Source organism: Streptococcus oralis (assembly GCF_023109315.1).
GTDB lineage: Bacteria > Bacillota > Bacilli > Lactobacillales > Streptococcaceae > Streptococcus > Streptococcus oralis_BS.
In genome coordinates, this window is sequence record NZ_JALDUF010000001.1 from 115,344 (window position 1) to 171,859 (window position 56,516).

Below are 56,516 nucleotides of genomic sequence, written 5' to 3' on the forward strand. Positions count from 1 at the left end.
GGTGCTGGACCTTTTCTTTAAGGATAGGGGCAATCTGACGAATCTTTTGGTCTGTCAGAGTCTTGGAATCCCCCACACCGAGTTTTCGCAAGAAGTCATGCTGATCTGGTGTCACGAAGGAAGCCACGACAGCAAGCCCACCAAAGTAGGAACCATTACCCACCTCATCGGTACCGATCATAGGAAAATCTTGTCCACTGTTTTCTTGTTGAACTTGATAGCCAAAGAAACTAGCGTACTGTTCAGCAGCTTCGCCCTGCAGGAGGACTTTTCCAGAAGTATAGATGGAAACTGTTGCCTGAGGCAGTCTCAAAAAATAGCGAATATAAGGATTTTTACTAGGACTGAGAGCCTTTTGATACTGACTTAAAAAGCTCTGAATTTCTTGTTCACTTGGTATGAGTGTGATACTTGCCATAGTCTCTATTGTACCACAAAAGCAGGAGAATTGGTAAAAACTGACAAAGTTAGTGAAATTTGGTATAATATCGTGAGGTGAATTTTTATGGCAAATCTAAATCGATATAAGTTTACATTCGGAAAAAAGACATTAACCTTAACAACCGAGCATGACAATCTCTTTATGGAGGAAATTGCCAAGGTTGCGACTGAAAAATACCAAGCAATTAAAGAACAAATGCCTGGGGCGGATGATGAAACCATTGCGCTTCTTTTGGCGGTCAATTGTCTGTCTACACAGCTCAATCGTGAAATTGAATTTGATGACAAGGAGCAAGAGTTGTTAGAACTCCGCCACAAGTTGATTGCTGTCAAACAAGAACAGAGCAAGATTGAGGACTCCCTATGATTTCAATCCTACTCTTATTGCTTCTGGCTTGGGGCTTTTACATCGGCTACCGTAGAGGCTTGGTCCTGCAAGTTTATTATTTCCTCGTGGCAGTGATTTCAGCCTTCGTTGCGGGACAGTTTTATAAATCACTGGGCGATCATTTCCACTTGCTTGTCCCTTATGCCAATCCTCAGGAAGGACAGGGCACCTTTTTCTTCCCTTCAGACCAGCTGTTTCACCTAGACAAGGTCTTTTATGCAGGCCTAGCCTACCTTTTAGTTTTCGGAATTTGTTACAGTATCGGACGTTTTATCGGTTTGTTCCTACACTTGATTCCAACTAAAAAGCTCGATGTCAAATGGTTTCGTATGGGAGCAGGCCTATTGTCGCTATTGGTAACCTTATTTGTCTTGCAAATGGCTCTGACCATTCTTGCAACGGTGCCTCTGGCAGTCATTCAAAATTCACTCGAAAAAAGTATAGTAGCCAAACACATCATCCAAAGTGTCCCTTTTACGACAAACCTTATCAAACAACTCTGGGTGACAAATTTAATCGGATAAAAAGGGCGGGATTTTTCCTAGCCCTTTGTTTACAGATTGGACGACTAGGGTTAGGTAAAGTCCAAAAATTTCTAGGCGCTACGGTCTTGTAAACAAGCATACAAGGAAAGAATATGAATACAAAAATACTAGAAACATTAGAATTTAATAAAATCAAGGCCTTGTTTGAACCGCATCTCCTGACAGAACAAGGCCTAGAGGAGCTAAAAGGCTTGGCTCCAACTACAAAGGCGGATAAGATTAAACAAGCCTTTACAGAGATGGAGGAAATGCAAGCTCTTTTTGTGGAGCAACCTCACTTTACCATCCTAGCGACACGTGAGATTTCAGCTGTCTGCAAGCGTCTGGAGATGGGGGCGGACCTCAATATTGAGGAGTTCCTGCTCCTCAAACGAGTCTTGCTTGCTAGCAGAGAGTTGCAAGGTTTTTATGCCAATCTTGAAAACGTACGCTTGGAACAGTTGGCGAGATGGTTTGAAAAACTGCATGAGTTTCCACACTTGCAAGGAAGTCTCCAAGCTCTAAATGATGCAGGATTTATCGAAAATTTTGCCAGTGAAGAGCTAGCACGCATTCGCCGGAAAATCCATGATAGCGAGAGTCAAGTCCGAGATGTCTTGCAAGACTTACTTAAACAAAAATCTCAGATGTTGACGGAAGGCATTATCGCTAGCAGAAATGGCCGTCAAGTTTTACCAGTAAAGAACACCTATCGCAATAAGATTGCAGGTGTTGTCCATGACATCTCTGCTAGTGGGAATACGGTCTATATCGAGCCACGTGAGGTGGTCAAGCTGAGCGAAGAAATCGCTAGTCTGCGAGCAGACGAACGCTATGAGATGATTCGTATCCTGCAGGAGCTCTCAGAACGGGTCCGCCCTCATGCTGCAGAGATTGCTAATGACGCTTGGATTATCGGCCATTTAGACTTGATTCGTTCCAAGGTGCGTTTCATCCAAGAAAGACAAGCAGTGGTTCCTCAACTTTCAGAGAACCAAGAGATTCAACTCCTTCATGTTCGCCATCCTTTGGTCAAAAATGCTGTTGCAAACGATGTACACTTTGGTAAGGAATTAACGGCTATTGTCATTACAGGTCCCAATACTGGTGGGAAGACCATCATGCTCAAAACCCTGGGTTTGACTCAACTCATGGCCCAGTCAGGCTTGCCCATTTTAGCTGACAAGGGGAGCCGTGTCGGTGTTTTTGAGGAAATCTTCGCAGATATTGGGGATGAGCAGTCTATTGAGCAAAGCTTATCTACCTTCTCTAGCCACATGACCAATATCGTAGATATTCTTGGCAAAGTCAATCAGCACTCGCTCTTGTTGCTAGATGAGCTCGGGGCTGGTACCGATCCGCAGGAAGGAGCAGCGCTTGCTATGGCTATTCTGGAGGATCTTCGTCTACGTCAGGTCAAGACCATGGCGACGACCCACTATCCAGAACTTAAGGCTTATGGTATCGAGACATCCTTTGTGCAAAATGCCAGCATGGAGTTTGATACTGCGACTCTACGCCCGACCTATCGCTTTATGCAGGGAGTTCCTGGCCGAAGCAATGCCTTTGAAATTGCCAAACGCCTGGGCTTGTCAGATGTCATCGTGGGAGATGCCAGCCAGCAGGTCAATCAAGATAATGATGTCAACCGTATCATTGAACAATTGGAAGAGCAAACGCTTGAAAGTCGCAAACGCTTGGACAATATCCGTGAGGTGGAGCAAGAAAACCTCAAGATGAACCGAGCGCTCAAAAAACTCTACAACGAACTCAACCGTGAAAAAGAAACTGAGCTCAACAAGGCGCGTGAACAGGCTGCCGAGATTGTGGAACTCGCTCTAAGTGAGAGTGACCAGATTCTTAAGAACCTTCATAGCAAGTCTCAACTCAAACCCCATGAAATCATTGAAGCTAAGGCTGAGCTGAAAAAACTAGCTCCTGAAAAAGTCGACTTATCTAAAAACAAGGTCCTTCAAAAGGCTAAGAAAAAACGAGCTCCAAAGGTTGGAGATGATATCGTGGTTCTCAGTTATGGACAACGTGGAACCTTGACCAAGCAGCTCAAGGATGGCCGCTGGGAAGCCCAAGTTGGTTTGATCAAGATGACCTTGGAAGAGAAAGAATTTGACCTTGTTCAGGCTCAGCAAGAAGCCCCAGTCAAGAAAAAACAAGTCAATGTCGTCAAACGTGCTTCTGGACGTGGTCCGCAAGCCAGACTGGATCTCCGAGGCAAACGGTACGAAGAGGCCATGAATGAGCTAGATGCCTTTATCGACCAAGCCCTGCTCAATAACATGGCGCAAGTCGACATCATCCATGGTATCGGAACGGGAGTCATCCGTGAGGGCGTCACCAAATACCTACAAAGAAACAAGCATGTTAAGACTTTCGGCTATGCTCCACAAAATGCTGGAGGCAGTGGTGCCACCATTGTAACCTTTAAAGGATAGAGAGAAGAAGGATTCGCTCTTTCTGAAAAAAGAAATGGAAAGTCAAAAATTTTCATAGAATATATTGACAAAGGCTAACTTTTCTTGTAAAATAATAAAAAATTAAATACCAACACCGAATGAAGTTTAATAGAAGTGGAGAAAGGTTTGTTTTCCATGACTGTAAATGGACGGAACTCTGGAGAGACCGTAAAGGCACCGAAGGGGCAAGGCAGGCAACTGCTCAAACTCTCAGGTAAAAGGACAGAGCTAGGATAGACCGCTTTTAGGCATTTATCTAAGCATTCCAGAGTACATGTATCTTGCATGTGCTCTTTCTTTTGGGGTTGAAAGATAGGAGAAGGACATGTTAGAATTGCTAAAAGCGCTTGATGCTTTCGTTTGGGGACCTCCCCTCTTACTGTTATTGGTCGGAACGGGTATCTATTTGACCATCCGACTAGGACTTTTACAGTTAGCTCGTCTCCCCAAGGCCTTTCAGTTGATCTTTACCAAGGACAAGGGACATGGCGATGTGTCGAGCTTTGCAGCTCTTTGTACAGCTCTAGCTGCCACCGTTGGTACGGGAAATATCATCGGAGTCGCGACAGCCATTAAGGTTGGGGGACCAGGGGCCCTCTTTTGGATGTGGATGGCGGCCTTCTTTGGGATGGCGACCAAATATGCCGAAGGCTTGCTGGCAATCAAATACCGTAGCAAGGATGCAAATGGAGCTGTAGCTGGAGGCCCCATGCACTACATCCTTTTGGGAATGGGAGAAAAGTGGCGTCCACTTGCTATCTTCTTTGCCCTAGCTGGTGTATTGGTGGCGCTTCTAGGGATTGGTACCTTTACCCAAGTCAATTCAATTACAGAATCTATCCAAAATACAGCTCAAATTGATCCAGCTATCACAGCTCTCGTTTTGTCTGTTTTTGTAGCGATTGCAGTCTTTGGTGGACTCAAATCTATTTCTAAGGTTTCGACAGCAGTTGTTCCTTTTATGGCTATTGTCTATATTTTGGGAACTCTTACAGTTATTCTCTTTAATATCGAGAAAATCCCAGCTACACTTGCCCTCATCTTTACTTCAGCCTTTAGTCCAGCTGCTGCGGTAGGTGGTTTTGCAGGTGCCAGCATTCGGATGGCTATCCAAAATGGTGTGGCGCGAGGAGTCTTTTCTAACGAATCTGGCCTAGGATCAGCTCCAATTGCAGCTGCTGCGGCTAAGACAAATGAGCCTGTCGAGCAAGGCTTGATTTTCATGACAGGAACCTTTATTGATACCCTCATTATCTGTACATTGACTGGTTTAACAATCTTGGTAACTGGGGTTTGGAGTGGTGATTTGAATGGAGTTGCCTTGACCCAGTCAGCCTTTTCAACAGTTTTTTCACACTTTGGACCTGCCCTCTTGACCATCTTCCTTGTACTCTTTGCCTTTACGACGATTCTCGGATGGAACTACTACGGAGAGCGCTGTTTTGAGTTTCTCTTTGGTGTTCGTTTTATCTGGCTTTACCGTGTAGTCTTTGTAGTCATGGTCTTGTTGGGAGGATTTATCGAGTTGGATATGGTTTGGATTATCGCAGACATTGTCAATGCCTTGATGGCTCTACCAAACTTGATTGCCCTCTTAGTCTTGTCGCCAGTCGTCATTGCTGAGACTAAACAGTATTTTAAACACTAACCCAATCACACTTTTCGTGTGATTTTTTTCATTTCATAGACATTTCCTATCAAGGCGATTGAAAATATATATTATCCAAGGGGAAAATTCTATGATAGACTAAATGACAATAAAATGAAAAGAGGTTTCTTATGACAACATTTACCATCCACACAGTAGAATCAGCACCAGCAGAAGTAAAAGAAGTTCTTGAAACAGTACAAAAAGACAACAATGGCTATATTCCCAACCTAATCGGTCTCTTGGCTAATGCTCCTACCGCGCTTGAAGCCTACCGAACTGTCGGAGCCATCAACCGTCGCAATAGCCTGACACCAGTGGAGCGTGAAGTAGTGCAAATCACAGCTGCCGTAACCAATGGTTGTGCTTTCTGCGTCGCAGGTCACACAGCCTTTTCAATCAAACAAATCCAAATGAATGATGATCTTCTTCAAGCCCTCCGCAACCGCACTCCGATTGAAACAGATCCTAAATTGGACACCCTAGCTAAGTTTACCTTGGCGGTCATCAATACCAAAGGGCGTGTAGGAGATGAAGCCCTTACTGAATTTTTGGAAGCTGGCTACACAAAACAAAATGCCTTGGATGTGGTTCTCGGTGTTAGTCTTGCCAGTCTTTGTAACTATGCCAACAACCTAGCCAATACGCCTATTAACCCAGAATTGCAACCTTATGCTTAATTCATATCTGAGAAAAAATGAAGTCTGAAATAATCGGACTTCGTTTTTTAAGTCCTCATTTAAGCGCTTTTATGCTATACTAATAATAACATGATTATTGGAGGCTCGGATGAAAAAGCTCCCCTTGGTATTTTCTGGTTGTTTGTTAGGTTTGGCAGGAGCTGGAAATCTTATGTTAGATACGTTACCGGTTCTGTCCCATCTATTGAGTCTGACTGGTTTGATTTTGTGGATTTACTTTCTGATTTTTCATCTGTTTAATTGGGAAGAAACCAAGCAAGAGTTGACCAAGCCCCCTCTTTTGTCAGGAATGGCGACCTTTCCCATGGCTGGGATGATTTTATCAACTTATGTCTTTCGAGTCTTCCCTCATTTGCCTATAGTAGCGCAAGGACTCTGGTGGTTTTCTTTTCTATTGGATTTGGCCTTGATTGCTGTTTTTACTATCAAATTTGCCTGTCTAGGTAGGAGGGTCAATGCGACTCCTAGCTGGACGGTACTCTATGTGGGGATAGCAGTAGCGGCCTTGACCTATCCCCTTGTCGGAATCATTGAAATTGCCTATGCGACCTTGAGTTTTGGGTTTCTCTTGACCTTCTATCTCTATCCCCTTATTTATAGGGATCTAAAGAAAACTCCACTCCCATTAGCCTTGCTTGGACAGGAAGGAATCTACTGTGCTCCCTTTTCTCTACTCTTGGCTTCCCTAGTTCGGGTAGGAGGAGAGAGCCTACCGACTTGGCTCTTGATTGTCATGATTTTGGCATCTCAGTCCTTCTTTTTCTTTGTTTTAACTCGCCTGCCTAATATTTTAAAACAAGGCTTTCAACCAGCCTTCTCAGCCCTCACCTTCCCAACCATTATCACAGCCACTTCGCTCAAGATGGCTCAGGGAATTTTGAAACTTCCATTTCTGGATTATCTGGTATTGGCTGAAACTGTTATATGCCTCACTATTTTATTCTTTGTCTTGGGTGCTTATCTGATTTGGTTACGAAAAAAGGTCTAGCTATTTTCTAGCTAGTCCTTATTTTTTTATGGTTTGATAACTTCAGCGCCACCCATGTATGGACGAAGAGCTTCTGGAATGGTTACAGAACCATCAGCATTTTGGTAGTTCTCAAGAATAGCAGCCACTGTACGTCCAACTGCAAGTCCAGAACCGTTCAAGGTGTGAAGGAGTTTTACCTTGCCATCGACTTCATCACGGTAACGGATTTGGGCACGACGGGCTTGGAAATCTTCTGTATTTGAACAGCTTGAGATTTCACGGTAGGTATTTTGAGCTGGAATCCAAACTTCCAAGTCGTAAGTCTTGGCAGCTGAGAAGCCCATGTCTCCAGTAGAGAGTGCAACGACACGGTACGGAAGGTTGAGTTTTTGAAGGATGTTTTCAGCGTTGGCTGTCATCTTTTCCAATTCTTCGTAAGATTCCTCTGGCTTGGCAAATTTAACCATTTCAACCTTGTGGAATTGGTGCAAACGAATCAAGCCACGTGTATCACGACCAGCTGAACCAGCCTCAGAACGGAAAGATGGACTCATAGCGGTAAAGTAGATTGGCAGGTCTTTACCGTCAAGGATTTCATCACGGTAGTAGTTTGTCAAAGGCACTTCGGCGGTAGGAATAAGGACATAATTAGTGTCTTTCAATTCAAAAGTGTCTTCCTTGAATTTTGGATATTGACCAGTACCAAACATAGAGTCATGGTTAACCATGTAAGGCGTGATGACTTCGGTATAGCCCTCTTTACCATGCTCATCCAACATGAAGTTATAGATAGCACGTTCCAAACGAGCCCCAAGTCCTTTATAGAAAAGGAATCGAGCACCTGTAACTTTTGCTCCACGTTCCCAGTCAAGGATACCGAGGTCTTCACCCAGATCCCAGTGAGCTTTTGGCTCGAAGTCAAACTCGCGTGGAGTACCCCAACGGCGAATTTCCACATTGTCATCTTCATCAGCTCCGATAGGAACACTGTCAGCAGGAATGTTTGGAAGAGTAGTGGTAAATTCCGTCAACTTAGCATCGATTTCTGCCAATTCAGCATCCAAGGCTTTGACTTCAGTAGATAGGGTTTGCATCGCAGCAATCTTGTCATCGGCATTTTCCTTGTTGCGCTTGGCTTGGGCAATCTCAGCTGAAACTGTGTTGCGTTCTGCCTTGAGGTTTTCAACCTTGATCAAGATGTCACGACGTTTAGCATCGATTTCTTTCATCTCGTTTAAGACAGCAGGATCTACACCACGTGTAGCTAATTTTTCTGCGACAGCATCAAAGTCTGTACGAATACGTTTAATATCTAACATAAGAACTCCTTTATGAAAAAAGCACACCTGGCAAAGCGTTGGAGTGGCAGGGCCACGGTTCCATCCAACTTCACAGGTGTGCACTTGATTTTGTATGTAATTGTTACTAACGGTAGAATTTCACTTACCCCTCCTATCTGCTCGCAGCACCCGCAGACTTTCTGGAAGAAGAGGATAACCTACTTATCCGTTGCTATGATTATACTAAAGTTTCTACTTTTTTGCAAATAGATTTTTGAATTTTTGACCAATAGTCTGGAGTAAAGTAGGAAGTTTCACAACCTTGTCATTGCCAAGTTTTTCCCGAGCGATTTTGAGGATAGCCCCAGAGTCTTTGGAAGCAAAGAGGAATTTTCCTTGATCAGTGAAGACTTCAAAGTGACGGCTGATCTTGCGACCAGTTACGTTAGCTCCAATTTGCTGAATACTGGACCAGGGAATTTGGATATATTGTTCGACATTGACATCAGGATAAAACTCTAAGGCTTGATCCCCAACTAGAAATTTTCCGACTTTTCCAGAGAGGGAGAGATAGGATGTTCCAGTGGTTTGTAGGTCAATGACTTTATTGAGTGATTGGGCCATGATTAATCTTCCTTACTTTCATCGAAAAAGGCGTGGTAGAGAGCCTTGATAGCTGCCTTTTCTTGCTCTTTATTGACAACAAACATGATGGAAACTTCACTTGATCCTTGGGACATCATCTGGATGTTAATCTTGTTTTCAGATAGAGCGCGTGTTGCAGTAGCTGTTACACCAATGTGGCTCTTCATCTTTTCTCCGACAATCATAATGATTGAAAGGTCGTGTTCGATTTCAGCATGGTCCACTTCGGCTTTTTGAACTAACTGACGCAGAATTTCTTCCTCCTTGATAGGAGTCAATTCACGGGAACGAAGGATGATTGAAAGATCGTCGATACCTGTTGGCATATGTTCCCAACCAATGTTAAGATCTTCAAGGATTTGAAGAATCTTACGACCGAATCCAACCTCGCGGTTCATGAGGTATTTTGACATATTGATGCTGACGAATCCTGAGTCACCCGCAATCCCTACTACTGGGAATTTATCGCTACTGTGTTTTAGAACGATACGAGTTCCTGGATGGTCAGGATTGTTGGTATTTTTGATGACCAGAGGAATTTTCCCACGGTAGGCAGGTAGAAGGGCTTCATCATGAAGAACAGAAAATCCGGCGTAAGCCAACTCACGCATTTCACGGTAGGTTAATTCAGGAATGGAGTGTGGTTGGTGGATGATACCAGGGTGGGCAGCAAAGATACCGTCTACGTCCGTAAAGTTTTCATAGAGATCAGCCTTAACACCTGCTGCGATAATGGAACCAGTAATATCTGAACCCCCACGTGAGAAAGTACAGATTTGATTTTCCTTAGTCACACCAAAGAAACCAGGGATGACAAGGACTTCGTTGCTATCAGCCAAGCCTTCAATCTTGTCATAACTAGATGGAATAATACGTGCGTTTCCTGGTTCACTTGTGACAACGATTCCAGCTTCTCTTGGATGAACATAACGTGCATCAATGCCGTTTTGGTTAAAGTAGGCTGCAATGAGTTTGGCATTGTTATTTTCTCCAGCTGCTAAGAAAGTATCGTAGAGAAATTCATTGTCTTCTATAGGAAGAGTTGCCAAGGCCCGAATGCTTTTAGAAATCTTTTCTAAAACGGCAGGTTTTAGGCCTAGTTCACTAACCATAGCGGCATAACGGTCAATGATCCAGCTTTGACTAGCGTTGATATCATTTCCCACCACATAGTCGCGATAGTATTTAATCAAGGCATCGGTTACTTTAGTATCTTCAGCATTGCGTTTTCCGGGTGCAGAAACGACTACAAAACGGCGTTCCTTATCACTTTTAACGATGTTTAAAACTTTTTCTAACTGACCAGCAGAGGCAAGCGAACTTCCACCAAATTTTACAACCTTCATAAAGACTCCTCAAGTAAGTATTTTATACGATTATAGCAGAAAGAGGGGCATTTTTCAATGAAGAAAATAGCTCCCTATTACAATAGAAGTAAATGCTAACTTATTCTGAAAAGCGACAACAGTTTAAAAGTAAGAGAGTCAAATTTCACTCACACTCATAAATGATGGGTAAATAATCAGCTGAGACACTTTCCTTTAGTTTTTCCTTGCCTCTTTATCCAAAAAAAGGTATACTTTGAAAATAAAATAATTTCATTGCCTTACAAAAGAAAAGGAGAAGCTATGAATCATATCTTATATCAGATCGTAGATGATCTTGCTATTATTACTTTGAATCGTCCAGAAGTGGCAAATGGTTTCCATATCCCAATGTGTGAGGAGATTTTAGAAGCTTTGACCCTAGCAGAGCAGGATCAAGCTGTTCAGTTCATCTTGATTAATGCTAATGGGAAGGTCTTTTCAGTTGGGGGAGACTTGGTTGAGATGAAGCGTGCAGTGGATGAGGACGACATTCCTTCTTTGAATAAGATTGCAGAATTAGTCAATACAATTTCTTTTAAAATCAAGCAAATTCCTAAGCCTGTTTTGATGGAGGTAGATGGAGCAGTTGCAGGTGCTGCAGCAAATATGGCAGTAGCAGTTGATTTTTGCTTGGCGACTGACAAGGCAAAATTCATCCAAGCCTTTGTTGGAGTTGGGTTGGCGCCGGACGCTGGTGGGATTCATCTCTTGAGTCGTAGTATCGGGGTAACACGAGCAGCCCAGCTTGCTATGACAGGTGAAGCCTTGACCGCAGAAAAAGCACTGGAATGGGGCGTAGTATACCGCGTTTGTGAAGCTGACAAATTAGAAAAAACAAGAGAACAAGTTCTGAAAAAATTAAGACGAGGTTCAGCAAACTCGTACGCAGCGATTAAAAAATTGGTTTGGGAAAGTCAATTTAAGGATTGGCAAGATTATGCCGAATTGGAATTGAAACTGCAGGAATCTTTATCTTTAACTGAAGATTTTAAAGAAGGGGTTCGAGCACATTCTGAAAGAAGAAGACCAAAATTTTCAGGAAAATAAAAAAATACTTGCACAATTCTTTGAAGTTTGTTATACTTTTTCTATCAAATGTTTTGATTGTGAAAGTTTTTTGAGGAGGAGGGAAAAAGTTTGGACTACCAACAAGTAAATGATTATTTAACATCTATTTTCAATAACGTCCTTGTGATTGAGGAGGTTAGCTTACGAGGTAGTCGATTCAAAGACATCTCCATCAAAGAAATGCACACGATTGATGTGATTGGGAAGTTCCCTGAGGCGACGCCTAGTAAGGTTTCCAAAGAACTGATGGTGACCCTGGGAACAGTTACGACCAGCTTGAATAACCTAGAAAGAAAGGGTTACATTGAGCGTATTCGTTCTGACCAAGACCGTCGTGTGGTCTATCTGCATTTGACAAAGAAAGGTCGTTTGCTCCACCGCCTTCACAAACGATTCCACAAGGCCATGGTCGAAAGAATTATTGACGGCATGAGTCCCGAGGAAAAGAAAGTCATGGGCAGAGGCTTGACGAACCTTTATCAATTTTTGGAGGATTTGAAATAATGGCCTTTGCTAAAATAAGCCAAGTTGCTCATTATGTTCCAGAGCAAGTGGTCACTAATCATGACTTGGCTCAAATCATGGATACAAGCGATGAGTGGATTTCAAGTCGGACAGGAATTAAACAGAGACATATCTCAAAAACAGAGTCTACAAGTGACTTGGCGACAGAAGTTGCGAAGAGCTTATTGGATAAAGGAAGCTTAACAGCGGATCAGATTGATTTTATCATTGTAGCGACGATTACTCCTGATTCGATGATGCCTTCTACAGCAGCTCGGGTTCAGGCAAATATCGGAGCTCATAGAGCTTTCGCCTTTGATCTGACGGCAGCTTGCAGTGGCTTTGTATTCGCTCTCTCAACTGCAGAAAAGTTTTTAAGTTCTGGACAGTTCAAAAAAGGGCTTGTTATCGGGGCTGAAACCTTGTCTAAGGCGGTTGACTGGTCAGATCGATCGACTGCGGTGCTCTTTGGGGACGGTGCTGGTGGAGTTCTCTTGGAAACAAGTGAAAACCGCCATTTCCTTGCAGAGAGTATACACAGTGATGGTACTCGAAGCGAGTGCTTAACTTATGGGCAAACGACCTTGACTTCCCCCTTCTCTAATCAAGAAGCAGTTCCTGCATTTTTGAAGATGGATGGGCGAGCAGTTTTTGATTTTGCGATTCGAGATGTTGCTAGGTCAATCAAGCAGACCATTGACGAAGGTCCAGTGGGGGTATCTGATTTGGACTATCTCTTGCTTCATCAGGCCAATATCCGCATATTGGATAAGATGGCTAAGAAAATCGGTGTTGACCGAGACAAGCTTCCTGCCAATATGATGGAGTATGGAAATACCAGTGCAGCAAGTATCCCGATTTTGCTCTCAGAGTGTGTGGAGAATGGCATGATTCGTTTAGATGGTAGCCAGACGATTCTCCTATCAGGCTTCGGTGGAGGTTTGACATGGGGCACACTCATTCTTACAATCTAGGTAATCATGTGGTAAACACATAGTTATAAAATTTTATATTTTAAAGGAGTCCTATCATGGCAGTATTTGAAAAAGTACAAGAAATTATCGTTGAAGAACTTGGAAAAGACGCATCAGAAGTAACACTTGAATCTACTTTTGATGATTTGGATGCAGATTCATTGGACTTGTTCCAAGTAATCTCTGAAATTGAAGATGCTTTTGATATCCAAATTGAAGCAGAAGATAACTTGAAAACAGTTGGTGACTTAGTTGCCTACGTTGAAGAGCAAACAAAATAATTAACATATTACTAGAAGGAGTAGGGGAGACCCGCTCCCTCTTGTTTAGGTAATAGTTTGAAATTCAAATGATAAACTTATCGAACTATTACGTAAGCAAGGAATGATGGAGGCACTATGAAAACACGTATTACAGAATTATTGAACATTGATTATCCTATTTTTCAAGGAGGAATGGCCTGGGTTGCGGATGGCGACTTGGCTGGTGCGGTATCAAAAGCTGGTGGTTTGGGGATCATCGGTGGTGGAAATGCACCTAAAGAGGTCGTAAAGGCTAATATCGATAAAATCAAATCACTTACGGATAAACCTTTTGGTGTCAACATCATGCTCTTGTCACCTTTTGTAGAAGACATCGTTGATCTCGTGATTGAAGAAGGGGTTAAGGTGGTTACAACTGGTGCTGGAAATCCAAGTAAATACATGAACCGTTTCCATGATGCAGGAATTACAGTTATTCCTGTTGTTCCTAGTGTTGCTTTGGCAAAACGCATGGAAAAAATTGGTGCCGATGCAGTTATTGCAGAAGGGATGGAAGCTGGTGGACACATTGGTAAATTAACAACGATGACCTTGGTTCGCCAAGTTGCTGCAGCTGTTTCAATTCCAGTTATTGCTGCCGGTGGTATTGCAGATGGTGAGGGGGCAGCGGCTGGGTTTATGCTTGGCGCAGAAGCTGTTCAAGTAGGAACTCGTTTTGTAGTTGCCAAAGAGTCTAATGCTCATCCAAACTATAAAGCTAAAATTTTAAAAGCTCGTGATATTGATACAACGATTTCAGCACAACATTTTGGACACGCAGTTCGTGCCATTAAAAACCAGTTGACTCGTGATTTTGAGCAGGCTGAAAAAGATGCCTTTAAACAAGAAAATCCAGATTTAGAAATCTTTGAGCAAATGGGAGCTGGTGCTCTTGCTAAAGCCGTTGTTCATGGAGATGTAGAAGGCGGATCTGTCATGGCCGGCCAGATTGCAGGTTTGATTTCTAAAGAAGAAACTGTTGAAGAAATCTTAAAAGATATCTACTACGGTGCAGCTGAAAAAATTCAAGAAGAAGCTGCTCGTTGGGCAGGAGTTACAAGAAATGACTAAAACAGCCTTTCTATTTGCGGGCCAAGGTGCTCAGTATCTAGGGATGGGACGTGATCTCTATGATCACTACCCTATCGTCAAGGAAACAATTGACCAAGCTAGCCAAGTCTTAGGGTATGACCTTCGTGACTTGATTGACAATGATGAAGCAAAGTTAAATCAGACTCGTTACACGCAACCAGCTATTCTAGCTACATCCGTTGCTATTTACCGACTATTGAAAGAAAAAGGCTATCAGCCAGATATGGTGGCAGGACTGTCTCTTGGGGAATATTCTGCTCTTGTAGCAAGTAGTACCTTGGACTTTGAGGATGCAGTTGCCTTGGTTGCTAAGCGTGGTGCTTATATGGAAGAGGCTGCACCAGCAGGCTCTGGAAAGATGGTTGCCGTTCTTAATACTCCAGTTGAAGTGATTGAGGAAGCTTGTGAAACAGCCTCTAAAGTTGGAGTAGTGACTCCAGCCAACTACAACACCCCAAGCCAAATCGTTATCGGTGGCGAGGTGGCTGCGGTTGACCGCGCAGTTGAACTCTTGCAGGAAGCAGGAGCAAAACGATTGATTCCTTTAAATGTATCTGGCCCTTTCCATACAGCACTTTTAGAGCCAGCCAGTCAGAAACTAGCTGAAGCTCTTGAGGAAGTGAGTTTCTCTGATTTTACTTGCCCACTAGTCGGCAATACGGAAGCTACTGTTATGGAAAAAGATCGAATCCAAGAGCTCTTGACGCGTCAGGTAAAAGAACCTGTTCGTTTTTATGAAAGTATTGCTGTGATGCAGGATGCTGGGGTAACCAACTTTATTGAAATCGGCCCTGGAAAAGTCCTATCAGGATTTGTCAAAAAAATCGATAAAACTGCTAAGCTAGCTAACGTTGAAGATCAAACAAGCTTGGATGCTTTGCTAGGAAACTAGTGACCCCTTCTCCCAGAAAATACAACAGGAAATAGGAGAATAGAATGCAACTAAAAAATAAAAATATCTTTGTTACAGGTTCAAGTCGTGGTATCGGACTTGCCATTGCTCACAAATTTGCCAAACTAGGTGCGAATGTAGTCTTAAATAGTCGTGGAGCAATCTCAGAAGAATTGCTGGCTGAGTTTTCAAACTACGGCGTCAAAGTAGTACCGATCTCAGGTGATGTTTCAGACTTTGCAGATGCCAAACGTATGGTAGATCAAGCAATTGCAGAACTCGGTTCTGTCGATGTCTTGGTCAACAATGCTGGGATTACTCAGGATACTCTCATGCTTAAGATGACCGAGGAAGACTTTGAAAAAGTGATTAAGATCAACTTGACAGGTGCCTTTAACATGACGCAAGCTGTCTTGAAACAGATGATTAAGGCGCGTGAAGGTGCGATTATCAATATGTCCAGTGTGGTTGGTCTGATGGGAAATATCGGACAAGCCAACTATGCGGCTTCCAAGGCTGGTTTGATTGGTTTTACCAAGTCAGTAGCGCGTGAGGTTGCCAATCGCAATGTGCGTGTAAATGCTCTTGCACCAGGGATGATCGAGTCAGATATGACTGCTGTTTTATCTGATAAGGTCAAGGAAGCGACATTGGCCCAAATCCCAATGAAACATTTTGGTCAAGCAGAACATATCGCAGATGCTACAGTGTTCCTGGCTGGACAGGATTATTTGACTGGACAAGTTCTCGCTGTTGATGGCGGACTTAGCATGTAAAAAATAAGGAAAGATATAGGTAAGACAGATGAAACTAAATCGAGTTGTAGTAACAGGTTACGGATTGACCTCTCCTATCGGAAATACTCCAGAAGAATTTTGGAACAGTTTGCAAACTGGGAAAATTGGAATTGGAGAAATCACTAAGTTTGATCACAGCGAATTTGCTGTGCACAATGCGGCAGAAGTTAAAGATTTTCCATTTGATAAATACTTTGTCAAAAAAGATACCAACCGTTTTGATAACTATTCTTTGTATGCCTTGTATGCGGCTCAAGAAGCGGTGACAAATGCAAATCTTGATGTAGAAGAAATCGATAAAGATCGCTTTGGTGTCATCGTTGCTTCTGGTATTGGGGGAATTAAAGAAATCGAAGATCAGGTTATCCGTCTTCATGAAAAAGGTCCAAAGCGCGTTAAACCAATGACACTTCCAAAAGCCTTGCCAAATATGGCTTCAGGAAATGTTGCGATGCGCTTCGGAGCAAATGGTATCTGTAAATCTATCAATACAGCCTGTGCCTCATCAAATGATGCCATCGGAGATGCCTTCCGCTCTATCAAGTTTGGTTTCCAAGAAGTCATGTTAGTAGGTGGATCAGAATCATCTATCACTCCTTTTGCCATCGCTGGTTTCCAAGCATTGACTGCCCTATCAACTACAGAAGATCCAACTCGTGCTTCTATTCCGTTTGATAAAGACCGTAATGGTTTTGTGATGGGAGAAGGTTCTGGAATGCTGGTTCTTGAGAGTCTTGAACATGCTGAAAAACGTGGAGCAACTATCTTGGCTGAAGTAGTTGGTTATGGAAATACCTGTGATGCTTATCATATGACTTCACCTCATCCAGAAGGTCAAGGTGCAATCAAGGCAATTAAATTAGCTTTGGAAGAGGCAGAGATTTCTCCAGAGCAAGTGGCTTACGTCAATGCCCACGGAACTTCAACTCCTGCTAATGAAAAAGGAGAAAGTGGTGCGATCGTCGCTGTTCTTGGTAAAGAAGTACCTGTATCTTCAACCAAGTCCTTTACAGGACACTTGCTTGGTGCTGCAGGAGCAGTAGAAGCCATCGCTACCATCGAAGCCATGCGTCATAACTATGTACCAATGACAGCTGGAACAAGTGAGTTGTCGGATTATATCGAAGCGAATGTCGTTTATGGACAAGGCTTGGAGCAAGAAATCCCTTATGCTATTTCAAACACTTTTGGTTTTGGTGGACACAATGCGGTTCTTGCTTTCAAACGTTGGGAGAATAAATAATTATGAATTTAAATGAAATCAAGGACTTGATGGCTCAATTTGACCAATCAAGTTTGAGAGAATTTTCTTATAAAAATGGAACGGACGAATTGCAGTTCAGTAAGAATGAAGCAAGAATGGCTTCTGGAGCACCAACTCAAGTTGCTCCAGTGTCAACTGCAGTAGCTGCAAGTCCAGTAGTTTCTGCCCCTTCAACTCCAGTAGAGAGTGCGGTGGAAGAAGCTCCAGCACCAGCTGAAACGACTGTTGCTCCAGAGGGTGATGTCGTTGAGAGTCCACTTGTAGGGGTGGCTTACTTGGCTGCTGGACCAGATAAACCTGCCTTTGTGACGGTTGGTGACAGTGTCAGAAAAGGTCAGACTTTGGTGATCATTGAAGCTATGAAAGTCATGAATGAAATCCCTGCACCTAAGGATGGTGTGGTGACAGAAATTCTCGTTTCAAATGAAGAAATGGTTGAGTTCGGTAAAGGATTGGTACGTATCAAATGATCGATATTCAAGGAATCAAAGAAGCTCTACCCCATCGTTACCCTATGCTCCTAGTGGATCGTGTCTTGGAAGTGAGCGAGGATACCATTGTTGCCATTAAAAATGTGACCATCAACGAACCTTTCTTCAATGGTCATTTTCCTCAATACCCAGTTATGCCAGGTGTTCTTATCATGGAAGCCTTGGCTCAGACTGCTGGTGTCTTGGAATTGTCCAAACCTGAAAATAAAGGGAAACTGGTCTTCTACGCTGGAATGGACAAGGTTAAGTTCAAGAAGCAAGTTGTACCAGGTGACCAATTAGTCATGACGGCTACTTTTGTTAAACGTCGTGGTACAATTGCTGTGGTTGAAGCAAAGGCTGAAGTAGATGGTAAGCTTGCAGCGAGTGGTACTCTTACCTTTGCAATTGGAAACTAAGGAGGTTCTCCATGTTTCGTAAAATTTTGATTGCCAACCGTGGTGAGATTGCGGTTCGCATTATTCGAGCTGCGCGTGAATTGGGCATTGCGACCGTAGCAGTTTATTCAACTGCTGATAAGGAAGCTCTTCACACACTCCTAGCGGATGAAGCTATCTGTATCGGACCTGGTAAGGCGACAGAGTCTTATCTCAATATCAATGCAATTTTATCGGCTGCAGTCTTGACAGAAGCAGAAGCCATCCACCCAGGTTTTGGTTTTCTTAGCGAAAACTCCAAGTTTGCCACGATGTGTGATGAAGTGGGGATTAAGTTTATCGGCCCTTCTGGCGCTGTAATGGATACCATGGGTGATAAGATAAATGCGCGAGAGCAAATGATCAAGGCTGGGGTTCCAGTTATTCCAGGATCTGATGGTGAAGTTCATACGGCTGAAGAGGCCCTTGCAGTTGCAGAAAAGATTGGCTACCCTGTCATGCTTAAGGCATCGGCAGGTGGTGGTGGAAAGGGAATTCGTAAGGTTGAAAAGGCAGAAGACCTGGTCGCAGCCTTTGAGACAGCATCCAGTGAAGCCAAGGCCAACTTTGGAAACGGCGCTATGTATCTTGAGCGTGTGATTTATCCAGCTCGTCATATCGAAGTTCAGATTCTTGCAGATCAAGAGGGTCATGTTGTCCATCTTGGTGAACGGGACTGTTCACTTCAACGGAATAACCAAAAGGTCTTAGAAGAAAGCCCATCCATTGCGATCGGCAAAACCCTTCGTCATGAAATTGGTGCTGCAGCCGTTCGTGCAGCAGAGTCTGTAGGTTATGAAAATGCAGGGACGATTGAATTTCTTCTTGATGAAGCGAGTGGCAATTTCTACTTCATGGAAATGAATACTCGTGTGCAAGTTGAACATCCAGTCACAGAGTTTGTTTCAGGTGTTGATATCGTGAAGGAACAGATTCGCATTGCGGCCGGGCAACCCTTACCTTTCAAACAAGAAGATATCGTCCTACGAGGTCATGCTATCGAGTGCCGGATCAATGCAGAAAATCCAGCATTTAACTTTGCTCCAAGCCCAGGGAAAATTACCAATCTCTATCTACCAAGTGGTGGAGTTGGCTTGCGCGTGGACTCAGCAGTTTATCCAGGTTATACCATTCCCCCTTACTATGATAGTATGATTGCCAAAATCATTGTTCATGGGGAGAATCGTTTTGATGCCTTAATGAAGATGCAACGGGCACTTTATGAACTTGATATTGAAGGAGTGCAAACTAATGCAGACTTCCAGTTGGATCTGATTTCAGACCACCGAGTTATCGCTGGTGACTACGATACTTCCTTCTTGATGGAAACTTTCTTGCCAAAATACCAAGAAAAAGAATAGACTTTCAAACAGTATGAGAACTAAAAGGGGGAGTTATGGCTCTATTTAGTAAAAAGGATAAGTATATTCGGATCAATCCTAACCGTTCCGTAAGGCAGAAACCACAAGCCAAGCCTGAGGTTCCGGATGAACTCTTCTCCCAGTGTCCTGGTTGTAAACACACCATTTATCAAAAGGACCTTGGGAGTGAGCGCATTTGTCCCCATTGTAGCTATACTTTCCGTATTTCAGCTCAGGAACGCTTGGATTTGACGATTGATTCTGACAGCTTTGTGGAGATGTTTACGGGTATTGAAACTCAAGATCCATTAAACTTTCCTGGCTACCAGAAAAAATTGGCTACTATGCGTGAAAAGACAGGTTTGGATGAAGCAGTACTGACTGGTACAGCTAGTATCAAGGGACAAAAAGTTGCCCTTGGGATCATGGATTCAAATTTTATCATGGCTTCTATGGGAACCGTTGTGGGTGAAAAAATCACGCGCTTGTTTGAGTATGCAACGGTAGAAAACTTGCCAGTCGTTCTCTTCACAGCTTCTGGTGGAGCCCGTATGCAAGAAGGAATCATGAGTTTGATGCAGATGGCTAAAATTTCTGCGGCAGTTCAACGTCATTCCAAGGCAGGACTTTTTTACCTAACTATCTTAACCGATCCGACAACAGGTGGGGTGACTGCTTCTTTTGCTATGGAAGGTGATATTATCCTAGCGGAGCCACAGAGTTTGGTTGGGTTTGCTGGACGTCGTGTTATCGAAAATACAGTTCGTGAGACCTTGCCGGATGACTTCCAAAAGGCAGAATTTCTACTTGAACATGGATTTGTTGATGCAATTGTTAAACGGAGAGAATTGCCTGAAACAATTGCTAAATTAGTGAGATTGCATGGAGGAAGTCGCGGATGAATATTGCAAAAATAGTCAGAGAGGCACGCGAGCAGAGTCGCTTGACCGCACTTGATTTTGCCAATGGAATCTTTGATGAATTTATCGAATTGCATGGAGACCGCTCTTTTCGTGATGATGGTGCGGTCATTGGTGGAATTGGCTGGTTAGGTGAACAGGCAGTAACTGTCGTTGGTATCCAAAAGGGAAAAAGTCTTCATGACAACCTCAAACGAAATTTTGGGCAACCTCATCCAGAAGGCTATCGTAAGGCTTTGCGCCTAATGAAACAGGCAGAAAAGTTTGGTCGTCCAGTTGTGACCTTTATCAATACGGCGGGTGCTTACCCAGGTGTTGGAGCCGAGGAACGTGGACAAGGTGAAGCAATCGCCCGAAACCTGATGGAAATGAGTGACCTCAAGGTTCCAATCATCGCGATTATTATCGGTGAAGGTGGATCTGGTGGGGCCCTAGCTCTAGCTGTAGCTAACCGTGTCTGGATGTTAGAAAACTCAATCTACGCAGTACTTAGCCCTGAAGGATTTGCCTCTATCCTTTGGAAGGATGGAAGTCGTGCTATGGAAGCAGCGGAGCTGATGAAAATCACTTCGCATGAACTTCTAGAAATGGGAATCGTAGACAAGGTAATCTCAGAGGCAGGGTTGTCAAGTAAAGAACTACTAGGTTGCGTTAAAAATGAATTGCGTGCAGAGCTGGATAGATTGCAAGGATTACCACTCAACCAACTTATTGAAGAACGTTACCAACGCTTTAGAAAATACTAAGAATGACTAAATGAGACTAGAAAGGTCTCATTTTTTATTGAAAATGCTATTCAGGTTGAAAAATTGACAGTTGAGGAGATAGACTATAAAATAGACAAAAAGATGTATACTATAAATATGACCCTACAACAATCTATTTTAAGAAAGTACTTGCAATGACAGGTACAGAAACATTTACAGTTCTTTCATCTGAAGAGTTAGACCAAGTTTCAGGTGGTCGAATGATTTGGGCAGTTGATGATAGACATTGAGATTCGCCATATGCATATAGTTTAGCAACAGAGTGGAGTACAATAATGAATCATGCGACTAGACGTGCTTATGGTATTACCTATTGATAAATTAAAGGGGTAAGTATGAAAAAACTAGGGCATTTGGGAGTCTATACATCACTGGTATTTCTATCGGTTTATCTACCAGAGTTAGGGATTGTGTATCTGACTAAGTTTTTAGGATGGGGGATAGATGGCTATTCTATCTTTTTAACAGTTGAAGTAATAGCTCTTTTGCTATTATTTATCTACTGGCTCAAAAAGAAAGAGATGCTCTATATTTTTGAAAAAAAGGGTTCAAAGAAGTCAAGATTCTTTTACCTTGTAGTTGCTCTAGTGGCTACTTATTTTGATCGTCAATTGGTGGATGCTTTTCAGTTACAGTTTCATCACCTAATTGATAACAAGTATATCTTTCAAGACCTTCTTTCGATTCTATACTCCAATGGGCAACCAACTTTTCTATCAACTGTTCTCAGTTTTAGTTTAACAGTAGTCTTCGCACCTATATTAGAGGAACTGATTCATAGAGGGTATTTTATGAATACCTTTTTCCCCCAGTCCAAGTACTATCTGGATGTTATTCTATCTGCTCTTATCTTTGGACTTAGTCATTTGATCTTAACTCACCGAGATCCTATCAGTTTGATTATTTATAGTTTAGGCGGTTTCTTCTATGCCCTTGTCTACCGTTGGACAAAGAACTTAAAAATTACCATCCTGTGCCATAGTTTTTTCAACTTTCTCATTTATGCAAAACCTATCTGGATTTTTGTTTACAATTATGTCTATTATCATTTTTTTAGATAGTGGTAGGCAAAGAAAAAGTGTTTGATATCTATCAAACACTTTTTTTTTAATTTGAGTAGAAGATAGAGAAATCTTTTTTATAATCTCTTGTTTTTCAATGAGTAAAGCTACCATTCAGGTTGAAAAATTGACAGTTGAGGAGATAGACTATAAAATAGACAAAAAAGATGTATACTATAAATGTGAGCCTGCAACAATCTATTTTAAGAAGGTGTTTGCAATGACAGGTACAGAAACATTTACAGTTCTTTCATCTGAAGAGTTAGACCAAGTTTCAGGTGGTCTTGCTGCTTGGGAAGATGGATATGGTAGATGCTTATATTATAGAGAATTTGCTCCCTATATGGGGCAAGGGGCACTTAATTCTTATAGAGATGCTTGGAAGTACGGCTTCCGAGCAGGATAATCTTTCAAAAAAAGTACGATGAGAAACACAAAGAAACTAGGACAATTTGGGATATTTTTGCTTATTATTTTACTATCTACCTATTTACCGCAAACAATTGGATTGTATGTGGCAATCATTTTAGGGTTAGGCGCTGATGTCTATTCTCTTATTTTAACAATGGAATTAGTGGGAAGTTTCCTTTTATTAATTTGGTGGTTAAAAAAGCAAAAGATGCTCTTTATCTTTGAGAAAAAGAGCTGGAACTGGTCATTTGTCTTCTACTTATTTACAACTTATGTGGTTTATCAGATTCTCGGTAATTTTTGGACACGCTATGCTCATTTGATTAATCATAGGAGTATTCATGATGAGTATTTTACCGTGGTTCTTTCAAATGGACAACCAACTTTTTTATCGACTATCTTATCTTTTGTCCTGCCCGTAATCATCGGTCCTGTTTTTGAGGAGACTCTTGATAGAGGGTATTTTATGAATACCTTCTTTCCTAAGTCAAAGTACTATTTAGATGTCATCTTATCAGGCCTTATCTTTGGGCTTAGTCATTTGATACTATCTCACCGGGACCCAATTAGTTTATTATATTATAGTCTGATTGGTCTCTTTTTCGCCCTTGTTTATCGTTCTACCGACAATCTGAGATTAACGATTCTCTGCCATAGTTTTTTTAACTTTCTCAATCATGCAAAACCTATCTGGATTTTTGTTTACAATTATATCTATTATCATTTTTTTAGATAGTGGAGGCAAAGAAAAAAAGTGTTTGATAGCTGTCAAACACTTTTTTCTTTTTACTGTTCTTTTGTTACAAACTGGCTGAGCAGTCCGTTGATAAAACGGGCAGATTTTTGATCTGAGAAGTCCTTTGCAAGCTCAATAGCTTCATTAACTGCAACCAACTGTGGGGTGTCGAATGAGGTGATTTCAAAGACTCCCAAGCGAAGGAGGTTTCTCTCCACGAGTGTTAAACGCTCGATGGTCCAACCTGCTTTTAAATGCTGTGTGATTTGCTTGTCTAGTTCTTCCTTTTTAGCCTGAACACCAGAAACTAGCTCTGTCAAAAAGGCTGGAAGTTGTACATCCGTATCTTCACGATCATGAGTATAGGCGAAACGACAAGCAGTTTCGACATCCGTACCGAATTCAAGACTCATGAGAGCTTGAAAAGCGCATTTACGGAGTTGGCGTCTAGATTCTAATAGTGGACTAGTCATTGAGGAAGTCCTCGTCAAATAGATCTTTCAATTCTGGTTTTGGTGTTTTATCTGGAACGATACCTGCAACGTGAATATTGATAGCAGCGAGTTCTACATCAGCCATATTGCGGACTGCATCTTTAACAGCTTTCTGGATAGCAACAGCTACCTTAGGAACTTTTACTCCGTACTCAAGGTAGAGGTAGATATCAGCTGTGAGTTCTTCATCCACGTTTTTTAGATAAACGCCACGGCCAAGAGAAAGTTTTGAAAGGGTGTCAGATACTGATTTGTTTGAAAAAGAGTGTACCCCCTCTACTTTTGCAGTAGCAATAGCAATGATTTTTTCAAGTACACGTGGGGCGATAACGATTTCGCCAAGTTGTTCTTCAATTCCCATAGAATGACCTCTTTCTAGAGATTAGGCACGAGAAACGTAAGTTCCTTCTGCAGTGTTGATAACGAGTTTTTGTCCTGCTTCGATGAAGTCTGGAACGTTTACGACAAGTCCAGTTTCCATCGTTGCTGGTTTACCAGAACCTGTAACAGTAGCACCTTTGATAGATGGTTGAGTTTCTGCAACTGTCAATTCAACAGTAGTAGGAACTGTGACACCAATCACTTCAGTTCCGTAGAATTGGATCTTCACATCTGAGTTTTCAAGGATGTAAAGCAATTCGTTTTCAACGTTGACTACAGGAATTTCGTATTGGTCGTAAGTTTCTGTATTCATGAAGTAGGCTGTGTCATCCATTTTGTACAAGTATTGAGCTGGGACAGTCTCGATGATGGCTTGTTCAAATTTTTCCTCTGGACGGTAGCTTGTGTCAAATGTAGAACCAGTACGGACATCACGCAATTTCATACGCATGATTGTGTTTCCTTTACCTGGTTTGTGGTGGCTAGCTTCCAAAACGCGGATCAATTTTCCGTCAGCTGTTTCAAAGGTCATACCAGCCTTTAATTTACTTGCTTCAATCATGTTTTTACCTCTTTAATAAATATTATTACTCTTCATTTTACCATAAAATACTCTGGAAATAAAGCCAAAATAGTTATTGGGAGTTGGTAGAGAAGAAAAAACCAACCTTAGGGCTGGTTTTTTTCTGTCTAGTTTTCTTTCAACTTCGCCAATTCTTGTGCAAGGAGTTTAAGGGCAACTTGTGGGTTGGCTTGGCCTTTGGTTGCCTTCATAAGGAATCCTGTGAAGGCCTTGTCTGCGTTGCGTTTACCTGACTTGAAGTCGGCAACGGCAGCTTCGTTATCCGCAAAGACTTGGTGGATGATTGGAATCAGAACATCTGGATCTGAGATTTGCACCAAGCCTGCTTTTTCCACGTATTCACGCGCGCCACCACCATTTTTAGCTAGGTGGACAAAGACTTTCTTGGCAATCTTAGAAGAGATCGTGCCGTCTTCGATGATGGCAATCATTTCTACTAAGTTTTCTGGTGTCAATTCGATTTGTTCCAGTGTTTTGCCTTCAGCATTCAAGAATTGAGCGACTTCGCCTTGGAGCCAGTTAGAGACTTGTTTGGCATCGCCACCGAGGGCAACAGCTTTTTCAAAGAAGTCAGAAGTAACTTTGTTTGCAGTCAACTGACTAGCATCGTAGTCTGACAAGCCAAGGTCAGATACGTAGCGCGCACGGCGTTCTTTTGGAAACTCTGGCAACTCTGTACGCATTTCTTCAATCCACTCATCAGAGATTTCAAAGAGGGGTAGGTCTGGTTCTGGGAAGTAGCGGTAGTCTGCAGCACCTTCTTTGACACGCATGAGGATGGTTGCTTTGTTAGCTTCGTCGTAACGGCGTGTTTCTTGGCGAATTTGACCACCTGAGCGAAGGATTTCAGCTTGACGTTGGACTTCGTATTCAAGACCCTTGCGAACATTTGAGAAGGAATTCAAGTTCTTCAACTCAGTCTTGGTACCGAATTTCTCTTGACCATAAGGACGAAGGGAGATGTTGGCATCCACGCGCATGGAACCTTCTTCCATCTTAACGTCAGAAATGCCAGCGTACTGGATAACTTCCTTGAGGGCAGTCAGATAAGCATAGGCTTCTTCAGGAGAACGCATGTCGGCTTCAGATACAATCTCAATCAATGGCACCCCTTGACGATTGAGGTCAACATAAGAGTAGCCATCTGTACCGTGGGTGTTCTTACCAGCATCTTCTTCTAGGTGAGCACGTTCGATACCGATTTTCTTAGTCGTACCGTCTTCTAGTCCTACTTCAATCCAGCCGTTATAACCGATTGGCTCATCAAACTGAGAAATTTGGTAGGCTTTTGGATTATCAGGATAGAAGTAGTTCTTGCGGTCAAAGTGCATCTTTTTGTGGATGTCCATGTTGAGGGCAAGAGCTGCCTTGATACCGGCATCGACAACACCTTTATTGAGAACGGGAAGTACTCCTGGGAAAGACCAGTCAATTACGTTGGTGTTGGCATTTTGGTCGTTTCCAAAGTGGGCAGAAGTAGGTGAGAAGATCTTTGAATTGGTGTTGAGCTCTACGTGGACTTCAAGTCCAATGACTGTTTCAAAGTTCATTAGTTGTCACCTCCAAAAATCACAGGTTGTTGTTTGTGGTAGTCTGTTGTTGCTTCAAAAGCAGCAGCAGCTTGGTAAATGGTTTCTTCAGAGTATTTAGGACCGATCAATTGGAGACCGACAGGGAGACCTTGAGCAAATCCAGCAGGAATCGAAATTCCTGGGAGACCTGCTAAGTTGACAGGGATGGTCAAAAGGTCAGCCAAGTACATGGCAACTGGGTCGTGGTTGAGGGAGTCCAAATCATAGGCAACACTTGGAGCAGTTGGTCCCAAAATCAAGTCATAATCCGCAAAAACGTTTTCGAAATCTTGGATGATGAGGGTACGGACCTGACCAGCTTTCTTATAGTAGGCATCATAGTAACCTGATGAAAGGCTAAAAGTACCTAGCATGATACGGCGTTTTACCTCTTCACCGAAACCTTGACTACGGCTGTTTACATAGATTTCATCAAGATTGGTTGCATCCTCTGCGCGGTAGCCGTAACGGATACCGTCAAAGCGTTGCAAGTTTGATGAGGCTTCTGATGAAGCGATGATGTAGTAAACGGCAACACCGTATTTTGAGTGAGGAAGGCTCACTTCTTCGACAATAGCGCCAAGTTTCTCAAAGTGTTTGGCTGCCTTGATAATGGCTTCTTTAACTTCTGGGTCAATTCCTTCACCAAGGTATTCCTTAGGCAAAGCAATTTTCATTCCCTTGATATCTTGGCCGATTTTTGAAGTAAAGTCAGCGATGCGGACAGGAGCAGAAGTAGAATCTTTGGCATCTTCGCTGGCAATCGCATTGAGCAAGAGGGCATTTTCCTTAACAGTTGGAGCAAAAGGCCCGATTTGGTCTAGAGAGCTACCAAAGGCAATGAGGCCGAAACGTGAAATCGTTCCGTAGGTTGGTTTGAGACCAACGATCCCGTTAAAGGCAGCAGGTTGGCGGATGGAACCACCAGTATCAGAACCAAGTGACAAGCGAACTTGTCCTGAAGCCACAGAAGCCGCAGAACCACTTGATGATCCACCAGGAACTTTGCTGTGGTCCCAAGCATTTTTAGTCGCACCGTAGTGGGAAGTCTCACCTGATCCACCCATGGCAAATTCGTCCATGTTGGTTTTTCCGACAACAATCATACCCTTAGCTTTGGCATTGGCAACGGCTGTCGCATCAAAGATTGGCTCGTAGTTGTAGAGCATTTTTGAGGCTGCAGTTGTAAGGATACCGTCGGTAGAGATATTATCCTTAACAGCCAGTGGAATTCCAGAAAGGACATTATCCGCGTCAATTCCAGCTCCATCAATAGCTTTAGCTTGTGCAAGGGCTTGCTCTTCTGCGATAGTGACAAAAGCGTTGATAGTTGTCTCGCGAGACTTGATATCTTCTAGCGTGGCTTGTGTCAATTCAGTTGCAGAAATTTCCTTAGAGACAAGGAGATTGTGCAAGTCTTCAATCGTTTTGTTATTAAAAGTCATTAGGCATCTCCTCCATCATCTAGGATAGCTGGTACCTTGATATAATAATTTTCTTTTTCAGGTACGTTTTTAAACAAGCGGTCACGGTCTGTTCCTTCTTCGGCCATATCAGGTCGGAGTACGGTCTTACGGTCAGCCATCGTTGTAGTAGGCGCGACACCAGTTGTGTCGACTTCGCCCAGCAACTCAACCATATCAACAATTTTAGATAAGGTTGTCGCAAAGGCAGCAGTTTCTTCTTCAGAGAATGTTAATTTTGAAAGATTGGCAACGTGTGTTACCTCTTCTTGCGTAATTTTCATCTTGCATCCTTTCGTGAAATGATGATTTTTAGTCTGTTCTATTTTACCATATTTTCCTATAAATAAGGGTGGTGGAAGTGAAAAAAAGACAGGCAGAGGATAGAGAAAGGAGATTGAGGATGATTTATTTGAAAAGAGGCTTTCAAAAGGAAGATGATATGGTACAATGGTTTAACAGAGAAGTGAAGATGGTAGTTACGAAATCGAAAGGATGGTGATGCTTATGTGCAGAACCTGTAAATTCTTATACTCAATGAAAATCAAAGAGCAAACGTGAAATGGCGTAACTAGATTTGTCCCCCTCTGATGCTTTGACACTATGTTTGTAGCTGGTAACTTTGTTATCACATTCCTGAAGTTCATCCTTGAATTAGTAAAAGAGACAAAAAATAGCCGTTCTAGCTTTAGAGAGTTAACGAGCTATTTTTTAGTTATGTAATTACAGCCACCGTCTTAAACGGCCCTGCGGGGTGTTGTTAGCGCAACACCTTTTTCTATATTTAGAGTAACATTTATTTGGGAAATTGCAAGGGGAACTGTTCTATTTTAGCAGTGCTTGACATAAAATAGAAATTGAAAAACTCCCCAAAATCCGATATAATGGAGAGTTGAAAGGAATGGTAAAATCCAATGTAAACATCATTCTTAGCTACTGAAACAACTAAAAATAGAGAATCAAAGAAAGAGAACTTATGACTATTCAAGAAGAAATCAAGAAACGCCGTACCTTTGCCATCATCTCCCACCCGGACGCGGGGAAGACAACCATCACTGAGCAGTTGCTCTACTTTGGGGGCGAGATTCGTGAGGCTGGTACCGTAAAAGGGAAGAAAACAGGGACTTTTGCAAAGTCTGACTGGATGGATATTGAGAAACAACGTGGTATTTCGGTCACGTCATCTGTTATGCAGTTTGACTATGATGGTAAGCGCGTGAACATCCTAGACACACCAGGGCACGAGGACTTCTCAGAAGATACTTATCGTACCTTGATGGCGGTGGATGCTGCGGTCATGGTCGTCGACTCTGCCAAGGGTATCGAGGCCCAAACCAAGAAATTGTTTGAGGTTGTGAAGCACCGTGGCATTCCAGTCTTTACCTTTATGAACAAGCTGGACCGTGATGGCCGTGAACCACTAGATCTCTTGCAAGAACTAGAAGAAGTCCTAGGTATTGCAAGTTATCCAATGAACTGGCCAATCGGGATGGGGAAAGCTTTTGAGGGCTTGTATGACCTCTATAACCAACGTTTAGAGCTCTATAAAGGGGATGAGCGTTTTGCTAGTCTAGAAGAAGGTGACCAGCTTTTTGGCAGCAATCCTTTCTACGCTCAGGTTAAGGACGACATCGAACTTTTGCAAGAAGCGGGAAATGAATTTTCAGAAGAAGCTATTTTAGCGGGTGAATTAACACCAGTCTTCTTTGGTTCAGCCTTGACAAACTTTGGGGTGCAGACCTTCCTTGAAACCTTCCTTAAGTTTGCTCCAGAACCACATGGGCACAAGAAAACAGATGGCGAAATTGTGGATCCTTATGACAAGGATTTCTCAGGATTCGTTTTTAAAATCCAAGCCAACATGGATCCTCGTCACCGTGACCGTATTGCCTTTGTCCGTATCGTATCGGGCGAATTTGAGCGTGGGATGAGTGTTAACCTTCCTCGTACTGGGAAGACTGCCAAGCTTTCTAATGTCACCCAGTTTATGGCGGAAAGTCGTGAGAATGTGACCAATGCCGTGGCAGGTGATATTATCGGGGTTTACGATACTGGTACTTATCAGGTTGGGGATACCTTGACAGTTGGAAAAAATAAGTTTGAATTTGAACCACTGCCAACCTTTACCCCTGAGATTTTCATGAAAGTTTCTGCTAAGAACGTTATGAAACAAAAATCTTTCCACAAAGGGATTGAGCAATTGGTGCAAGAAGGAGCCATTCAGCTTTATAAGAATTACCAAACTGGCGAGTACATGCTAGGGGCTGTGGGACAACTCCAGTTTGAAGTCTTTAAGCACCGCATGGAAGGCGAGTACAATGCAGAAGTAGTCATGAGCCCAATGGGTAAAAAGACCGTTCGTTGGATCAAGCCTGAGGACTTGGATGAACGGATGTCCTCAAGCCGCAATATTTTGGCCAAGGACCGCTTCGACCAACCAGTCTTCCTCTTTGAAAATGACTTTGCCCTCCGCTGGTTTGCGGACAAGTATCCAGATGTAGAGTTGGAAGAAAAAATGTAAATCGTTACAAATGACTAGCAACATAAAGTTGCTGTCATTTGACGGTAACCGCTATGGCGGTCTACCTAAACGCTTCACTAGTAAAAATCCACGAATATTATCGATTCGTGGATTTTTCCGTCGTAATGGTAAAGAATTGAACTACCTAACTGCCTCACTAACTGAGTTTTACAAATCGATTCCATTTGTAAAACTCAGTGTCGTAGCTCAGTAAATTTATTTGAATGTGTAACAATCTAAGTAAGTAACGCCAAGTTTCTATGGAACTTGGCTAGGCGCTTCACTAGGCAAAAGATTTTTCTAATTACTCTCTAAATTCTGCATGGATAAATAAGGTGGGTTAGACTAATTTCTGTGCAGTAAAGATAATTGGAGTTAAGGGAAAACAAGAACCTCAGAGGACTTCCTCTGAGGTTCTTTGCGTTTTAGTTTCCATATTTCTGGTAAAAATCGACCTTGACCTGGATGAAGGTTTCGGCTTCGCGTAGTAGCTGCAGGAGGGTGGCACGGGTTTCAAACTCCTCACGTGTTTTAGGGAGACTCCGATTGCGGAAGACTTGCAGATAGCGTTCGATGTCATCAAGTAGGTCATGAGCAGGATTGGTCTGACTTAGCTGGGCAGCAATCTTTGAAAAGAGCTGGGCCAAGATCAAACTCTCACTGGCGGCTAGGTGACAGGTATTGATCTGCTGGGCCATATTTCGCAGGATGCGACTTTGTCTCTGCCTCATCTCAAAGTAGTGGATGTGGTAGTCCGTCTGGTGAAAGAGATGATCCGAGTGATCCAGGTAGACCAGTTTGAGAGCTTCATCGAGGAGGTTGTCTAATTGGTCAACGAGTTGGGCTTGATTGCGTCCGTCTCCTCTTGACAGATAGTATTTAAAGCGAAGCAGGATGTCTTTTAACTTTTCTTCGACCTGAAGGTGGTAGCTTTGAATGGCTTTCTCACGAGAGGGCATGTAAAGGTTGACCAACAGAGCAAAGCTTGTCCCGATGAGAAAGAGAAGCACTTCATTGAGCAAGAGTTCTGAAGAAGTAGACTCCTGTACCAAGAGATGACCGACCAAGACACTGCTAGGGGTGATGCCGATTTCCCAACCCATTTTATAGGCTAGAGGCACATAGAGAGCCAGATAGAGGCCTAGACTCCAGATGTGAAAGCCCGTAAGCTGAAAGGCTAGAACGCCGATAGCGAGCGCTAGGAGCATGGAGAAGAGGCGGTTACGTGCTAATTTCAGTGTGCTTCGGCGCGTGTCAGAAAGGCTTAAGAGGGCGATAATACCAGCTGAAACAGCTGAAGATAAATCCAAAAAATAAGCGAGAAAACAAGCGAGACAGGTCGCTAAGATCAGTTTTGTCGTACGTTGGGTGATAGACATGAGAATTTCCTAAACTAATAGAATCGAGTGTTTAACGAGGAATCAGGTACTAGGGCCGAGGTTTTCGGTTTGTAGCATACTCGGCAACCGCTGTAAAGAGAACATCTGTAGAAGAGTTCAGGGCTGTTTCGCAGGAGTCTTGAACAACTCCGATCACAAAACCGACTCCGACAACCTGCATAGCCAAGTCGTTGGAAATCCCAAAGAGGCTACAAGCGACAGGAATGAGGAGAAGCGATCCCCCAGCAATTCCAGATGCCCCGCAGGCAGAAATGGCAGCTACTACACTGAGCACAAATGCTGTCCCAAAGTCTACCGAGATTCCGAGTGTATTGACAGCAGCCAGGGTCAGGACATTTATGGTAACGGCAGCGCCAGCCATATTGATGGTCGACCCAAGCGGGATGGAAACAGAGTAGGTGTCAGGATTCAGTCCCAGGTCTTGGCAAAGTTTCATATTGACCGGGATATTGGCAGCAGAGCTACGAGTGAAAAAGGCTGTAATACCACTGACACGTAGACATTTCAAAACAAGGGGATAGGGATTTTTCCTCATAAAAAGAAAGGCGATGAGTGGGTTGACGATGAGAGCAACAAAAGCCATGGTAGCAATCAAAAGTCCTAGGAGGACACCATAGTTTGCCAGACTGGCGATGCCCTTGTCTGAGATGGTCTTGAACACCAAGCCTAAAATTCCAAAGGGAGCTAGGTTGATAATCCATTCCACGATTTTAGAGGTGACATCCGCCATGGTTTTCAGTAATTCTTTACTGTGTTTACTTGCCTCTCTCATAGCCAGACCAAAGACGACTGCCCAAGAGAGAATCCCGATATAGTTGGCTTCAACAATGGCATTCAAGGGATTGTCCACCAGTTTGAGCAAGAGGTTGCTGAGAACTTGACCGATACCGTCAGGAGCAGCAACTTCTGTATTTGCACTGGTCAGAGTGATTTGTACAGGCAGTAAGAAACTAGCTAGAACGGCTACCAATGCAGCAGCAAAGGTTCCGAGCAAGTATAGGAAAATAACAGTCTTCATATTGGTATTTTGTCCCTTTTGATGTTGGGAAAGGGCATTAGCAACAAGGGCAAAAACCAAAATAGGAGCGATGGCTTTCAGTCCACCTACAAAGAGGTCTCCAAGCAGAACAATTCCTGTAAGGTTTGGAAAGAGCATCCCTAATGTCGCTCCCAAAATCATTCCAATAAGGATTCGTTTGATGAGGCTGGCCTTGGTCCAGGCTCTAATGATTCGTTTCATAGCAGTCTCCTTCAAAATGTATTGTTTATAATTATAGTATAAATATGCTATAGAGGCAAGTGATATTTTGAAAATAGGAACAATAATTGAATAATTATGAAAGAAAAGAGAAGGACGATTTTATGGTATAATAGGAAAAAGGAGTTTTATATGCAAGATTTTTTTCAACGCTATTTTGATAAACTTGATTTAACAACCATATTAGAGAATCTCTTGACCAAGGTGATTTCTCTTTTGATTTTGTTTTTACTATTTTATATAGCTAAAAAGATGCTTCACGCTACTGTCCGAAAGATTGTCAAGCCCTCACTTAAATTTTCAAATCGAGATGCAGGAAGACAAAAGACCATTTCGCGTTTGCTGGAGAATGTCTTTAACTACATTCTTTATTTCTTTTTAATCTACTGCATCCTGTCTATTTTGGGCTTGCCAGTTTCCAGCCTCCTTGCTGGGGCAGGGATTGCTGGGGTAGCCATTGGTATGGGGGCGCAAGGCTTTCTATCCGATGTCATTAATGGCTTCTTCATCCTTTTTGAACGCCAGCTTGATGTGGGTGATGAAGTGGTCCTCACAAATGGACCGATTACCGTCTCTGGAAAGGTCGTTAGCGTAGGAATCCGTACAACACAACTGCGAGGTGATGATCAAGCTCTTCACTTTGTTCCTAACCGCAATATTACCGTTGTTAGTAATTTATCCCGTACTGAATAGTCCGACTATTTTAGCAGATTTGTGGTACAATAGAAGGAGTTTGGTAAAGGAGAGAGTATGCTATTTGTAGAGAAAAAATTAGGTCACGATCGTACTTGGATAGACCTTGATGTGGACAAGATTAAAAATATGGAAGATCTTTCTGACATCTATGGATTGGACAAGGAAACCATCGAGTATGCTCTGGATAGAAATGAACGAGCCCACATGGATTATAACCGTGAAACGGAGACGGTAACCTTCATTTATAATGTTCTTGATTTAGAAAAAGACAAAGAATATTATGAAGCGATTCCGATGACCTTTATCGTTGAAAAACAACGGCTGATTACCATCAGCAATCACAAGAATACTTATGTGATTAAACGCATGGCAACCTACCTTGAAAGCCATGAAATTATTTCAATCTACAAATTTCTTTTTGCCAGTTTAGAGATTATTAGCAATGCTTACTATCCAGTGATTGAAGAGATGGATAAAAGTAAGGATGAAATCAGTGCACTTCTTCGTCAAAAAACAACTAAAAAAAATCTTTTCGCCCTCTCTGACTTGGAAACTGGTATGGTTTACCTGACAGCAGCTGCTAAACAAAATCGTCTCCTCTTGGAACACATTCAAGGGCATGCTCTTTATCGTAATCTTAATGAGGTAGAAAGAGAGCAGTTTGACGATGCTATGATTGAAGCCCATCAGTTGGTTTCAATGACAGACTTAATATCTCAAGTCTTGCAACAACTCTCAGCCTCTTACAACAACATCCTAAATAATAATCTGAATGATAATTTGACAACTTTGACAATTATCTCAGTCTTGCTAGCTATCCTTGCGGTTATTACAGGATTTTTCGGAATGAATGTTCCCTTACCGTTTACAGATGAACCAAATGCTTGGATTTATATTTTGATAGCTAGTCTCATTTTATGGGCAGTCTTAGCTCAATGTTTAAAGAAAATTGCTAGAAATTAAAAAGAAAAGGAGCCAGAATGGCGATTGAAAACTACATGCCAGATTTTTCTGTGGAAGCAGTCTATGGTCTGACAGTCCCAAGCCTGCAGGCGCAGGGAATCAAGGCTGTTTTGGTCGACTTGGACAATACCCTCATTGCTTGGAACAACCCTGATGGGACACCAGAGATGAAGCAATGGCTACATGATCTCCGTGACGCAGGTATCCGCATCATCGTAGTCTCAAATAACACCAAAAAACGGGTTCAACGCGCAGTTGAGAAATTTGGGATTGATTATGTTTATTGGGCCTTGAAGCCTTTCACATTTGGGATTGACCGTGCTATGAAGGAATTTCACTACGAGAAAAATGAAGTGGTCATGGTCGGCGACCAACTCATGACGGATATTCGCGCAGCCCACCGTGCAGGCATTCGCTCGATCTTGGTCAAACCCTTGGTCCAACACGACTCCATTAAAACGCAGATTAATCGGGCTCGTGAGCGCCGTGTCATGCGAAAAATCACTGAAAAGTATGGACCGATTACATATAAAAAAGGAATTTAACTATGGAAGAAATTCTCTGTATTGGTTGTGGAGCAACCATTCAGACGACAGACAAGGCTGGTCTTGGTTTCACCCCCCAGTCAGCACTTGAAAAAGGCTTGGATACTGGAGAAGTCTATTGCCAACGTTGTTTCCGTCTCCGCCACTACAATGAAATCACAGATGTCCAGTTGACGGACGATGATTTCCTCAAACTCTTGCACGAGGTGGGAGACAGTGATGCTTTGGTAGTCAATGTCATTGACATCTTTGACTTCAATGGATCAGTTATCCCAGGCTTGCCACGTTTTGTGTCAGGCAATGATGTCCTCTTGGTTGGAAATAAAAAAGATATCCTGCCTAAGTCCGTAAAGGCTGGCAAGATTAGCCAGTGGCTCATGGAACGTGCCCACGAAGAAGGACTTCGTCCAGTGGATGTCGTCCTAACTTCGGCACAAAACAAGCATGCCATTAAGGAAGTCATTGACAAGATTGAACACTACCGTAAGGGCCGTGATGTCTATGTGGTCGGTGTAACCAACGTTGGAAAATCAACTCTAATCAATGCTATTATCCAAGAAATTACGGGTGACCAGAATGTCATCACGACTTCGCGCTTCCCAGGGACAACCTTGGACAAGATTGAGATTCCACTTGATGACGGATCTTATATCTACGATACGCCAGGGATCATTCATCGTCACCAGATGGCCCACTACTTGACGGCTAAAAACCTCAAGTATGTCAGCCCTAAAAAGGAAATCAAGCCAAAAACCTATCAACTCAATCCTGAACAAACCCTGTTTTTAGGTGGTTTGGGACGCTTTGACTTTATTGCAGGAGAAAAGCAAGGTTTTACTGCTTTCTTTGACAATGAACTCAAACTCCACCGTACCAAGCTAGAAGGCGCTAGTGCTTTTTACGACAAGCACCTCGGAACCCTTCTCACACCACCAAATAGCAAGGAAAAAGAAGATTTTCCAAAACTAGTCCAGCATGTCTTTACCATTAAGGACAAGACAGACCTGGTCATCTCAGGACTAGGCTGGATCCGCGTAACAGGCACTGCCAAAGTCGCCGTCTGGGCACCAGAAGGCGTCGCCGTCGTCACACGAAAAGCCATTATTTAAACACAGAAAGGAAAGAGTTATATATAAAGGCGAGCATTGCGAGCCCATAACGAATACTTTTCGCCGTGGTGTCAGTTGGTACAAGGAATTGTACCAACAACGGAAAATCTGAGACCTTAGGCTCAGATTTTAGTCATGAAAGTCCGAAGGACTTTGCTGACGTCCGTCACCACTTCAGAAAAGTATAAAAAGAAACTCTTTTAAAGAAATTATGTCATTAACATCAAAACAACGTGCCTTCCTCAACAGCCAGGCACACACCCTCAAACCCATCATCCAAATCGGAAAAAATGGTCTCAACGACCAAATCAAGACCAGCGTCCGTCAAGCTCTTGACGCGCGTGAATTGATCAAGGTTACTCTCTTACAAAACACAGATGAGAACATCCACGAAGTAGCTGAAATTTTGGAAGAAGAAATTGGTGTGGATACTGTCCAAAAAATCGGACGCATCTTGATTTTATATAAACAATCCAGCAAGAAAGAAAATCGCAAGATTTCCAAGAAAGTCAAAGAAATCTAAGACTGAAACTCCAAGAAACTGTTTTTACAGAGAATTAAAGGAAGACGAGCCTATGGCAATCGAATTATTGACTCCCTTTACCAAGGTAGAGTTGGAGCCAGAAATCAAGGAGAAAAAACGCAAACAAGTCGGGATTTTAGGGGGGAATTTTAACCCTGTTCACAATGCCCATCTTGTTGTGGCGGACCAAGTACGACAACAGTTAGGACTGGACCAGGTCTTGCTTATGCCCGAATACCAACCACCTCATGTAGATAAAAAGGAAACCATTCCTGAGCATCATCGTCTTAAGATGCTTGAGTTGGCGATTGAGGGGATTGAAGGCCTCGCCATTGAAACCATTGAGCTAGAGCGTAAGGGCATTTCCTACACCTACGACACCATGAAGATTTTGACAGAGCAACATCCAGATACGGATTATTACTTCATTATCGGGGCTGATATGGTGGACTATCTGCCTAAATGGTACCGAATTGATGAGCTGGTCGACATGGTTCAGTTTGTTGGAGTTCAGCGCCCACGCTACAAGGCAGGGACTTCCTATCCAGTTATATGGGTGGATGTGCCTCTCATGGACATCTCGTCTAGCATGGTGCGTGACTTCATTGCCCAAGGTCGGAAACCTAACTTTCTCCTACCTCAGCCAGTGCTAGACTACATCGAGAAGGAGGGGCTTTACTGATGGCATACCAAGACTATATCAACTGTTCCCGAGAGGCTTTGTTGGAAAGAATGGCAGAGCTTCTGCCTGAAAAACGTTTAACCCATTGTTTGGGTGTAGAGCGTGCAGCCATAGAGCTAGCTGAGAGATTTGGATTCGATGCCGAGAAAGCAGGACTAGCAGGTCTTCTCCATGACTATGCTAAAAAGTTGTCAGATCAGGAATTCCTAGACTTGATTGACCGTTATCAGCTAGACCCTGACCTCAAAAACTGGGGTAATAATGTCTGGCATGGGATGGTTGGCATCTACAAGATTCAGGAAGATTTGGATTTGCATGATCCAGAAATCCTGCGAGCTATTGAAATCCATACAGTCGGTGCTGGTCAGATGACAGACCTAGATAAAGTCATCTACGTCGCAGATTATATCGAGCACAATCGTGCCTTTCCAGGAGTGGATGTGGCGCGTGAAATTGCGGAGCTATCGCTCAATAAGGCAGTGGCCTACGAAACAGCTCGTACCGTGGAGCATTTAGCTCATCAGGGATTCCCCATCTATCCCCAAACCCTTGAAACCTATAACGCCTTTGTGCACTATTTGAAAGAGGACTAAATGAACGAAAAAGAATTACTAGAACTAGTCGTGAAAGCGGCTGATGAGAAACGTGCGGAGGATATCCTCGCACTTGACGTACAAGATTTGACCAGCGTGACGGACTACTTTGTCATTACAAGCTCGATGAATAGCCGTCAGTTGGACGCTATCGCAGATAATATCCGTGAAAAAGTAGCGGAAGCAGGCTTTAAAGGCAGTCATGTTGAAGGTGATGCAGCTGGAGGCTGGGTTTTACTAGACCTCGGCGGTGTTGTTGTGCATATATTCTCAGAAGAAATGCGTGCCCACTATAACCTAGAAAAACTATGGCATGAGGCAGAGTCAGTAGATTTATCTGAAGCTTTGGCGTAGAAGATGACTTGAACTTCGGATGGAAATTACTTTGAAATTCGACAATGTATTGAGATTATTCTTATTTTGAGTAAGAAGTGAGAGATTGCCGAGACTTTCCGTTGTGATAAAAGTTCTTGAAATATTAATGTTTCAAGAACTCGGGAGTTTTGAGATCTTAGGCTCAAAACTAAGTCTTGGAACTTCGAAGAAGGTCGCAGACGTCCGAAATCACCTAAGGAAAGTCTTAAAAAGACTTTGTCTTTAATCGAACTCAGTTGCAGTCAACTGGGTTTTATTTGCTTATTTTAGAAAAAATGGATAGAAAGGTAAAGGGCGTCGTGTTTTGTTCATCTCGAAACTGAACACGAGCTAAAAGCTGCGAGAAAAAGATAAACTTCCTTTGTATCTGACGATACAGCAGAAAGTTTCCTATTTTCTCCTTGCTTTTAACGCTCTTTGTATCTTAATTATGGCTACTTATGAAACCTTTGCGGCGGTCTATGATGCGGTCATGGATGATAGTTTATACGATAAATGGACGGATTTTTCGCTACGTCATTTGCCTAAGACCAAGGAGAGAAAGAAGCTTTTGGAATTGGCTTGTGGAACAGGTATCCAGTCTGTTCGCTTTTCTCAGGCTGGCTTTGATGTGACAGGACTTGACTTGAGCGCGGATATGCTGAAGATTGCTGAGAAGAGAGCGACTTCAGCCAAGCAAAAGATTGACTTTATTGAAGGCAATATGCTGGATTTGTCCAAGGCAGGGAAATATGATTTTGTCACTTGTTATTCGGACTCGATCTGTTACATGCAGGATGAGGTCGAGGTAGGAGACGTCTTTAAGGAAGTGTATAATGCCCTCAATGAAGACGGAGTATTCATCTTTGACGTACATTCGACCTACCAGACAGATGAAGTTTTTCCAGGCTATTCCTACCATGAAAATGCGGAAGATTTTGCCATGCTTTGGGACACATATGAGGACGAAGCCCCTCACTCCATCGTGCATGAGTTGACTTTCTTTATCAAGGAGGCTGACGGTTCCTTTAGTCGCCACGATGAAGTGCATGAGGAGCGAACATACGAAGTCTTGACCTATGATATTTTGTTGGAACAGGCTGGTTTCAAGTCCTTCAAACTCTTTGCGGACTTTGAGGACAAGGAACCAACAGAAACCACTACCCGTTGGTTTTTTGTGGCGCAGAAGTAGGAGAACATCATGACCATCACAGGTATTATCGCGGAGTTCAATCCTTTTCATAATGGCCACAAATACCTGCTTGAGCAGACGAAGGGGTTGAAAATTGTGGCCATGTCTGGAAATTTCATGCAACGAGGAGAGCCGGCTATCGTGGACAAGTGGACACGGGCTCAAATGGCACTGGAGAATGGAGCAGACCTGGTAGTGGAATTGCCCTTTTTAGTCAGTGTTCAGGCAGCAGATTTTTTTGGTCAAGGAGCTGTAGATATCTTGGTTCGCTTGGGTATTGATACTCTAGCTTTTGGGACAGAGGAAGTTTTGGATTATCAGAAAATTGCTGACTTATACACAGAGTGCGGTCGAGAGATGGAGAATTTTGTGGAAAATCTGCCTGATTCACTCTCCTACCCCCAGAAAACCCAAGCCATGTGGCAGGAATTTGCAGATCTAGATTTTTCAGGCAATACGCCCAATCATGTCCTTGCTCTGGCCTATGCCAAGGCGGTTGCAGGACGCAACATCAAGCTTCAGCCGATTCAGCGTCAGGGAGCGGGTTACCATTCTGTGGATAAGGATGTGGACTTTGCCTCGGCAACAGCTCTCCGTCAGCATCAATCAGACCAAGATTTCTTAGAACGCTTTATGCCTTCCGTTGCCCTCTTTGAGCAGGCCCGTAAGGTGAGTTGGGACGACTATTTTCCCTTGCTCTGCTATCAAATTTTGTCAAATCCAGACCTGACGACCATCTATCAGGTCAATCAAGAAATGGCTGTGCGCATCAAGGAAGCTATCAAAACAGCCCAGTCTGTTGACGAATTGGTCGAGGCAGTTGCGACCAAGCGTTATACCAAGGCGCGTGTCAGACGCCTCTTGACTTATATTTTGGTGCAGGCCAGAGAAAGCGACTTGCCAGAAGTCATCCATGTCCTTGGCTTTACTGAAAAAGGCAGACAACATCTCAAGTCACTGAAAGAGCAGGTCCATCTAGTCAGCCGAATTGGCAAAGAACCTTGGGATACCATGACCCAAAAGGCAGACCAGATCTACCAACTAGGACAGCCAAGTATCGCAGAGCAGAATTTCGGCAGAGTGCCTATCATAATAGAAACAAACTAAGTCTACTAAAAGGTAGGCTTTTTTAGAAGATTTTCGAATAAATAGATAGAAAAGAAAAATCTTGTACAAGTTCCTGACAATTTCTTTCTTTTTGTGTATAATAGTGGAAAAGAGGTAAAACGAGGTATGGTTATGGAAGCAGTTCTTTATTCAACATTCCGAAATCATTTAAAGGACTACATGAAGAAGGTAAACGATGAATTTGAGCCTTTGACGGTGGTCAATAAAAACCCAGATGAGGATATTGTAGTCCTTTCAAAGAGCGAGTGGGACAGTATTCAGGAAACCTTGAGAATCGCTCAAAATAAGGAACTTTCTGACAAGATCTTGCGAGGAATGGCTCAAGTCCGAGCTGGAAGTACTCAGGTACATGTGATTGAGGAGTGAGGAATGCTGCTCAAATTTACAGAAGATGCCTGGGCGGATTATTGCTATTGGCAAAACCAAGATAAGAAAACATTAAAAAGAATCAATAAATTAATCAAGGATATTCAACGCGATCCTTTTGTAGGAATGGGGAAACCAGAACCGCTCAAGTATGATTATCAAGGAGCTTGGTCGCGGCGCATTGATGCAGAAAATCGCTTGATTTATATGATAGATGGAGATAGCGTGGCTTTCTTGTCCTTCAAAGATCATTACTAAGTCTACTGAAAGGTAGGTTTTTTTATTTTAGAAATTTTAGATAGTCAATTGAAGATAAAGTTTTTGGAAAATGACAGACTTCCTAAGTTAAGAAATCAGTAAAAAATTATTAGTATAATAACTAGATTCTTGTCCCTTGAATCCGCTTTATAGCTCTTATTTTGTGGTATAATCATGATAATATAGATTAAAAGGGGTATATATGAAAAATATAATGACGAGGATTCTTAATTTTTTTCTGAATTTCAAACCATTGAAATATTTATTGAAAAGACCATCATGGAGTAGTAATGTTAGAATTGTTGAGTGGTACAAAATATTTATAGCCAGTATATGGGTACTGTATCTTGCACTTGAGATTGAACAATTTAAACGCTTTGCTTTACCTATCTATAAATTTGTATCTAATTATAATTTTTTAAAAGATATTATTTCAATTTTGTATGTGAATCGTGTAATAATATTGTTAGCACTGACTATACCACCAATACTATTCTGGTTTTTAGACATAATTTTTAAAATAGATAGTTATGGAAAACTGGATCCAGAGTTATTTCCAGAATATGACTTGGAGGGCTATCCTTATCAAGCCCATCTGGTGGAGTTTTTAAATAGTTCAGATTCTATCCATAATGTTTTCTGGTTGGATGGTTCTTGGGGGAGTGGGAAAACATTTTTTATAAAGACGTTTTTTGAAAATCAAATTTACAAAAAGAAAGAAATCTACTATATTTCCTGCTTTGGGATAAAAACAAGAGAGCAAGCCGAGAAAATATTGATCAATGAAATAGAAAAACAATCCATACTCGGAAATTTGGACTTTATTCCACTTGTTGGAGGAGTTTTTAAATGGTTCTTTAAAACAGTTGGAACGGATTTGATGAAGCGAGATTCTATCATTATTTTTGATGATTTTGAGCGTGTTTCATATGCAGAAACATCAGATAACCCTTCAGATTATAATGATTTATTGGGTTATATTGACTATCTTTCTGAGAATAAAAGATTTAAAATTATTGTCATTTTAAATAGTGAGGAAATTAAGTCAACAAAGGAAAAACTCATTAATCATAAATTTAAGCTGAATCATAATCGAATGGTATCTACAGAAGAAGTCATTGATAACATTTTGAAAAAGAGCAAGTTGAAAGATGATATTTTTGGGAAGATTTTAGCGATAATTTATAAAAATTATTATGCAGATATAGATGAGAGAGTTGCACAGAATAAAAACGAAGATTCAAAAGTAAAAAAACCAAGTTTAAGAGAGTTCCAGAAATCAATTGAAGAACTTTCGAATATAATTGAGAGTGATTATAGAGCGAATAAACCTCCACCATATTCTAGTGGAAAGATATCAAATTATATTGTTGATTGCATGAATGAACGCATAGGAACTGATAGTATTCTAGTATCATTTTTTAAATTTTATATCACTTATGAAGGAAATTATAAAATAGATGAGTGGTACAAGTTCTATGAGTCAGGTGCATATTTTCATTTTGAGATGTTAGAGAAGATTGTAAGTTTAAGTTTTGTGCATGCTTCACTTACTGCAGAGGAAGAAATACATCCGGAAATTATTGATATTTTCGGACTTAAATATTATTTTAAATTGTTATCGTGTCTCTGGGAAGCAAGACTAAGGAATCTGTTTATAATAGACAAAAATGTTTATTTTAAAGAATGTAAATCTTCTAGCTTTGATAAAGAGGAGTGTCTAGTTGAAATTTATTATGATATTTTGAACAATAGAATAAAAGACAATTATCAAATGAATGACTTAGACTTGAATGAATTGGAAGAAATAAAATATCAGAATTTTATCAAATATTGCATGCCTATGGAGTTAAATAAACAAATTAAAATTAATCATATTCCATTAGATGAATTAATACAAGAGAGTTTTGAAATAAATAGATCTTTGTCTGAACTTCAAGCTAAATTTCAATAGTTCATATTCTATTTTGGGTTTGTGGAAATCGTTTTTTTATGATAGAATATTAAGGAATGTATGTCATTCGATAAACAAATTTAATGAGGTAAAAACATGGAAATCATGACACTTGCGATTGCTGTTTTTGCCGTCATCATTGGTTTAGTCATTGGATATGTCAGCATCTCAGCTAAGATGAAATCATCTCAAGAAGCTGCAGAGTTGATGCTTCTAAATGCTGAACAAGAAGCAACTAATTTACGAGGACAAGCTGAGCGCGAAGCGGATTTATTGCTAAATGAAGCCAAGAGCGAAAGCAAGTCTCTTAAAAAAGAAGCACTATTGGAGGCCAAAGAGGAAGCCAGAAAATACCGTGAAGAAGTGGACGCTGAATTTAAGTCAGAACGTCAGGAGCTCAAGCAAATTGAAAGTCGTTTGACGGAGAGAGCTACGAGCCTTGACCGTAAGGACGACAATTTGACGAACAAAGAAAAAACACTTGAACAAAAAGAACAAAGTATTTCTGATAGAGCAAAAAACCTTGATGCACGTGAAGAGCAATTAGAGGAAGTCGAAAGACAAAAAGAAGCTGAACTTGAACGTATCAGTTCCCTTTCCCAAACTGAGGCTCGAGATATTATCTTGGCTCAGACAGAGGAAAACTTGACCAAGGAAATTGCTAGTCGCATTCGTGAGGCAGAGCAAGAAGTGAAGGAACGTTCAGACAAGATTGCGAAAGATATCTTGGTTCAGGCTATGCAGCGTATCGCTGGTGACTATGTAGCAGAGTCAACAAACTCGACAGTTCACCTACCAGACGATACCATGAAGGGACGCATTATCGGACGCGAAGGTCGAAACATTCGTACCTTTGAAAGTTTGACAGGGGTCGACGTGATCATCGATGACACGCCAGAAGTGGTAACCTTGTCAGGATTTGATCCGATTCGTCGTGAAATTGCTCGTATGACTATGGAAATGTTGCTCAAGGATGGCCGTATTCACCCAGCTCGTATCGAGGAGTTGGTGGAGAAAAACCGTCAAGAGATTGACAATAAAATCCGTGAATATGGTGAGGCTGCTGCCTATGAGATTGGTGCGCCAAACCTCCATCCAGACTTGATGAAGATCATGGGACGCTTACAGTTCCGTACTTCATATGGACAAAATGTCTTGCGTCATTCGATTGAGGTTGCTAAGTTATCTGGTATCATCGCGAGTGAACTTGGTGAAAATGCAGCTCTTGCCCGTCGTGCTGGATTCCTTCACGACATCGGGAAAGCTATTGACCGCGAGGTTGAAGGTAGCCACGTTGAGATTGGTACGGAATTGGCTCGTAAGTACAAGGAACACCCAGTTGTGGTGAATACCATTGCTAGCCACCACGGGGATGTCGAAGCCGAAAGCGTCATTGCAGTGATCGTTGCTGCAGCAGATGCCTTGAGTGCAGCGCGTCCAGGTGCTCGTAGTGAATCTCTTGAAAACTATATCAAGCGTCTCCACGATTTGGAAGAAATCGCCAATGGCTTTGAAGGAGTGCAAAATAGCTTTGCTCTTCAAGCAGGACGTGAAATCCGTATCATGGTTAATCCAGGACAAATCAAGGACGACAAAGTCACAATCTTGGCTCACAAAGTTCGTGAGAAAATTGAAAATAATCTCGATTACCCAGGAAATATCAAAGTAACCGTGATCCGCGAACTTCGTGCAGTAGATTATGCTAAATAAATAAGAAAGAGCAGTTGAAAAATTACTGCTTTTTTGTTACACTAGATAGAAAGACTGTAGAAGGATAACTGACGTTCTCATCAGTATCCGAGAGAAATTTTACTTTATTTCACAGACTAACTAAAGGAGATATAATGGCAGACCGAGGCTTGCTAATCGTTTTTTCTGGTCCTTCAGGAGTTGGGAAAGGAACGGTTAGAAGAGAGATTTTTGAGAATTCTGAGAATCAATTTCAATACTCTGTATCGATGACGACACGTGCGCAACGTCCTGGTGAAGTGGACGGAGTGGACTATTTCTTCCGTACTCGTGAAGAGTTTGAAGAGCTGATCCGTCAAGGTCAGATGTTGGAATATGCAGAATATGTCGGTAACTACTATGGAACTCCGCTAACCTATGTCAATGAAACCCTAGACAAGGGAATCGATGTCTTTCTTGAGATTGAAGTCCAAGGAGCCCTTCAGGTTAAGAAAAAGGTTCCAGATGCTGTCTTTATCTTCTTAACACCACCAGATTTGGATGAATTGCAAGATCGTTTGGTAGGTCGTGGAACAGATAGCGCTGAAGTGATTGCCCAACGAATCGAAAAAGCCAAGGAAGAAATTGCCCTCATGCGTGAGTATGATTATGCCATTGTCAACGATCAGGTGCCCCTCGCTGCTGAACGTGTCAAGCGTGTGATCGAAGCAGAACACTTCCGTGTGGACCGTGTCATTGGTCACTACCAGGAGATGTTGCCAAAATCTCCAACTACTCGATAAACTATAGGAAACAGGTACAAGCAAATGATGTTAAAACCCTCTATTGATACCTTGCTAGACAAGGTACCATCAAAATATTCACTCGTAATCTTGGAAGCAAAACGTGCCCACGAACTAGAAGCAGGCGCGCCAGCTACTCAAGAGTTTAAGTCCGAAAAATCAACTCTTCGTGCTTTGGAAGAAATCGAGTCAGGAAACGTTACGATTCACCCAGATCCAGAAGGAAAACGTGAAGCAGTTCGTCTCCGTATCGAAGAAGAAAAACGCCGCAAAGAAGAAGAAGAAAAGAAAATCAAAGAGCAAATTGCTAAAGAAAAAGAAGATGGTGAAAAAATTTAAGGTTGGGGGGACTCAATCTTATTTTTTCTATTGCAAGAATTTACTGACAAGAAGGAGGTGAGAAGATGGTTATAGCAAAGATTATCGTGGATGTTCCCCTGATGCAGACGGACCAGCCATACAGCTACAAGGTCCCTGAGGAATTTGTAGAGATGCTGGAAGTCGGTATGCGGGTCCATGTCCCCTTCGGTAAGGGCAATCGTTTGATCCAAGGGATTGTGCTAGGCTTGGAGTCCCAATCGGATGAAGAAGTGACAGATCAGGACTTGAAAGAGATTGCGGAGGTGCTGGATTTTTCCCCTGTTCTCACTCAAGAGCAACTCTGGCTGGCTGAGGAGTTACGCAAGTCTGTCTTTTCTTACAAAATCTCCATTCTAAAAGCTATGCTGCCGGGATTTTTAAACTCCAGCTATGACAAGATTCTCTATCCTCTGGAAGGTTTGAGGCAGGCAGACCGAGAGCGTCTGTTTGGTTCAGAAGATTCGCTAACCTTTTCTTCTCTAGACCTTGCCAAACAGGCAGAAATGATGCGCTTGACCAGGAAAGGGCTACTCCGCTTAGAATACCAGGCAGTCGATCAAAAGAAGGTCAAGACCCAGTCTTGGTATGAGGTTGATGCTACTCAGCTAGAGAAAATTAAGATTTCTGCGCGTGCTAAGAAAAAGGCAGAGTTGAGAGACTATTTGCTGTCTCATCCTAAGAGTGCTCCTCTGGCTAGTTTGTTAGAGTCCTACTCACGCGAGCAAGTCAATTTTTTTGTGGAGCAAGGAGCTTTAACTCTAGTCCAAAAGGAAGTGCAACGCTCAGCCGCTTATTTCGAGGGTATTGAAGCAAGCACACCTTTGTCTCTGAACCCAGAGCAAAGACAGGCGCGTGATGCCGTTGTCAGTGCTATTGGCAGTCAACAGCCTCCTTTCCTCCTTCAAGGAATTACAGGAAGTGGGAAAACGGAGGTTTACTTGCAGATTATCCAAGGAGCCTTGGATAAGGGTAAGACGGCTATTTTGCTGGTGCCTGAGATTTCTCTGACGCCACAAATGACGGAGCGTTTTATTGCTCGATTTGGTGAGAAAGTAGCCATTCTCCACTCAGGCCTATCCAATGGTGAGAAGTACGACGAATGGCGCAAGGTTGAGCGTGGCGATGCCCAAGTTGTTGTTGGCGCTCGGTCAGCTATCTTTGCTCCTTTGAAAAATCTGGGTATCATGATTATCGATGAAGAGCATGAGGCTAGCTACAAACAAGACAGCAATCCCCGTTATCATGCTAGAGAGGTCGCCATTCTACGGGCCCAGTACAATCGAGCGGCCCTGGTCCTTGGTTCGGCGACACCGAGCTTAGAAAGCCGTGCGAGGGCTGGAAAAGGCGTCTATCAACACTTACGCCTGACCCAACGGGCCAATCCTTTGGCCACTATTCCTGAGGTTCAAGTGATTGACTTTCGGGACTATATCGGGCAGAATGAGACATCAAACTTTACCCCTCCTTTGCTAGAAGCTATCCAAGACCGCTTGGATAAAAAAGAGCAGGTAGTCCTCATGCTCAACCGTCGGGGTTATTCTAGCTTTGTCATGTGTCGGGAGTGTGGGACGGTGGATACTTGCCCCAACTGTGACATTTCTCTGACTCTCCACATGGATACCAAGACCATGAACTGCCATTACTGTGGCTTTTCAAAGGGGATTCCTCATGTCTGTCCAAACTGTCAAAGCCGCAGTATTCGCTACTACGGTACAGGGACTCAGAAAGCATATGATGAACTGGCAGAACTCTTTCCTCAGGCTCGCATTCTACGGATGGATGTGGATACGACCCGTAAGAAAGGCAGTCACCAAGCTCTTCTTGACCAGTTTGGCCGAGGGGAAGCAGATATCTTGCTGGGAACTCAGATGATTGCCAAGGGCTTGGATTTTCCAAATGTGACTTTGGTCGGAGTTCTTAATGCGGACACGGCCCTGAACTTGCCTGATTTCCGTTCTTCAGAGAGAACCTTCCAGCTCTTAACTCAGGTGGCTGGTCGCGCTGGTCGGGCGGAAAAAGCAGGCCAGGTCTTGATCCAGTCTTACAATCCAGAGCACTATGCCATTCGTTTTGCCAAGGATCAGGACTACGAAGGTTTTTATTCTTATGAAATGAGTATCAGGCGCCAACTCGGCTATCCGCCTTATTATTTTACGATTGGGATTACCCTCTCTCACAAGAAAGAAGAAGAGGTTGTCAAACGTGCCTATGAAGTCATGGGGATTTTGCGCTCAGGTTTATCGGAAACTAGTAAAATCCTTGGACCAACGCCAAAACCCATCGCCCGTACCCACAACCTTTATCATTACCAGATTTTGATTAAATACCGTTTAGAAGATGAGCTGGGACAGACTCTCAACCAGGTCTTGGCCTTGACTCAAGAACGGGAAAATAGCGAGCTTCGTCTCAGTATTGACCATGAGCCGCAGCAATTTTTATAAGAAGGAGAAGAAATGACAAAACTAATCTTTATGGGGACACCCGACTTTTCAGCGACAGTTTTGAAGGGTTTGTTATCAGATGATCGTTACGAGATTCTAGCAGTTGTGACCCAGCCAGACCGTGCTGTCGGCCGTAAAAAAGTGATCCAAGAAACCCCAGTCAAGCGGGTTGCTAAAGAAGCAGGTCTTCCTATCTACCAACCAGAAAAATTATCTGGAAGTCCAGATCTGGAAGCGATTATGAATTTAGGAGCGGATGGGATTGTGACCGCTGCTTTTGGGCAGTTTCTCCCAAGCAAACTTCTTGATAGCATGAATTTTGCGGTCAACGTTCACGCATCCCTCCTTCCCAAACACCGTGGTGGCGCTCCTATTCATTATGCCTTGATTCAAGGGGATGAGGAAGCTGGTGTGACTATCATGGAAATGGTTAAAGAAATGGATGCAGGGGATATGATTTCCCGTCGGAGTATCCCAATTACCGACGAAGACAATGTCGGTACCTTATTTGAGAAATTGGCGATTGTTGGTCGTGACTTGCTTTTGGACACCCTTCCTGGCTATATTGCTGGGGAGATCAAACCTGAACCACAAGATTCTAGTCAAGTCACTTTCTCGCCAAATATTAAGCCAGAGGAAGAAAAGCTGGACTGGACCAAGACCAACCGTCAACTCTTCAACCAAATCCGTGGGATGAATCCATGGCCTGTTGCCCATACTTTTCTCAAAGGCGACCGCTTTAAGATCTATGAAGCCCTACCAGTAGAAGGTCAGGGAAATCCAGGTGAGATCCTCTCTATTGGCAAGAAAGAATTGATCGTTGCAGCGGCTGAAGGTGCTCTATCTCTCAAGCAAGTGCAGCCAGCTGGTAAACCTAAGATGGACATTGCTTCCTTCCTCAACGGAGTTGGACGGACATTGACTGTAGGAGAACGATTTGGTGACTAAAGTAGAAACGGCTAGAAGTCTAGTTCTAACAGTGTTAGAGGATGTTTTTGTCAACCAAGCCTACTCAAATATTGCCTTAAACAAACACCTCAAGGGCAGTCAACTCTCAGCAGCAGACAAGGGTTTGGTGACAGAGATTGTTTACGGAACGGTAGCCCGCAAACTCACCTTAGAATGGTATTTGTCCCACTTTATCCAAGACCGAGACAAGCTAGATAACTGGCTCTATATCCTACTCCTTATGAGCGCCTATCAAGTCTGTTATCTGGATAAGGTGCCTGACCATGCTGTAGTCAATGAAGCAGTGGAACTAGCCAAAGCCCGTAAAAAAGGCAGTGAAAAATTGGTCAACGCTGTCCTTCGTCGTATTTTGCGAGAAGGCTGGCCGGATATTGCCAGTATTAAGCGAAAAAATAAGCGTGATTCCATTGCCTATTCTCTCCCAGTTTGGCTAGTATCTAAGCTCAAGGAAGAATACGGCGAAGAGCGAGCCCAAGCTATTTTTGAAAGCCTATTGGTGCGCAACAAAGCCAGCATTCGAGTGACTGACTTGAGCCGAAAAGAGGAAATCAAGGCCGTGTTAAAGGCGAGTGATTCACCTTTGGCCGCTTCTGGTTTGGTCAAGGAGCAGGGACACTTTGCGGGACATGATTTGTTCTCAGAGGGTGCTATTACCATCCAAGATGAGTCCAGTCAACTGGTTGCTCCGACTCTTGATCTACAAGGCCATGAGCAGGTTCTGGATGCCTGTGCCGCTCCGGGGGGGAAAACAGCCCATATTGCCTCTTACCTCACATCTGGAAAGGTGACCGCTTTGGATCTTTATGATCACAAGTTGGACTTGATCCAAGAAAACGCCCAACGTCTAGGTGTGGCGGATCAAGTGCAAACGAAAAAATTGGATGCAAGAAAAGTGCATGAGTTTTTCGGTCGAGACTCTTTTGATAAGATTTTAGTAGATGCCCCTTGTTCTGGAATCGGTCTCTTGCGCCGCAAACCAGATATCAAATACAATAAAGAAACAGCAGATTTCACATCCTTACAAGAAATTCAGTTGGAAATATTAGGTAGTGTTTGTCAAACACTACGTAAAGGTGGTATAATAACGTATAGTACCTGTACTATTGTCTCTGAGGAGAACTTTCAAGTCATTGAGGCATTTTTAGAAAGTCATCCCGAGTTCGAGCAGGTTAAACTAGAACACGAATGCAAAGATATCCTGAAAGATGGCTGCATCCTGATCACTCCTGAATTGTATGGGAGTGATGGATTCTTTATCAGCCAATTTCGCAAGATATCAGAATAGGAAGGAACTGACACAATGGAAATAGCATTATTAACAGATGTTGGTCAGAAACGGACAAATAATCAGGACTATGTCAATCACTTTGTCAACCGAGCAGGACGCACCATGATCATCTTGGCTGACGGGATGGGAGGACACCGTGCAGGAAATATCGCTAGTGAGATGGCGGTCACAGACCTCGGTGTGGATTGGGTGGATACCCAAATTAACTCAGTCAATGAAGTTCGTGAGTGGTTTGCCCACTACCTGGAGATTGAAAATCAAAAAATTCATCAACTAGGTCAGGACGAAGCCTACAGAGGCATGGGGACAACGCTAGAAGCTGTTGCGTTTATTGACAACCAAGCCATCTATGCTCACATTGGAGATTCTCGTATCGGTTTGATTCGTGGAGAAGAATACCACCAGTTGACGAGTGACCATTCCTTGGTTAATGAATTGCTCAAGGCTGGTCAATTGACTCCAGAAGAGGCAGAAACTCACCCTCAAAAGAATATCATCACACAGTCTATTGGACAAAAAGATGAAATCCAGCCTGATTTTGGGATGATTACACTGGAGTTAGGAGATTATCTCTTGCTCAATAGTGATGGTTTGACCAATATGATTTCGGCAAGCGAAATTTATGATATTGTAACCAGTGATATTTCCCTAGCAGACAAGGCGGCAACCCTCATTCGTTTTGCTAACAATGCAGGAGGTTTAGACAACATTACGGTTGCCCTTGTTTACATGAACGAGGAGGCGGCAGAATGATCCAAATCGGCAAGATTTTTGCCGGGCGGTATCGGATTGTCAAGCAGATTGGTCGAGGAGGCATGGCAGATGTTTACTTGGCCAAGGATTTGATCCTAGATGGGGAAGAGGTGGCAGTTAAGGTCCTGAGGACCAACTACCAGACGGACCCGATTGCTGTGGCACGTTTCCAGCGGGAAGCGAGGGCTATGGCGGATCTGGACCATCCTCATATCGTCCGGATAACAGATATCGGTGAGGAAGATGGCCAACAGTACCTAGCTATGGAATACGTAGCAGGACTTGACCTCAAGCGTTATATCAAAGAACACTATCCTCTTTCAAATGAAGAGGCGGTTCGGATTATGGGACAGATTCTTTTGGCTATGCGTTTAGCTCATGCTAGAGGAATTGTTCACCGAGATTTGAAACCTCAAAATATCCTCTTGACACCAGATGGAACTGCTAAAGTTACTGACTTTGGGATTGCAGTGGCCTTTGCAGAGACGAGTCTGACCCAGACCAACTCGATGCTGGGTTCGGTTCATTATTTGTCACCTGAGCAAGCGCGTGGTTCTAAAGCGACTTTCCAGAGTGATATCTATGCAATGGGGATTATCTTCTATGAGATGCTGACGGGACATATCCCTTATGATGGAGATAGCGCGGTTACGATTGCCCTCCAGCATTTCCAGAAGCCACTTCCGTCCGTCATTGCTGAAAACCCATCTGTCCCTCAGGCTTTGGAAAATGTTGTCATCAAGGCAACTGCTAAGAAATTGTCTGATCGCTATCAGTCTGTTTCAGAAATGTATATGGACTTGTCAACTAGCTTGTCTTATAATCGTCGGAATGAACCGAAACTGGTCTTTGACGATGCGAGTAAGGCGGATACGAAGACTTTACCTAAAGTCCCACAAAGTACATTGACCTCGATTCCAAAAGCTCCGGCGCAGGAAGAACGTCCTCAGTCAAAGAAATTAACCCCAGAGCAAGCACCTACGCAAAAGCCAACTAAAAAGCGGAAGTTTAAGGCTCGCTATATGATTCTTTTAGCTAGTCTTCTATTAGTTGCAGCTTCTTTGGTCTGGATTTTATCTAGAACACCAGCAACGATTGCTATTCCTGATGTGGCTGGACAAACTGTTGCAGAGGCAAAAGAAGCTCTTAAAAAATCCAAGTTTGAAGCCGGTGAAGAAAAGTCAGAGGCTAGTGATACAGTAGCAGAAGGACGTGTTATTCGAACGGATCCAGAAGCTGGGAGTAGCCGAAAAGAAGGAACCAAGGTTAATTTGATTGTTTCTTCTGGTAAGCAATCCTTCCAATTGAGCAATTATGTTGGACGCAAGTATACGGATGTCGTAGCTGAACTTAAGGAGAAGAAGGTTCCTGAGAATCTAATCAAGATGGAAGAGGAAGAATCCAGCGAAAGCGAACCTGGAATTATTCTCAGACAAAGTCCTGCGGCAGGTAAGACTTATGATCTTTCAAAAGCTAGCACAATTACTTTAACGGTTGCTAAGAGAGTAACAAGTGTTTCTATGCCAAGTTATATTGGTTCAAGTCTCGAATTTACAAAGAATAATTTGACTCAGATTGTCGGTGTAAAAGAGGCCAATATTGAGGTTGTCGAGGTTTCGACTGCTCCTGAAGGGACAGCAGAAGGTACAGTTGTAGATCAAACACCAAAAGCGGGTGAACAGGTTGACCTTGCTAGCACGCGTATCAAACTTTCCGTCTACAAACCGAAAACACCACCATCAACTTCATCTTCTAGTTCTGCACAACGTGGGAACCAAGGTTCTTCTACAACTCCAAATCAGGGGAACCAACAAGGAAACACTCCTTCAACTAGTCAATCAAATAGTGAAGGAACCCGTGAAAGTTCTCGAGATTAAACGAATCTTTGTCATGATTTCATGACAAAGATTTTTTTTCATTGATTTTTGTGATAAAATATAGGAAGCAGAAAAGGAGGAGAAAATGGACGAATCGAGAGAGTTGAATGCCGTCATTGATGTGATTATGCTAGCTGGAACCATTCTCTTAAAAAGCGGTTCGGAGATTTATCGGGTGGAGGACACCATGATCCGTATCGCTCATTCACAGGGAATAGTGGATTGCAACGTTCTTGCCATGCCAGCAGCTATTTTCTTTTCTATTGAGAATACCAATATTTCTCGTATGAAACGAGTAACTTCTTCCTCCTACAACATCGAAAAAGTCTGCGATGTGAACCAAGTATCACGGGAGCTTGTCGGAGGGCAGATTGATCTCTCTACGGCTTTTGAAAGGCTAAAGGAAATCAGAAATCAAGCTCTTCCTTATACCAAGTTCCAAGTGACTATTGCAGCAACTCTCAGTGCCCCTTTTTTCTCGATTATGTTCGGGGGGAATACCTATGATGCTTTTGGTGCAGCCATTGCGACCTTGCTTGGTTTTGCTTTTTCTCTCTATGTAGAGAAGTTTGTCCGCATTCCTTTTGTAACCGCCTTTGCGGGTGCCTTTGTTTTCGGATTGATTGCCCAGTTCTGGGCCCGCTATACAGGATTTCCTTCGACGGCAGACTTGATCATAGCGGGAGCCGTCATGCCTTTTGTTCCAGGGATTGCTCTGACAAATGCAGTTCGGGATATCATGACCAACCATATCAACTCTGGTATGAGCAAGATGTTTGAATCCTTGCTCATTACCCTCGCTTTAGGGGCCGGCACCTCCGTCGCCCTGGTTTTGATGACATAAGATGACTCTAACAAGTATTTTACTCCAAGCAGTGGCGAGTTTACTCGCCATTATCACCTTTCTAATCGTACTAAATGTTCAGCGTTCCATGCTCCTACCTGGTGGTGTTCTGGGAATGGGTGTCTGGCTCCTCTACCTCGTGCTCAAAGAACCAACCAATGTTATTGTTGCGACCTTTATTGCAGCGGTGGTTGGTTCTTGTATCAGCCAAATTTTAAGTATTGTATATAAGACGCCAGCAGTGGTCTTTGTCTTGGCCATTCTTGCCCCCTTGGTGCCCGGTTATCTATCCTATCGAACGACAGCCTTCTTTGTGACAGGCGATTACAGTCATGCCCTTACCAGTGCAACACTAGTAGTTATGTTGGCTCTGGTCATTTCTATCGGGATGGCAAGTGGAACAGTGATTCTGAAACTTTATTACTATATCCGAAAACAGCGAGGCATATCCTCCTAATGCTGTCAAAGCAAAGACTTGATTTGTTGAATCAAGTCTTTTTTCTCTCATTTGTCCCTATTTGTGATAAAATAGAATAGAACGATTTTTTACAATGAATGAAAAAACAGAGGTAAATATGACAATCGGTATTGATAAGATTGGTTTTGCGACCAGTCAATATGTCTTGAAATTACAAGACCTAGCAGAAGCAAGGGGAGTTGACCCAGAAAAATTTAGCAAGGGACTCTTGTTAAACGAAATTAGCATTGCACCATTGACTGAGGATGTTGTCACCTTAGCTGCCAGTGCAAGCAACTCTATCCTCACAGATAAAGAAAAAGAAGAAATCGATATGGTCATCGTGGCGACCGAGTCAGGAATTGACCAGAGTAAGGCAGCAGCGGTCTTTGTTCACGGTCTATTAGGTATCCAGCCGTTCGCTCGCAGTTTTGAAATCAAAGAAGCTTGTTACGGAGCAACAGCTGCCCTCCATTATGCCAAGTTGCATGTGGAAAATTCTCCAAAGTCCAAGGTCTTGGTCATCGCTAGCGATATTGCCAAGTATGGTGTAACGGCTCCAGGTGAACCAACTCAGGGAGCTGGGAGTGTGGCGATGTTGATTACGCAAAATCCGCGTACCATGGCCTTTAACAATGATAATGTTGCCCAAACGCGTGACATTATGGATTTCTGGCGCCCGAACTATTCAACCACTCCTTATGTAAACGGCTTGTACTCAACTCAGCAATATCTTGACAGTCTTACGACGACTTGGGATGAATACAAGAAACGTTATGATTGGACTATGAATGATTTTGCGGCCATCTGCTTCCACTTACCTTACCCTAAGTTGGCACTAAAAGGCTTATGCAAGATGATGGATAAGACTTTGTCTCAGGAAAAAAAGGATAGTCTGCAAGAAAACTTTGACAAATCCATTCTCTACAGTCAGATGATTGGGAATATCTACACAGGTTCCCTCTTCCTTGGGCTTCTCTCCCTTTTGGAAAATGCAGAAAATTTGAAGGCTGGAGATAAAATTGTCCTCTACAGTTACGGAAGTGGAGCGGTTTCAGAGTTCTTTAGTGGAGAACTGGTAGAAGGTTATGAAACTTACCTTGATAAGGATCGCTTGAGCAAACTCAAGCAACGTACAGCATTGTCTGTTGAAGACTATGAAAAAGTCTTCTTCGAAGAGGTAGAGTTGGATGAATCTGGTTCAGCCCAGTTTGCAGGTTTTGAAAATCAAGACTATGCCTTGGTTGAAATTCTCGACCACCAACGTCGTTATAGCAAGGTTGAAAAATAATGAAGTTAAGTTGGAATGGATTTTCTAAAAAGTCATACCATGAGCGCCTTGAGTTACTGAAAGCTCAGGCGCTCCTTAGTCCTGAAAAGCAAACCAGTCTGGAGCAGGATGAACAAATCAGCTTGGCGGTTGCAGATCAGCTGAGTGAGAATGTAGTGGGAACTTTTTCTCTGCCTTATTCTATCATTCCAGAGCTTTTGGTGAACGGTCAGGATTATACAGTTCCTTATGTGACAGAAG

The 56,516-nt window shown here is 42.8% G+C and carries 62 protein-coding genes and 1 riboswitch (2 of these 63 cut by a window edge); of the genes, 50 read left to right on the forward strand and 12 right to left on the reverse strand.

Going from position 1 to position 56,516, the window contains the following annotated elements; translation table 11 throughout:
* A protein-coding gene (gene rnhC / locus M1F74_RS00480) for a ribonuclease HIII (RefSeq protein ID WP_000146844.1) crosses the window boundary here: on the reverse strand, positions 1–418 show its 5' portion. It extends 464 nt beyond the left edge of the window; only the first 418 of its 882 coding nucleotides appear in the window; the start codon lies at positions 416–418; its stop codon lies off the left edge, out of view.
* Between the two features lie 87 nt (positions 419–505).
* Here rnhC and zapA point away from each other — a divergent pair, with 87 nt between their 5' ends.
* The 6 genes from zapA (at position 506) to M1F74_RS00510 (ending at position 7,161) form a co-directional block, all read left to right on the forward strand.
* Positions 506–808 carry a cell division protein ZapA gene (zapA, locus tag M1F74_RS00485; RefSeq protein WP_000002028.1) on the forward strand — a complete coding sequence of 101 codons (303 nt, stop codon included), beginning with the start codon at positions 506–508 and terminating at the stop codon, positions 806–808.
* Positions 805–1,353, forward strand: coding sequence for a CvpA family protein (locus M1F74_RS00490; RefSeq protein WP_000623527.1), 549 nt, complete (start codon positions 805–807; stop codon positions 1,351–1,353). The genes zapA and M1F74_RS00490 overlap by 4 nt, the downstream gene beginning before the upstream one ends.
* 113 nt (positions 1,354–1,466) lie before the next feature.
* The gene (locus M1F74_RS00495) at positions 1,467–3,803 is read left to right on the forward strand and encodes an endonuclease MutS2 (protein ID WP_001092927.1); all 2,337 of its coding nucleotides are present in this window, start codon (positions 1,467–1,469) and stop codon (positions 3,801–3,803) included.
* 168 nt (positions 3,804–3,971) lie between these two features.
* A riboswitch (glycine riboswitch) is annotated at positions 3,972–4,060 on the forward strand.
* Positions 4,061–4,149: 89 nt separating this feature from the next.
* Complete coding sequence (locus M1F74_RS00500; RefSeq protein ID WP_247945990.1) at positions 4,150–5,472, forward strand: alanine/glycine:cation symporter family protein; 1,323 nt, start codon at positions 4,150–4,152, stop codon at positions 5,470–5,472.
* 131 nt (positions 5,473–5,603) lie between these two features.
* Positions 5,604–6,152: a carboxymuconolactone decarboxylase family protein gene (locus tag M1F74_RS00505; protein ID WP_000206777.1), complete on the forward strand. Its 549-nt coding sequence runs from the start codon at positions 5,604–5,606 to the stop codon at positions 6,150–6,152.
* Between the two features lie 109 nt (positions 6,153–6,261).
* Positions 6,262–7,161, forward strand: a complete 900-nt coding sequence (locus M1F74_RS00510; RefSeq protein WP_247945991.1) for a TDT family transporter — start codon at positions 6,262–6,264, stop codon at positions 7,159–7,161.
* A gap of 26 nt (positions 7,162–7,187) precedes the next feature.
* Here M1F74_RS00510 and serS read toward each other — a convergent pair whose 3' ends face one another.
* The 3 genes from serS to M1F74_RS00525 all read right to left on the reverse strand — a co-directional run bounded on the left by serS (position 7,188) and on the right by M1F74_RS00525 (position 10,414).
* Positions 7,188–8,462 (reverse strand): serine--tRNA ligase, encoded by a 1,275-nt coding sequence (gene serS / locus M1F74_RS00515; protein ID WP_247945992.1) that lies wholly within the window; start codon positions 8,460–8,462, stop codon positions 7,188–7,190.
* Positions 8,463–8,675: 213 nt separating this feature from the next.
* Complete coding sequence (locus M1F74_RS00520; protein WP_247945993.1) at positions 8,676–9,047, reverse strand: DUF956 family protein; 372 nt, start codon at positions 9,045–9,047, stop codon at positions 8,676–8,678.
* A 2-nt stretch (positions 9,048–9,049) separates the two neighbouring features.
* Positions 9,050–10,414: an aspartate kinase gene (locus M1F74_RS00525; RefSeq protein ID WP_247945994.1), complete on the reverse strand. Its 1,365-nt coding sequence runs from the start codon at positions 10,412–10,414 to the stop codon at positions 9,050–9,052.
* A gap of 282 nt (positions 10,415–10,696) precedes the next feature.
* Between M1F74_RS00525 and M1F74_RS00530 the strand changes: the two genes are divergently transcribed.
* The 17 genes from M1F74_RS00530 to M1F74_RS00610 all read left to right on the forward strand — a co-directional run bounded on the left by M1F74_RS00530 (position 10,697) and on the right by M1F74_RS00610 (position 23,491).
* Positions 10,697–11,482, forward strand: a complete 786-nt coding sequence (locus tag M1F74_RS00530) for an enoyl-CoA hydratase (RefSeq protein WP_084872548.1) — start codon at positions 10,697–10,699, stop codon at positions 11,480–11,482.
* 90 nt (positions 11,483–11,572) lie between these two features.
* Positions 11,573–12,007 carry a fatty acid biosynthesis transcriptional regulator FabT gene (gene fabT, locus M1F74_RS00535; protein ID WP_000386333.1) on the forward strand — a complete coding sequence of 145 codons (435 nt, stop codon included), beginning with the start codon at positions 11,573–11,575 and terminating at the stop codon, positions 12,005–12,007.
* Positions 12,007–12,981 (forward strand): beta-ketoacyl-ACP synthase III, encoded by a 975-nt coding sequence (locus M1F74_RS00540; RefSeq protein ID WP_247945995.1) that lies wholly within the window; start codon positions 12,007–12,009, stop codon positions 12,979–12,981. The genes fabT and M1F74_RS00540 overlap by 1 nt, the downstream gene beginning before the upstream one ends.
* A gap of 56 nt (positions 12,982–13,037) precedes the next feature.
* Complete coding sequence (locus tag M1F74_RS00545; protein WP_000257840.1) at positions 13,038–13,262, forward strand: acyl carrier protein; 225 nt, start codon at positions 13,038–13,040, stop codon at positions 13,260–13,262.
* A gap of 117 nt (positions 13,263–13,379) precedes the next feature.
* Positions 13,380–14,354 carry an enoyl-[acyl-carrier-protein] reductase FabK gene (gene fabK / locus M1F74_RS00550; protein ID WP_000857448.1) on the forward strand — a complete coding sequence of 325 codons (975 nt, stop codon included), beginning with the start codon at positions 13,380–13,382 and terminating at the stop codon, positions 14,352–14,354.
* A complete protein-coding gene (gene fabD / locus M1F74_RS00555; protein ID WP_247945996.1) occupies positions 14,347–15,267 on the forward strand; it encodes an ACP S-malonyltransferase in 921 nt (306 codons plus the stop codon). The genes fabK and fabD overlap by 8 nt, the downstream gene beginning before the upstream one ends.
* Before the next feature lie 44 nt (positions 15,268–15,311).
* Positions 15,312–16,043 carry a 3-oxoacyl-[acyl-carrier-protein] reductase gene (gene fabG / locus M1F74_RS00560; protein ID WP_084853560.1) on the forward strand — a complete coding sequence of 244 codons (732 nt, stop codon included), beginning with the start codon at positions 15,312–15,314 and terminating at the stop codon, positions 16,041–16,043.
* 28 nt (positions 16,044–16,071) lie between these two features.
* A complete protein-coding gene (gene fabF, locus M1F74_RS00565; RefSeq protein ID WP_247945997.1) occupies positions 16,072–17,307 on the forward strand; it encodes a beta-ketoacyl-ACP synthase II in 1,236 nt (411 codons plus the stop codon).
* Between the two features lie 2 nt (positions 17,308–17,309).
* Positions 17,310–17,798, forward strand: coding sequence for an acetyl-CoA carboxylase biotin carboxyl carrier protein (accB, locus tag M1F74_RS00570; protein ID WP_247945998.1), 489 nt, complete (start codon positions 17,310–17,312; stop codon positions 17,796–17,798).
* A complete protein-coding gene (gene fabZ / locus M1F74_RS00575; RefSeq protein ID WP_000565515.1) occupies positions 17,795–18,217 on the forward strand; it encodes a 3-hydroxyacyl-ACP dehydratase FabZ in 423 nt (140 codons plus the stop codon). Before accB ends, fabZ begins: the two co-directional genes overlap by 4 nt.
* A gap of 11 nt (positions 18,218–18,228) precedes the next feature.
* On the forward strand, positions 18,229–19,596 hold the full coding sequence (gene accC, locus M1F74_RS00580; RefSeq protein WP_049519395.1) for an acetyl-CoA carboxylase biotin carboxylase subunit: 1,368 nt from the start codon (positions 18,229–18,231) through the stop codon (positions 19,594–19,596).
* Between the two features lie 35 nt (positions 19,597–19,631).
* Positions 19,632–20,498: an acetyl-CoA carboxylase, carboxyltransferase subunit beta gene (accD, locus tag M1F74_RS00585; protein WP_001173374.1), complete on the forward strand. Its 867-nt coding sequence runs from the start codon at positions 19,632–19,634 to the stop codon at positions 20,496–20,498.
* The gene (locus tag M1F74_RS00590; RefSeq protein ID WP_247945999.1) at positions 20,495–21,262 is read left to right on the forward strand and encodes an acetyl-CoA carboxylase carboxyl transferase subunit alpha; all 768 of its coding nucleotides are present in this window, start codon (positions 20,495–20,497) and stop codon (positions 21,260–21,262) included. The genes accD and M1F74_RS00590 overlap by 4 nt, the downstream gene beginning before the upstream one ends.
* 155 nt (positions 21,263–21,417) lie before the next feature.
* Positions 21,418–21,513, forward strand: coding sequence for a bacteriocin (locus M1F74_RS00595; protein ID WP_247946000.1), 96 nt, complete (start codon positions 21,418–21,420; stop codon positions 21,511–21,513).
* Between the two features lie 105 nt (positions 21,514–21,618).
* Positions 21,619–22,344 (forward strand): CPBP family intramembrane glutamic endopeptidase, encoded by a 726-nt coding sequence (locus tag M1F74_RS00600; protein WP_247946001.1) that lies wholly within the window; start codon positions 21,619–21,621, stop codon positions 22,342–22,344.
* 220 nt (positions 22,345–22,564) lie between these two features.
* Positions 22,565–22,750, forward strand: coding sequence for a biofilm-regulating peptide BriC (briC, locus tag M1F74_RS00605; RefSeq protein ID WP_247946002.1), 186 nt, complete (start codon positions 22,565–22,567; stop codon positions 22,748–22,750).
* A gap of 18 nt (positions 22,751–22,768) precedes the next feature.
* Positions 22,769–23,491, forward strand: coding sequence for a CPBP family intramembrane glutamic endopeptidase (locus tag M1F74_RS00610; protein ID WP_247946003.1), 723 nt, complete (start codon positions 22,769–22,771; stop codon positions 23,489–23,491).
* A 50-nt stretch (positions 23,492–23,541) separates the two neighbouring features.
* Here M1F74_RS00610 and nusB read toward each other — a convergent pair whose 3' ends face one another.
* From nusB to gatC, 6 genes are all read right to left on the reverse strand, one after another.
* The gene (gene nusB / locus M1F74_RS00615) at positions 23,542–23,964 is read right to left on the reverse strand and encodes a transcription antitermination factor NusB (RefSeq protein ID WP_247946004.1); all 423 of its coding nucleotides are present in this window, start codon (positions 23,962–23,964) and stop codon (positions 23,542–23,544) included.
* Positions 23,957–24,346: an Asp23/Gls24 family envelope stress response protein gene (locus M1F74_RS00620; protein ID WP_000510584.1), complete on the reverse strand. Its 390-nt coding sequence runs from the start codon at positions 24,344–24,346 to the stop codon at positions 23,957–23,959. The genes nusB and M1F74_RS00620 overlap by 8 nt, the downstream gene beginning before the upstream one ends.
* A gap of 21 nt (positions 24,347–24,367) precedes the next feature.
* Positions 24,368–24,928 carry an elongation factor P gene (gene efp / locus M1F74_RS00625; protein WP_000568640.1) on the reverse strand — a complete coding sequence of 187 codons (561 nt, stop codon included), beginning with the start codon at positions 24,926–24,928 and terminating at the stop codon, positions 24,368–24,370.
* 128 nt (positions 24,929–25,056) lie between these two features.
* On the reverse strand, positions 25,057–26,499 hold the full coding sequence (gene gatB, locus M1F74_RS00630) for an Asp-tRNA(Asn)/Glu-tRNA(Gln) amidotransferase subunit GatB (protein ID WP_247946005.1): 1,443 nt from the start codon (positions 26,497–26,499) through the stop codon (positions 25,057–25,059).
* On the reverse strand, positions 26,499–27,965 hold the full coding sequence (gatA, locus tag M1F74_RS00635; RefSeq protein ID WP_247946006.1) for an Asp-tRNA(Asn)/Glu-tRNA(Gln) amidotransferase subunit GatA: 1,467 nt from the start codon (positions 27,963–27,965) through the stop codon (positions 26,499–26,501). The genes gatB and gatA overlap by 1 nt, the downstream gene beginning before the upstream one ends.
* A complete protein-coding gene (gene gatC, locus M1F74_RS00640; protein WP_247946007.1) occupies positions 27,965–28,267 on the reverse strand; it encodes an Asp-tRNA(Asn)/Glu-tRNA(Gln) amidotransferase subunit GatC in 303 nt (100 codons plus the stop codon). Before gatC ends, gatA begins: the two co-directional genes overlap by 1 nt.
* 692 nt (positions 28,268–28,959) lie before the next feature.
* Between gatC and M1F74_RS00645 the strand changes: the two genes are divergently transcribed.
* Positions 28,960–30,504, forward strand: coding sequence for a peptide chain release factor 3 (locus M1F74_RS00645; protein WP_000155108.1), 1,545 nt, complete (start codon positions 28,960–28,962; stop codon positions 30,502–30,504).
* 10 nt (positions 30,505–30,514) lie between these two features.
* Positions 30,515–30,718 (forward strand): hypothetical protein, encoded by a 204-nt coding sequence (locus M1F74_RS00650; protein ID WP_142357475.1) that lies wholly within the window; start codon positions 30,515–30,517, stop codon positions 30,716–30,718.
* A gap of 211 nt (positions 30,719–30,929) precedes the next feature.
* Here M1F74_RS00650 and M1F74_RS00655 read toward each other — a convergent pair whose 3' ends face one another.
* Both M1F74_RS00655 and sstT read right to left on the reverse strand, forming a co-directional pair.
* Complete coding sequence (locus M1F74_RS00655) at positions 30,930–31,883, reverse strand: aromatic acid exporter family protein (RefSeq protein WP_000029016.1); 954 nt, start codon at positions 31,881–31,883, stop codon at positions 30,930–30,932.
* A 49-nt stretch (positions 31,884–31,932) separates the two neighbouring features.
* On the reverse strand, positions 31,933–33,144 hold the full coding sequence (gene sstT, locus M1F74_RS00660) for a serine/threonine transporter SstT (protein WP_000821330.1): 1,212 nt from the start codon (positions 33,142–33,144) through the stop codon (positions 31,933–31,935).
* Positions 33,145–33,294: 150 nt separating this feature from the next.
* On the opposite strand from sstT, the gene M1F74_RS00665 reads away from it, so the two are divergent.
* From M1F74_RS00665 to M1F74_RS00785, 25 genes are all read left to right on the forward strand, one after another.
* Positions 33,295–33,855, forward strand: a complete 561-nt coding sequence (locus M1F74_RS00665) for a mechanosensitive ion channel family protein (protein WP_001150568.1) — start codon at positions 33,295–33,297, stop codon at positions 33,853–33,855.
* 57 nt (positions 33,856–33,912) lie between these two features.
* Positions 33,913–34,821: a magnesium transporter CorA family protein gene (locus M1F74_RS00670; protein ID WP_000899718.1), complete on the forward strand. Its 909-nt coding sequence runs from the start codon at positions 33,913–33,915 to the stop codon at positions 34,819–34,821.
* Positions 34,822–34,838: 17 nt separating this feature from the next.
* Entirely contained in the window at positions 34,839–35,366 is a 528-nt protein-coding gene (locus M1F74_RS00675) for a YqeG family HAD IIIA-type phosphatase (RefSeq protein ID WP_247946008.1), read from the forward strand.
* 2 nt (positions 35,367–35,368) lie between these two features.
* The gene (yqeH, locus tag M1F74_RS00680) at positions 35,369–36,475 is read left to right on the forward strand and encodes a ribosome biogenesis GTPase YqeH (RefSeq protein WP_247946009.1); all 1,107 of its coding nucleotides are present in this window, start codon (positions 35,369–35,371) and stop codon (positions 36,473–36,475) included.
* Between the two features lie 211 nt (positions 36,476–36,686).
* Positions 36,687–36,998, forward strand: coding sequence for a ribosome assembly RNA-binding protein YhbY (yhbY, locus tag M1F74_RS00685; protein WP_000060171.1), 312 nt, complete (start codon positions 36,687–36,689; stop codon positions 36,996–36,998).
* Between the two features lie 52 nt (positions 36,999–37,050).
* Positions 37,051–37,680 (forward strand): nicotinate-nucleotide adenylyltransferase, encoded by a 630-nt coding sequence (locus M1F74_RS00690; protein WP_000963713.1) that lies wholly within the window; start codon positions 37,051–37,053, stop codon positions 37,678–37,680.
* Positions 37,680–38,273 (forward strand): bis(5'-nucleosyl)-tetraphosphatase (symmetrical) YqeK, encoded by a 594-nt coding sequence (yqeK, locus tag M1F74_RS00695; protein ID WP_084939262.1) that lies wholly within the window; start codon positions 37,680–37,682, stop codon positions 38,271–38,273. Before M1F74_RS00690 ends, yqeK begins: the two co-directional genes overlap by 1 nt.
* Positions 38,274–38,627, forward strand: coding sequence for a ribosome silencing factor (gene rsfS, locus M1F74_RS00700; protein WP_033583417.1), 354 nt, complete (start codon positions 38,274–38,276; stop codon positions 38,625–38,627). It begins immediately after the preceding gene.
* Between the two features lie 451 nt (positions 38,628–39,078).
* Positions 39,079–39,819 carry a class I SAM-dependent DNA methyltransferase gene (locus tag M1F74_RS00705; protein WP_084937440.1) on the forward strand — a complete coding sequence of 247 codons (741 nt, stop codon included), beginning with the start codon at positions 39,079–39,081 and terminating at the stop codon, positions 39,817–39,819.
* A 9-nt stretch (positions 39,820–39,828) separates the two neighbouring features.
* Entirely contained in the window at positions 39,829–40,926 is a 1,098-nt protein-coding gene (locus tag M1F74_RS00710) for a nucleotidyltransferase (RefSeq protein WP_033583418.1), read from the forward strand.
* Between the two features lie 132 nt (positions 40,927–41,058).
* Complete coding sequence (locus M1F74_RS00715; protein ID WP_180958189.1) at positions 41,059–41,313, forward strand: type II toxin-antitoxin system Phd/YefM family antitoxin; 255 nt, start codon at positions 41,059–41,061, stop codon at positions 41,311–41,313.
* Between the two features lie 3 nt (positions 41,314–41,316).
* Positions 41,317–41,571, forward strand: a complete 255-nt coding sequence (locus tag M1F74_RS00720; protein ID WP_000924723.1) for a Txe/YoeB family addiction module toxin — start codon at positions 41,317–41,319, stop codon at positions 41,569–41,571.
* Between the two features lie 202 nt (positions 41,572–41,773).
* Positions 41,774–43,525, forward strand: coding sequence for a P-loop NTPase fold protein (locus M1F74_RS00725; protein WP_247946010.1), 1,752 nt, complete (start codon positions 41,774–41,776; stop codon positions 43,523–43,525).
* 96 nt (positions 43,526–43,621) lie between these two features.
* Complete coding sequence (locus M1F74_RS00730; RefSeq protein WP_247946011.1) at positions 43,622–45,235, forward strand: ribonuclease Y; 1,614 nt, start codon at positions 43,622–43,624, stop codon at positions 45,233–45,235.
* Positions 45,236–45,369: 134 nt separating this feature from the next.
* Positions 45,370–45,996, forward strand: coding sequence for a guanylate kinase (gmk, locus tag M1F74_RS00735; protein ID WP_049521923.1), 627 nt, complete (start codon positions 45,370–45,372; stop codon positions 45,994–45,996).
* Between the two features lie 24 nt (positions 45,997–46,020).
* Positions 46,021–46,335 (forward strand): DNA-directed RNA polymerase subunit omega, encoded by a 315-nt coding sequence (gene rpoZ / locus M1F74_RS00740; RefSeq protein ID WP_002874282.1) that lies wholly within the window; start codon positions 46,021–46,023, stop codon positions 46,333–46,335.
* Positions 46,336–46,400: 65 nt separating this feature from the next.
* On the forward strand, positions 46,401–48,797 hold the full coding sequence (locus tag M1F74_RS00745) for a primosomal protein N' (RefSeq protein WP_247946012.1): 2,397 nt from the start codon (positions 46,401–46,403) through the stop codon (positions 48,795–48,797).
* Between the two features lie 12 nt (positions 48,798–48,809).
* Positions 48,810–49,745 (forward strand): methionyl-tRNA formyltransferase, encoded by a 936-nt coding sequence (gene fmt / locus M1F74_RS00750; RefSeq protein WP_247946013.1) that lies wholly within the window; start codon positions 48,810–48,812, stop codon positions 49,743–49,745.
* A complete protein-coding gene (gene rsmB / locus M1F74_RS00755) occupies positions 49,738–51,051 on the forward strand; it encodes a 16S rRNA (cytosine(967)-C(5))-methyltransferase RsmB (protein WP_247946014.1) in 1,314 nt (437 codons plus the stop codon). Before fmt ends, rsmB begins: the two co-directional genes overlap by 8 nt.
* Positions 51,052–51,066: 15 nt before the next feature.
* Positions 51,067–51,807: a Stp1/IreP family PP2C-type Ser/Thr phosphatase gene (locus M1F74_RS00760; RefSeq protein WP_084875761.1), complete on the forward strand. Its 741-nt coding sequence runs from the start codon at positions 51,067–51,069 to the stop codon at positions 51,805–51,807.
* Positions 51,804–53,684, forward strand: a complete 1,881-nt coding sequence (gene pknB, locus M1F74_RS00765; RefSeq protein ID WP_247946015.1) for a Stk1 family PASTA domain-containing Ser/Thr kinase — start codon at positions 51,804–51,806, stop codon at positions 53,682–53,684. The genes M1F74_RS00760 and pknB overlap by 4 nt, the downstream gene beginning before the upstream one ends.
* An 85-nt stretch (positions 53,685–53,769) precedes the next feature.
* Positions 53,770–54,528 carry a threonine/serine exporter family protein gene (locus tag M1F74_RS00770; protein WP_000344546.1) on the forward strand — a complete coding sequence of 253 codons (759 nt, stop codon included), beginning with the start codon at positions 53,770–53,772 and terminating at the stop codon, positions 54,526–54,528.
* A 1-nt stretch (position 54,529) separates the two neighbouring features.
* Positions 54,530–54,985, forward strand: a complete 456-nt coding sequence (locus M1F74_RS00775) for a threonine/serine exporter family protein (RefSeq protein ID WP_000176910.1) — start codon at positions 54,530–54,532, stop codon at positions 54,983–54,985.
* A 118-nt stretch (positions 54,986–55,103) separates the two neighbouring features.
* On the forward strand, positions 55,104–56,276 hold the full coding sequence (locus M1F74_RS00780; protein ID WP_247946016.1) for a hydroxymethylglutaryl-CoA synthase: 1,173 nt from the start codon (positions 55,104–55,106) through the stop codon (positions 56,274–56,276).
* Positions 56,276–56,516, forward strand: the 5' portion of a protein-coding gene (locus tag M1F74_RS00785) for a hydroxymethylglutaryl-CoA reductase, degradative (protein WP_247946017.1). Its footprint extends 1,034 nt past the window's final position; 241 of the gene's 1,275 nt are visible here — the first part of the coding sequence; it begins with the start codon at positions 56,276–56,278; its stop codon lies off the right edge, out of view. Before M1F74_RS00780 ends, M1F74_RS00785 begins: the two co-directional genes overlap by 1 nt.

Bases quoted from the DNA above. Each gene is read 5' to 3' on its own strand.
- zapA (WP_000002028.1), top strand. From the start codon at position 506: ATGGCAAATCTAAATCGATATAAGTTTACATTCGGAAAAAAGACATTA.
- M1F74_RS00490 (WP_000623527.1), top strand. From the start codon at position 805: ATGATTTCAATCCTACTCTTATTGCTTCTGGCTTGGGGCTTTTACATC.
- M1F74_RS00495 (WP_001092927.1), top strand. From the start codon at position 1,467: ATGAATACAAAAATACTAGAAACATTAGAATTTAATAAAATCAAGGCC.
- M1F74_RS00500 (WP_247945990.1), top strand. From the start codon at position 4,150: ATGTTAGAATTGCTAAAAGCGCTTGATGCTTTCGTTTGGGGACCTCCC.
- M1F74_RS00505 (WP_000206777.1), top strand. From the start codon at position 5,604: ATGACAACATTTACCATCCACACAGTAGAATCAGCACCAGCAGAAGTA.
- M1F74_RS00510 (WP_247945991.1), top strand. From the start codon at position 6,262: ATGAAAAAGCTCCCCTTGGTATTTTCTGGTTGTTTGTTAGGTTTGGCA.
- serS (WP_247945992.1), bottom strand. From the start codon at position 8,462: ATGTTAGATATTAAACGTATTCGTACAGACTTTGATGCTGTCGCAGAA.
- M1F74_RS00520 (WP_247945993.1), bottom strand. From the start codon at position 9,047: ATGGCCCAATCACTCAATAAAGTCATTGACCTACAAACCACTGGAACA.
- M1F74_RS00525 (WP_247945994.1), bottom strand. From the start codon at position 10,414: ATGAAGGTTGTAAAATTTGGTGGAAGTTCGCTTGCCTCTGCTGGTCAG.
- M1F74_RS00530 (WP_084872548.1), top strand. From the start codon at position 10,697: ATGAATCATATCTTATATCAGATCGTAGATGATCTTGCTATTATTACT.
- M1F74_RS00540 (WP_247945995.1), top strand. From the start codon at position 12,007: ATGGCCTTTGCTAAAATAAGCCAAGTTGCTCATTATGTTCCAGAGCAA.
- M1F74_RS00545 (WP_000257840.1), top strand. From the start codon at position 13,038: ATGGCAGTATTTGAAAAAGTACAAGAAATTATCGTTGAAGAACTTGGA.
- fabK (WP_000857448.1), top strand. From the start codon at position 13,380: ATGAAAACACGTATTACAGAATTATTGAACATTGATTATCCTATTTTT.
- fabD (WP_247945996.1), top strand. From the start codon at position 14,347: ATGACTAAAACAGCCTTTCTATTTGCGGGCCAAGGTGCTCAGTATCTA.
- fabG (WP_084853560.1), top strand. From the start codon at position 15,312: ATGCAACTAAAAAATAAAAATATCTTTGTTACAGGTTCAAGTCGTGGT.
- fabF (WP_247945997.1), top strand. From the start codon at position 16,072: ATGAAACTAAATCGAGTTGTAGTAACAGGTTACGGATTGACCTCTCCT.
- accB (WP_247945998.1), top strand. From the start codon at position 17,310: ATGAATTTAAATGAAATCAAGGACTTGATGGCTCAATTTGACCAATCA.
- fabZ (WP_000565515.1), top strand. From the start codon at position 17,795: ATGATCGATATTCAAGGAATCAAAGAAGCTCTACCCCATCGTTACCCT.
- accC (WP_049519395.1), top strand. From the start codon at position 18,229: ATGTTTCGTAAAATTTTGATTGCCAACCGTGGTGAGATTGCGGTTCGC.
- accD (WP_001173374.1), top strand. From the start codon at position 19,632: ATGGCTCTATTTAGTAAAAAGGATAAGTATATTCGGATCAATCCTAAC.
- M1F74_RS00590 (WP_247945999.1), top strand. From the start codon at position 20,495: ATGAATATTGCAAAAATAGTCAGAGAGGCACGCGAGCAGAGTCGCTTG.
- M1F74_RS00595 (WP_247946000.1), top strand. From the start codon at position 21,418: ATGACAGGTACAGAAACATTTACAGTTCTTTCATCTGAAGAGTTAGAC.
- M1F74_RS00600 (WP_247946001.1), top strand. From the start codon at position 21,619: ATGAAAAAACTAGGGCATTTGGGAGTCTATACATCACTGGTATTTCTA.
- briC (WP_247946002.1), top strand. From the start codon at position 22,565: ATGACAGGTACAGAAACATTTACAGTTCTTTCATCTGAAGAGTTAGAC.
- M1F74_RS00610 (WP_247946003.1), top strand. From the start codon at position 22,769: ATGAGAAACACAAAGAAACTAGGACAATTTGGGATATTTTTGCTTATT.
- nusB (WP_247946004.1), bottom strand. From the start codon at position 23,964: ATGACTAGTCCACTATTAGAATCTAGACGCCAACTCCGTAAATGCGCT.
- M1F74_RS00620 (WP_000510584.1), bottom strand. From the start codon at position 24,346: ATGGGAATTGAAGAACAACTTGGCGAAATCGTTATCGCCCCACGTGTA.
- efp (WP_000568640.1), bottom strand. From the start codon at position 24,928: ATGATTGAAGCAAGTAAATTAAAGGCTGGTATGACCTTTGAAACAGCT.
- gatB (WP_247946005.1), bottom strand. From the start codon at position 26,499: ATGAACTTTGAAACAGTCATTGGACTTGAAGTCCACGTAGAGCTCAAC.
- gatA (WP_247946006.1), bottom strand. From the start codon at position 27,965: ATGACTTTTAATAACAAAACGATTGAAGACTTGCACAATCTCCTTGTC.
- gatC (WP_247946007.1), bottom strand. From the start codon at position 28,267: ATGAAAATTACGCAAGAAGAGGTAACACACGTTGCCAATCTTTCAAAA.
- M1F74_RS00645 (WP_000155108.1), top strand. From the start codon at position 28,960: ATGACTATTCAAGAAGAAATCAAGAAACGCCGTACCTTTGCCATCATC.
- M1F74_RS00650 (WP_142357475.1), top strand. From the start codon at position 30,515: ATGACTAGCAACATAAAGTTGCTGTCATTTGACGGTAACCGCTATGGC.
- M1F74_RS00655 (WP_000029016.1), bottom strand. From the start codon at position 31,883: ATGTCTATCACCCAACGTACGACAAAACTGATCTTAGCGACCTGTCTC.
- sstT (WP_000821330.1), bottom strand. From the start codon at position 33,144: ATGAAACGAATCATTAGAGCCTGGACCAAGGCCAGCCTCATCAAACGA.
- M1F74_RS00665 (WP_001150568.1), top strand. From the start codon at position 33,295: ATGCAAGATTTTTTTCAACGCTATTTTGATAAACTTGATTTAACAACC.
- M1F74_RS00670 (WP_000899718.1), top strand. From the start codon at position 33,913: ATGCTATTTGTAGAGAAAAAATTAGGTCACGATCGTACTTGGATAGAC.
- M1F74_RS00675 (WP_247946008.1), top strand. From the start codon at position 34,839: ATGGCGATTGAAAACTACATGCCAGATTTTTCTGTGGAAGCAGTCTAT.
- yqeH (WP_247946009.1), top strand. From the start codon at position 35,369: ATGGAAGAAATTCTCTGTATTGGTTGTGGAGCAACCATTCAGACGACA.
- yhbY (WP_000060171.1), top strand. From the start codon at position 36,687: ATGTCATTAACATCAAAACAACGTGCCTTCCTCAACAGCCAGGCACAC.
- M1F74_RS00690 (WP_000963713.1), top strand. From the start codon at position 37,051: ATGGCAATCGAATTATTGACTCCCTTTACCAAGGTAGAGTTGGAGCCA.
- yqeK (WP_084939262.1), top strand. From the start codon at position 37,680: ATGGCATACCAAGACTATATCAACTGTTCCCGAGAGGCTTTGTTGGAA.
- rsfS (WP_033583417.1), top strand. From the start codon at position 38,274: ATGAACGAAAAAGAATTACTAGAACTAGTCGTGAAAGCGGCTGATGAG.
- M1F74_RS00705 (WP_084937440.1), top strand. From the start codon at position 39,079: ATGGCTACTTATGAAACCTTTGCGGCGGTCTATGATGCGGTCATGGAT.
- M1F74_RS00710 (WP_033583418.1), top strand. From the start codon at position 39,829: ATGACCATCACAGGTATTATCGCGGAGTTCAATCCTTTTCATAATGGC.
- M1F74_RS00715 (WP_180958189.1), top strand. From the start codon at position 41,059: ATGGAAGCAGTTCTTTATTCAACATTCCGAAATCATTTAAAGGACTAC.
- M1F74_RS00720 (WP_000924723.1), top strand. From the start codon at position 41,317: ATGCTGCTCAAATTTACAGAAGATGCCTGGGCGGATTATTGCTATTGG.
- M1F74_RS00725 (WP_247946010.1), top strand. From the start codon at position 41,774: ATGAAAAATATAATGACGAGGATTCTTAATTTTTTTCTGAATTTCAAA.
- M1F74_RS00730 (WP_247946011.1), top strand. From the start codon at position 43,622: ATGGAAATCATGACACTTGCGATTGCTGTTTTTGCCGTCATCATTGGT.
- gmk (WP_049521923.1), top strand. From the start codon at position 45,370: ATGGCAGACCGAGGCTTGCTAATCGTTTTTTCTGGTCCTTCAGGAGTT.
- rpoZ (WP_002874282.1), top strand. From the start codon at position 46,021: ATGATGTTAAAACCCTCTATTGATACCTTGCTAGACAAGGTACCATCA.
- M1F74_RS00745 (WP_247946012.1), top strand. From the start codon at position 46,401: ATGGTTATAGCAAAGATTATCGTGGATGTTCCCCTGATGCAGACGGAC.
- fmt (WP_247946013.1), top strand. From the start codon at position 48,810: ATGACAAAACTAATCTTTATGGGGACACCCGACTTTTCAGCGACAGTT.
- M1F74_RS00760 (WP_084875761.1), top strand. From the start codon at position 51,067: ATGGAAATAGCATTATTAACAGATGTTGGTCAGAAACGGACAAATAAT.
- pknB (WP_247946015.1), top strand. From the start codon at position 51,804: ATGATCCAAATCGGCAAGATTTTTGCCGGGCGGTATCGGATTGTCAAG.
- M1F74_RS00770 (WP_000344546.1), top strand. From the start codon at position 53,770: ATGGACGAATCGAGAGAGTTGAATGCCGTCATTGATGTGATTATGCTA.
- M1F74_RS00775 (WP_000176910.1), top strand. From the start codon at position 54,530: ATGACTCTAACAAGTATTTTACTCCAAGCAGTGGCGAGTTTACTCGCC.
- M1F74_RS00780 (WP_247946016.1), top strand. From the start codon at position 55,104: ATGACAATCGGTATTGATAAGATTGGTTTTGCGACCAGTCAATATGTC.